Origin of the sequence: Mucilaginibacter sp. (genome assembly GCF_025362475.1) — a bacterium.
GTDB lineage: Bacteria > Bacteroidota > Bacteroidia > Sphingobacteriales > Sphingobacteriaceae > Mucilaginibacter.
The window spans coordinates 1-48,625 of record NZ_JANYGH010000054.1; the positions used below are offsets into that span (position 1 = coordinate 1).

A 48,625-nucleotide genomic window follows, 5' to 3' on the forward strand; every position below is an offset into this window, starting at 1 on the left:
TACAAGATAACCGATGGAAAAAACAGCCTTCCACCGTGATCTTCTAGCAACCTCTTATCTATTGACTGGTCCCTTTTGCCTCGGAATCACTGGTCCACTTTGCCTCGGAATCACTGGTATACTATGGAGCGGAATATCCACGTTGGTTTGTTCACGTCCTTTTTACATCCCGCAACTATCAAAAGAACTGGAATACAGATTAAGGTGATTTTTTTCATTTTTTAATTGTTGTTTGAAACCAAAAGTAAGGATAAGTTATCATATATGATAACCAAGTGAGGTCAATTTTAATTGACCTTGACCTTTATGGAAAACAAGGAGAAAAAGGAAAATAAGAGGGAGGAAGAAGAACAGATTTTTCTAAAGAAACTGGGTGAACGTATTACAGCGATACGTAAAGAAAAAGACGTTAAACAAGTCGAACTTAGTTCCCGTCTTAACATCGAAAAAGCTAATCTCAGTCGAATAGAAGCTGGTAATACCAATCCAACCATTCTTATGTTGAGAAAGATTTGTAAGCATTTAGAGATTGATTGGGATGATCTCTTAAAAGACTTGAATAACAATATTCAATAATAAGAAGCCCTTAAATCAATATAACTAAGGGGGTAGATAGTTACACTATTTAATTATTATTTACTTTTAATTTTTTAATTTTTTCTATAATATCATCAGCTATTAACTGGATGTTTCGCTTTATATCTTTTTCCCAATATCTTAAAACTAACCATCCATCTATAGTTAGTTTTTCATTGACTTTAACATCCCTTGCTATGTTTCGTTGAATTTTTGATATCCAAAAGTCCTTATTGGTGTCTATTCTTTTTTCAATACTATCGATGTCTTTTCCATGCCAAAATTCACTATCACAAAATATTGCAAGTTTAATTCCCTTCAAGGAGAAATCGGGTTTCCCATAGATTGTCTTATCATTTTTCCTATATCTAACCCCTCTACCCCAAAGTTCTTTAGCTAATAATAATTCTATTTTGGTGTTCTTGCTTTTAATCCGTGACATATTATAGCTACGGATTTCTTTACTATGGACATCGGGCATAATTTTTTATTTAATCGTTTATTAAGGAACTCGGTTTTCTTCGATTTGTCGAATTAAAATTTCCATTCCTTCCTCGCGAGACATTAGATTACCAAGTTCCTTGTAAGACAATTCATCAGTATAAATCCCATTTGGATCATTCCAAGTTAACCATTCTATGATGTCAGTGCGGCTCATAGAATTAACTATTTGAATCAAACCCTGTTTGGATAAACTACCTAAAAAATGATAGTCAAAATAATTCTTACTCCAAAAGCTCATTATAGTTATACAAAGTTCTAATCACTAATTATACTTTAGTGATTAGAAATCCGTCTTTCACTTTAGATATTGAAAGTGTTTTTACGTCCTTGCCTTTTCTGAAACGATTATAATAATATGCACCAGGCGTTGTTTTCAATTTCCACTCTGTTTCCAGGAAAAAAATTCCTTCCCCAGATTTAAGTTTAGAAATCGCATCACCGAAGATGATCTCTTTGCTACTCTTTTTGTTTAATTCCAATAACGTTTTTACGTCGTCTTTGCTTTTAATTTCCATGATTTACTAATTTTATTAGCTATTTTACGGAGGTTATTTTAAAAACGCAGCATTAGAAGAAAAATAAATCAATACAAGACATTACCTTTTCAGATAATGTCTTGTATTGTTTGCTTTATTTATCCCTTGATAAGAAAAATCGGTCTACCCAAAGGGTCTAATGATGGTGGTCCGTCTATAAGTCAGGAACTGATTATATCAGTTTGTTAGCAGCCAGAAGTTTCTTCAACTTCTCTACGTTTAACTTTCTTTGTTTTACCCCGTGCTTACTATCAGCATAAAGTTTAACACCATTGGTTTCTACCTCAATTCTCCTTCTCTTTTCAGTCCCGATAGAAGTTTTAAACAGCCCTGATTTTACTAAATGTTCGTCAAGGTTTGGTATAGCTATATTATCCTCAACAAAACCCTTTAAGTTATCTAAGTAATTGGTTTCACAATTTATATCAACAAGTGATAAAACACTATTCAATATTCTATCTCTCTTTTCAGATGGCATTAAAGTTTCTTCGGGTGTTACTGTTTTCATTTTGTTGTGTAATTCATCACTTAAATATCCACTAAATTCATTCTCATAAGTATTAATTAAATCTGCATCAGACATATTAGGTAACGGTGTGTTGTCCCAATACTTTTTAATTACCCCCGCTATTTCATTGTCTGATAATTCATATTCATAGTATTTATAAACACCATCGTTAAATATAGTCTCTGTTGCTTCCCAAGTAGGTTCACACGGATACCAACTACTATGAAATTCAACATTGTAAATATGTGCCAGGTTAGCGAAAATCCAATCATCACCACCTCCACTATCTCCATAAGTAATTGAATAAATTCCGTCACTTTCATCTATACTGGAATCATTTTCCATACCACCATCTACATACTCCATCAGTTCCCGATACCCCTCATCAGTAGTAATTAATTTGCCGTCTTGTGTAACTGGTGTAGTTCCTTGTAAAAGGATCTTTGCCCATTCACGGAAATTGTTGCCTGCATAAGTAAAGAAGGCATCTAATTTCTTTTCTAAATCTTCTATGGTAGCTTTATCAGTAGAACTAAATGAAATTGAATAATCTGTGCATTTTGACATAACATTTGAAATTAAAAGTAATAGACATGACACGCCATGCCACTAAGCGGAGGGTTTAATTTGTAGTCGCCTTACAGATTTGTTAGTGTCTTTTGAAGACACTGCCGGTAGCCTCGGCAGAATTGTTTAATGAGTGTGTCTACTCTATCAGTGAGTGGTTAAACATCACTCACTGGTCACTGGGTAGTGATTTCTTTCGTTGTTTGATAGGGATAAAATTAAAAATAGGATTTCGTAATTACTTCGTCAAACTTGTGTGTTTCGCTTCTGATGGAAATAATATCCATCTTCTTGATAAATCATTTGAACTATCAATTTTCAACATGTCCATTAAATCTTCATTAGAAATCGTTTCCTTAGAAAGGATTTGTTGCATTCTAATGTTTTTGAATGAGTTAACTTTGTCTTTTTCCTCTTTAACAATTTTACGTAACTCTTTAGGTAAGCATCTCAAATCTGGAGTTCTGTCTACCTTTGGTTTTATGTTTATGCTTATTTTAGGAAATAAATTTGAAACTATACCTTCAAGGTTTTTTAAGTTATCAGGGGATATAATGTCTTGTGATATTATATCTCTAAAGGATTGAAGATATTTCTCTCTGTCTTGTTCTTTTCGTTGCTCAACAAGCTTTCTCATTTCTTTGTTAAATGACCCCATGTGAATAGTTCCGTCTTTGCGATGTTTTAGTTTTTGTATCATGATATTTGTTTTAAATTGTTAAATAATAAACTGATGTTTCTTTAATTGATTTGATGTTTTACTGATTGACTGGGGCAAAGATAAATTGGATTAATGAAGATTATTTTAAAATCGCTGATACACTAATTGCAATACACTGTTTATTTTGATAACTGATAATCAAGTGGATACAATAATATGGTAAAAGATGTTGCTTTAGTGGGCGGAGGAAGTAACCCGGCGCCGGGCGAAATTTCATTAGCTCACAATGGTGTTTTATTTTTGGATGAATTGCCCGAGTTTAAACGGAGCGCGTTGGAGGTAATGCGTCAGCCACTGGAGGAACGCAAAGTAACCATATCAAGAGCCCGGTTTACGGTTGATTACCCCTCCAGCTTTATGTTGATAGCCAGTATGAATCCGTGCCCATGCGGATATTATAATCATCCCGAGAAGGAATGCATTTGCCCGCCGGGGATGGTGCAAAAATATTTGAGTAAGATCTCTGGTCCGCTGTTGGATAGGATTGACCTGCATGTGGAGGTTACGCCGGTTAACTTTACCGAATTATCATCAGACAGACTGGCCGAAAAAAGCGAGCACATCCGCGAACGGGTAATCAAAGCCCGAGAAATCCAGATAGAACGTTTTGGTAACAGGCCAGATCTGCATGCCAACGCCCAGATGAGCCCCCAAATGGTACGCGACCAGTGTAAGATAGATGTTGCAGGCCAAACGCTGCTCAAAAAAGCTATGGAAAAACTGGGCCTTTCTGCCCGTGCTTATGACCGCATCCTGAAGGTATCCCGCACCATTGCCGACCTCGCGGGCAGCGAAGAAATAAGGCTGGAACATTTGGCGGAGGCGATACATTTCAGGAGTTTGGATAGAGAAGGCTGGGCCGGGTAATGCTATCACTGTTATGCGGTTTGTAAACCCGAAAACCAGTCCCTATTGCCTGTAATGCCAATAAAGATTAAATTAAATACGCTTATAAAGTGCTCTTGCGTTAGCGCAAAAAAAAAATTAACTTCACCATACAAACGGTTAAAGGCTTAAATATATGAGTTCGTCTAAAGAAATTATTGAAAAGATGTTTGCCGCCGGGGGCATCAAAATGAATGGCGATAACCCCTGGGATTTACAAGTACATAACCCGAAAACATTCGATCGCTTGCTTAGCGCAGGCTCTTTGGGTTTCGGCGAAGCCTACATGGAAGGCTGGTGGGATTGTGAGGCTTTAGACGAGTTTTTTTTCCGGGTGCAGTATAACAGGGTTGATAAAATGATTCCCCGCGATTTTACCACCCTAAAATATGCACTTAAAGCAAAGTTTATGAACCGACAAACCAAAGGCCGGTCAAAAGATGTTGTGCGTAAGCATTATGATATTGGTAATGATATTTATAAGCGGATCCTGGATAAGCACATGTTGTATTCCTGCGCCTATTGGAAAACCGCGAAAACGTTAGATGAGGCCCAGGATGACAAGCTGCATTTAATATGCCGTAAACTTAAGTTAGAACCAGGCATGCGCCTGCTCGACCTGGGTTGTGGCTGGGGTGGACTATCAAAGTTTGCAGCCGAAAACTATGGCGTATCAGTAGTGGGAATAACCATTTCTGAAGAGCAGGCAGCTTTGGCCCGCGAAGTTAACAAGGGTTTACCGGTAGAGATCAGAGTGCATGATTATCGCGATTTGAATGATAAGTTTGATAGAATTGCCTGTGTAGCCATGATGGAGCATATTGGTTACCGAAACCACCGGGTATTAATGGAAACTGTTGAAAGAAACCTATCCGATGAGGGCATTTTTCTGCTGCATACCATCGGCGGCAATTATTCAACCAAAGTTACCGATCCCTGGATAGATAAATATATATTCCCCAATGGGATGCTCCCTTCGGCGGCCCAGATTACAACCGCGGCCATGGGTTTGTTCATTTTAGAAGACTGGCATAATTTCGGTGTTTATTATGATCGCACCTGTATGGAATGGTTAAAAAACCTGGCGCATTTTAAAGATGAGTTTATAGCCGAGCATGGCGTACCTTTTTACAGGATGTGGGAGTATTACCTCAACGCAAGCGCTGCCTCATTCAGGTCGCGCAAAAACCACCTTTGGCAAGTAGTTTATACAAAACCGGTAAAGCTGGGATTGTACGAGACTGTACGATAGGGCTTTTATACGGAAAAGCTGTCTAAAAATAAATAAATCGTCATTGCTTCGTACCTCCCTATGACAAGTTGTTGAATCCCAGACTTACGAAGTTTTAAAAACTTCGTAAGTCTTTCGCCGCTTGTCATTTCCGCCTTCAGGGTCCCTGGATTTCACAACTACCTATGACGTTTTGTAAAAACGGTTGTCATCCTGAACGCAGTGAAGGATCTTCTTCGCTATAAAAGTCGGCGATGAGCAGGGCGAAGAAAACCCTTCGTTCCTACCCATGACGTATTGAATTTTGAGGCGTGTCGGCCTGTCAGTCTGAGCCTGTCGAAGACTCGCGCGGAGAGGCCTTTGCCCGCTATCCTTCGACAGGCTCAGGATGACAGCCAGTTTTGTTACGTCATTTTCTCCTTCAGAGGCCACCAGATTTTACGACTCAGGATGACAAACTTTTCAAACGTCATTTTCCTTTCAGTGTTCCCCGGATAGTAAAACTCGCAATGACGCGCAAAAATTAGCCAACCTCTGATAACCTGTTAATTTACTTAACAAACTGCAGCCAATGGAAATTATATCCTCCCATATCGGCATAAACCCTTACTTTATTAATCCCGGCTTTTAGGTGGATATTTTTTAAATCGATAACCTGCCATTTTTTAAATCCACCGGTGCTGGGTACGTTAATGGATTGCGTTACCCCATTTACAATTAAGGAAAGTTTACCATCATCTGCAGCGGCGGCGATCTTCAGCTTAGCGGTGTATACCCCCGGTGTTTTAACCTGCAACGTGTATTGCAGCCACTCGCCCTTTTCAATATCATCAACGTAGTAGCTGTTATATGCAGCAGAATCTTTGCTGATATCTACCCCATCATTGCGGTAAACATGCCCGTTGTTGCCTTTGCCATATTTACCGGTTGCGACATGATAATCAGCAGTATCGGTATCAAAGTAGGCAAATCCATTTCGACCCATGTCATAGTCGACTGCATTAATGATAGTGCCATTGGCAACTTTGTTGGCCTTAAACGGTTTGGTAGCGGTAGTAAAGGGCTGGCGGAAGATAGCGTCGATCACATCATGATGAATGATGGCGTTTTCTAACTTTGCATAGGTAGCCATCTCTAACGTCCCGCTGTATACATTGCTTTCTTTGGGCTTATGGTGGCCTGTATTCAGGTAGTTGGTTACATCATCATAGTTCAGGTTTGATGGAATTTCGATAGGGTTGTTATTGCCCATCTTTTTAAGCGGCCATAACGCCCAGCCTATGTTGTTTTTTTCCAGCAAACCAATCGCTTCGGTTAACCAAACATTGGAGTTCTCGCCGGTTTCGCCAAGCCATACGGGTACATTATATTGGTCGCGGGTCTTAATGATATGTTCAATTGATTTTTGATCATTATAATTCCAGTATTTGTGAAAGCTGAGCACCATGTTTTTATCCCAGGTAGGAAGTATGCCGTTGTAATTGTTGCCCCATCCATTACCCTCAATAATAATGATATGCTTTTTATCAACCTCGCGAATGGCGGCGGTAATATCAACCATCAATTTTCTTAAAGGCGCGTTGGTTTTTTCCTTCAGACCGTTTTTGTCATTTGCAGGGTCATCGAAACCCCAGTTTGGTTCATTAATGATATCATAACCGCCAATATTGGGTTCGTTTTTATACCTGTCGGCCAGTTTACGCCAAAGCGCAATCATTTTTTGCTTGTTGGCCTCACTATCCCACAGTGATGGATGATCTGTATTCCGGTCGGATATATTGAGGTCATTACCCTGCCCGCCTGGTGTGGCATGAAGATCAAGGATGAGGTACATATGGTTGGCTTTGCACCAGGCCAGCAACGCATCGGTCATTTTAAAACCTTTATCAATCCAAGTATTTTGCCCGGCAACCGGCTCCTTTTCAATAGGAAGCGTATATAAATTATAATGCATAGGCAGTCGCACCGAATTAAAGCCCCAGCGGCGCATGGAATCCACGTCAATTTTGCGGGTGTTGTTGGCCAGCCAGGTATCATAAAACTCTTTGGTTTCGGCAGGGCCCATGAGTTCTTCCAGCCGCTCACGAATGCGGAACTGACGGCTATCCTTGTTCACGTGCAGCATATATCCCTCCTGCAGCATCCAGCCGCCCAGGCCCATGCCCCGCAGTAATACATTTTTACCTTTCTCGTTCACTATCTTTTTGCCGTCGGCCTTTAAAAGGCCCTGGGCGTTGCTTTGTAAGGATACAAGGGAAACAGCAGCAACAACCAATAGTCCCTTAACAACCAAAATATTTTTAACAGATTTGAGTAACATGATACTAAATTATAATGAACGTTTTGTTTAAAAATCACCAGATGTATGTACCTACCGACCCTTTATCTAAATGCGCGGCGAGGGTTTTCCCGGCGTACTGGATGTTAAAATCCTGCGCGGCATCGCTGGCATTGGCTACAATTAAAACCTTTTTGCCATCGGGTGTTTTAAAGGCCACATTGGGTAGTTTATCTGTATTGTTTGAGGCTATACGCACCGATCCCGGCCTAACAAATTTTGAAGCGTGTGCTATTGAGTAATAAGCAATGTTTTTCTTCACATCATTTTTATTGATGGTTACAGCACCCTGGCATGATGGGCAGCCGCCCCTGTCTGTGTAGGGTTTGTAATCCTGATCAGCAGCCAGGTTCCATTCCAGTACGTTGCGGCTCCAGTTACGGGTAGCGCCAATGATAAGTTGTTTAACCGGCCATGTAATATCAATGGTTGATTGATTTTCGGGCTCCACTACCATCTGTTCGGTAAAATAGATGTTCTTATCGGGGTGGGCATTGTGTACAGTGGTTAAGGCGCTTATATCACCTCCGTATAAATGAAACCCGGAGCCATCAATGTATTTACGGGCAGCGGCATCATTTAAAATAGAGATGGGATAATCAGGCCTGTCGGCATTATGATCATATAAGATGATTTTTGTTTTGATGCCGGCTGCCTTAAACGCTGGGCCTAAATTGTTTTTTATAAACGCGCCTTCATCGGGAGCTGCTAACAATAAGCTGGGGTTATTTCCCGGATGCAAAGGTTCGTTCTGGATGGTTATGGCATCAATTTTAATGCCTTGTGCCCGCATGCCCTGAATGTATTTCACCAGGTATTGGGCGTAGGTGCCCCAATATTCAGGTTTTAATCTGCCCCCGCGGGTATCATTGTTGGTTTTCATCCATGCAGGCGGCGACCACGGCGACCCTAATATTTTTATAGCAGGGTTGATGGCTAATATCTGTTTCATTACCGGGATAACATCCTGTTTATCGGGGCCAAGATCAAAATGTTTCAAAGTGGGGTCGGTTTGCCCGTTGGGCATGTCATCATATGAAAAAACCTTTTCGTTAAGATCAGAAGCGCCAATGCTCAACCGGATATAGCTAACCCCGATATTGTTTTCGGAAGTAGCAAAAAGGTTTTGTAGCAATTCGGCCCGGCTATCAGCACTCATCCGGATGATGTGCATGGCACTGCCCCCGGTAAGCGCAAAGCCGAAACCATCAATTGACTGGTACGTTTGTTTATCATCAACGGCAATGGTGAAATTATTACTCCCCGTTGCGTCAAATTTAAGGGGTTCTTTCTGCTTTTCGAACAGTGCAGATCTATCTGCCCGGGTAAGCCAAAGGCTGGCAGTTGCAGGTTTCTGGGCATAGGATATGGTTGTTGTACCCAAAAGCGTGGTTCCCAATAAAAACAAACTGATATATTTATTCATAGATCTGGTATTAAGCAAGCTGTGCATTATACTAAAAGGATTAAGGGTTGCTGAATAATTGGTGAGGTAAATTTATTATAGTTTTTGTATTTAAAACGGTAAATTATTAAGTAACAGATAAATTACCTGGTTGCGTATGCAAAGCTATGTAATTGCCTGGCAGATATATTTTAGAAACAATAAAGTAGTGGATTTGAAGTGCCTGTTGTGAAAATCAGATTTAGGACTTTTTTAATTAGAAGCTAAAATTATTTGTTTTTATTAAAAATTATGCATAGTTTCACTTGTACTATCGAATGAAAAATCCGACAAAAAAAATCATCATTTTTGATGATGACGAAGACATCCTTTCCATTTGCAGCTACATTTTAGAAGAACAGGGCTGGGAAGTGCATACCTTTACCGATTGTAATAATATTACTGACAAGGTATCGGGAATATTGCCGGACGTGATCCTTATGGATAACTGGATCCCGGATGCTGGTGGTATTATAGCAACACAAACCCTGAAAAAATCGGAAGCATTAAAAAATATCCCGGTGATCTATTTTTCGGCAAACAGTGATATTCAGATACTGGCTAATCATGCGGGGGCTCAAACTTATCTGGCCAAACCATTTGACCTGGAAGAACTGGAACGTGTTATTAGTCGGGTGCTGGAACCTGCTCACTAACATTAAATTAGATATAAAAGAAAAGACCGCCAGCTATCTGACGGTCTTTTTTATGAAAGCATAAATCCAATTATGCAAAATCATCTGCGCCAGGGCGCAGATGAAAATCTATAAGTTTATTCAATTACACTTTCTTCAAACTCATACTCTTCTAACGGAGGGCATGAGCAAATCAGTGTTCTATCGCCATAGGTATCATTTACCCTACCCACAGATGGCCAGAATTTAAAGTCGGCCACGTAAGGAAGCGGGAATGCTGCTTTTTGACGGGAGTAAGGATGCTCCCACTCGTTGCCGGTAATTACCGATACGGTGTGAGGCGCATTTTTTAATGGGTTGTCTGTTTTATCTAACACGCCATTTGCTACATCGGCAATTTCATGACGAATAGCGATCATGGCATCACAAAAGCGGTCAAGCTCATGTTTAGGCTCAGATTCTGTTGGTTCCACCATTACCGTTCCCGCAACCGGGAAGGATACAGTTGGCGCGTGGAAACCATAATCCATCAGGCGTTTGGCAATATCTGTAACCTCGATACCGAACGATTTAAACGAGCGGCAATCCAGGATCATTTCGTGAGCGCAACGGTCATTGGCTCCGGTATATAGTACCGGGAAGTGGTTCTGCAATCTTGCTTTAATATAATTAGCGTTTAGTATGGCATAACGGGTAGCATTGGTCAAACCTTCGCCGCCCATCATAGCTATATAAGCGTGAGAGATGATGAGGATAGAAGCCGAACCCCATGGAGCAGCAGATACAGCGTGGATAGATTTACCCCTGTCAATATCAACCACAGCATGACCTGGCAAATAAGGAACCAGGTGTTTAGCCACACCAATAGGGCCCATACCAGGGCCGCCACCGCCATGCGGAATACAGAAGGTTTTGTGTAAATTTAAGTGGCAAACATCAGCGCCAATATTGGCCGGGCTGGTTAAGCCTACCTGCGCGTTCATGTTGGCGCCATCCATGTAAACCTGGCCACCATTCTGGTGAATAATATCACAGATTTCGATGATCGACTCCTCAAATACGCCGTGGGTAGATGGATAGGTAACCATTAAGCACGATAACTCGTTTTTATACTGCTCGGCTTTGGCTTTCATATCAGCAACATCAATGTTGCCATTATCATCACATTTAACAACCACAATCTTCATGCCGGCCATAGCTGCAGATGCAGGGTTGGTGCCGTGTGCTGATGATGGTATTAAAGCGATATTACGATGATTGTCGCCCCTGTCGCGGTGGTAAGCTCGGATCACCATTAAGCCGGCATATTCACCTTGCGCGCCTGCGTTTGGTTGTAAGCTCATGGCTGCAAAGCCGGTAATTTCACTTAACCAGTTGTTAATTTCATCAAACAGCTGCATGTAGCCACCTACCTGGTCGGTTGGTGCAAACGGGTGAATTTTACTGAAATGGCTCCAGGTAACCGGTACCATTTCGGTGGTTGCATTTAGTTTCATGGTACATGAACCTAAAGCGATCATTGAGTGGCAAAGCGAAAGATCTTTAGCCTCTAATGATTTGATATAACGCAGCATTTCATGTTCTGAATGGTGCGTGTTAAATAATGCGTGTGTTAAATAAGCTGATGTACGCTGTAATTCAACAGGAATAACAGTTTCCAAACCGGCTTTCAATCCGTCAAAATCAACATCGCTAAGCGTTTTGCCCAATACTTTGGCAAAAAACCTTACTATGGTTTTGATATCCTCTGCCGATGTTGTTTCATCAACAGAAATAGTTACAACTGAGCCATTGTAACTAAAGTTCATCTCGTTATTTAATGCCTCAGAATGAATTGGACCAGCTAAGTGGGCAACATCAAACTTCAACGTATCAAAGTATGATTCGTTCAGTTGCTCATAACCTAACTCACCAAGGGCTTTAGCCAATAGTACGGTTAAGCCATGAATTCTTTCGGCAATAAGTTTAACGCCTTGAGGGCCATGGTATACTGCATACATACCAGCCATGATAGCCAATAATGCCTGCGCGGTACAAATATTTGAAGTTGCTTTATCCCTGCGGATGTGTTGCTCGCGGGTTTGCAAAGCCATACGCAAAGCGTAGTTACCTGCGCTATCAATAGTTACACCAATGATACGGCCCGGGATAGAGCGTTTATATTCATCTTTAGTGGCAAAAAATGCCGCATGCGGACCGCCAAAGCCCATGGGTACACCAAAGCGCTGGGTGGAGCCAACAACAATATCGGCACCCCACTCGCCCGGAGGCGTTAACAGCACCAGGCTCATGATATCGGCAACAACGGTTAGTTTAATACCTTTTTCGTGACCTTTAGCGGCAAAATCTGTATAGTTATAAACAGCGCCATTACCGGCCGGATATTGAACTATAGCGCCAAACATATTGTCGGTTAGTTCAACAGTGCGGTGATCACCTATTTGTAGTTCGATGCCGTAAGGCTCAGAACGGGTTTTTAAAATATCAATAGTTTGCGGGAACAGTTCTTCGGATACAAAGAACACGTTGGCAGCAGTGTTTTTGCGTAAGCTGTACTGCATAAACATAGCTTCAGCAGCGGCGGTACCCTCATCTAATAATGATGCGTTGGCAATTTCCATCCCGGTAAGGTCAATTACCATGGTTTGGAAGTTTAATAATGCCTGTAAACGGCCTTGCGCAATTTCGGCCTGGTAAGGCGTATACTGGGTGTACCATCCCGGGTTTTCGAGGATGTTACGCTGGATAACGCCCGGCACAATCACATCATAATAACCTTTACCAATAAATGATTTAAAAACCTTGTTTTTTAAAGATGTTTGCTTTAAAGTAGTAAGGTAATCAAATTCGCTTTTTGCGGGAGGTAAATTGAGTGGTTTTTTAAGCCTGATCCTGTCTGGTACAGTTTGCGCTATCAATTCATCAAGTGAATTAACACCGATGGTTTTTAACATTTTTGCCGTATCGGCCTCATTTGGAGCAATATGCCTTGACTGGAATTGTTCCTGGTAATCTGCGTTAAGCTTCATGAAGTAGTCGTCCCCTTAAATTTGCCACAAAGGTACGGTTTTACAATATGAGTAACAATCGCGTAATATGATATTGACAAAACGTTTACAGGCAATTATTGTATTTTAGTACCTTGACTACCATATGCATCGCTTAATCCTTATCCTGTTTTTAATATTTATAACAAATACCTGTATTGCCGCGGTATTTGTAGTTACCAGCAATGCTGATAGCGGGCCTGGAACTTTGCGGGAAGCTTTGACTTTAGCAGCGGCGAATGGTAGTACGGAGAAAGATTTTATCAATTTTAATATACCGGATTTGAGTGTGGGAGGAAGGACGATAAACTTGCTTACCCAGTTGCCGGATATATCCTCGAATTTAGTTTTAGACGGTAGTACACAACCGGGCAATAAATTTGGTGTTAGCGATGCTAAAGTATGCCTTGCTTATAAATTGCCTTTGGATCAGGATATATCAGGTTTAAAAATTGTTAATCAAACCGATGTGGAAGTTTACGGAATGTATGTGAACAATCTCACAGATGTAACGGGTGCCCTAACAATAAAATCATGGAACGGAATTGAACTTGCAAGCGATAAAAATATAAAAATTGGAGCGGCAGGCAAGGGAAATGTATTCTTTGGATTTTATAATCCATTGATAGTAAATAAATCCGACAGCCCGGGTATAAAATTTTTCGAAAACCTTACAATCAAAGCAAATTTCTTTGGCATCGCCCCTGACGGTCAAACATTGTCGGTAAATAAGACAGACCAGTGTGCCCTTTTTTTTGTAATTGGGCAAGTTATAATTGGCGGCACCGCAGCCGAAGGTAACGTATTTACGCAAGGGCTGTTTATTTATCAGGGAAACGTTTACGATTCTACAAGCCCGGAAGACTATTATATTTCTGCTCCGGCTACCATAATTGTAAACAATAATAAAGTTGGAGTTGATTATTTTGTTAGCCAGTCATTCGTCGAATCGACAGGTATAAATATTGAATCCATCACGCCAAATAGTAAAAACACAATATACATTGAGGATAATGTAATAACTGCTCAAAGCGTGTTTGGTATGGCAATTTATATAAGCAATATTGGTCGTGATGTAACCATTATGAGAAATTATATTGGCACTGATAGAGCCCGCCAAAAAAGTTTTAAAACAGGAGGAATATTTTTAAATGGAGATGCAGGCCAAATAATTATAGGTAGTAGCAGCCAGGCGGATGCCAACTACGTTACTAACTGTATACCTGTTTGGATATTTGATTACGTTTATGCTACAGTGAACAAAAATAGCTTTTCATGTGCTCCGTATCAACAGCCTATGCATTTCGGCAGTTCCGGCTTTTTTACCTACCCCGAGGTTAAGCTTACTAAAATATCTAATACATCGGTGGCGGGTACAGCTACGCCAAATTCGCTTGTTGAATTGTTTTATAGCGATAAATGCGGCACTTGTTTGCCCGAAACATATTTTGCATCGGTAACTGTAGATGCTAAAGGCAATTGGAGTTATAATGGTCTTATAACCGGAACTGTAATAGCATCGGCAACGTTTGGTAAAAGCACGTCAAATTTTACCATATCGTCTCTCTTTTTAAATATCGATGATGGTGAAATAGTAAGGAGGTCGGCAAACTGTAATTCTACCAATGGTTACATAAAAAACATCAAGCTTTATAATTTAGGGCCGAACACGGATACGTACACCTTTAGTTGGAAAAACAATGATAATATTGAAGTTGGTACAAAGCTGGATTTAACGGATGTACCTGCAGGCACCTACACGTTAGAAGTGAAAGGCACAGGTTGCGGCTCAGCATTTTCGAAGCCAATAACGCTTGAATCAACAGAGATCGTGTTTAATTATACAAACCTCAAAAAAATAAATGCGGGTTGCAATAAGGCAACCGGGTCAATTAAGGGTATTACTGCACCAGAAGCCACAAAGTTTGAGTGGAGGGATGCCAATAATCAAATAAAAGGAAAAAAAGCTGACTTGGAAGATGTGCCCGCGGGCTCATATTCTCTTACCGCTTCAAACGATTTTGGTTGCAGTACCACTACAGGCCCCTACCAGATCAATGAAAACTCGCCAACACATTACCCCGATTATCCCTTTGTTAAAGCAGACGCTTGTTATGGCCAAAGTAATGGATCTGTTTCTATAACTACGGATGCATTGGTTAAATCCCTGCTATGGAGAGATAGCCAGGAGCAACCCCTTTGGACAGGTAATAAGCTAACCGACCGGCCGCCAGGCACATATTCTCTTTACTTAACCGATCAGAATGATTGTGAACGTTTATATAAAAGCTTTACCATCAATGAATTTGCGCAACTACAGGTAGTTTCGAATACGGTGCAGAAAACACCGGATGAATGTGGCTTAAAAACAGGCAGTATTCAAAACGTACAAGTAAGCGGTGGCAATCCGCCTTATACTTACGCCTGGTATAAACAGGATGTACCGGTGGCCTCAACGCCATCGTTAACAAGTGTGGGCGCCGGCGATTATAAATTAATTGTAAATGATGTAACCGGATGCAGCCCGGTTACCGCCAGCTTCACCATAAACGCCCAAACTAATATTGTACAGCCTCCTGTAGCGGGCAACATACAGTTATGTACTCCGGGCGATGCGCTGATATCGGTAAATAACCCGGTTGGAGGCAATATATATCGTTTATATGCAACGGCCGACAGCCCCCAGTCCATTGCCGAGCAAACTAATGGAACATTTAAAGTAAGCGTGACAGGAAATACTACCTATTATATTACACAAGCGACTGGCAGCTGCGAAAGCCTCCGTACACCTGTCGAGGCTGTTTTAAGTCTTTCTGCCATCAATATTGCCAACACCTTTACCCCTAATGGCGATGGCCATAACGATTACTGGAAGATTGACGGTATTGAAAATTACCCGCAGGCGGTTGTTCAGATTTTTAACCGCAACGGGCAAAAACTATTTGAGTCAAAAGGGTATACGCAGCCTTTTAACGGTAGTTATAATGGCAAGCCACTACCCTATGGCTCCTACTTTTATATCATCAACCTCAATAAAAACTGTAATCTGTTATCGGGTAGTTTAACCATTATCAGGTAAAGCCAGCTGCCGCAAATACATTTGGATGGTGTTTTCCAGTCCGTAATATAAGGCGTCGCAAATAAGGGCATGGCCAATGCTGACCTCATCCAAACCAGGAACGTTTTGAGCAAAATATTTAAGGTTATGCAAGTCAAGATCATGCCCGGCATTGATGCCCAGGCCTGCATCATGAGCTATTTTAGCAGCCTGGATATACGGCGCTACAGCCAGTTCTTTGCCCTGGTGGTAATGGGTGGCATAGGCTTCGGTATATAATTCAATGCGGTCGGTACCTGTTTTGGCAGCCCCTTCAACCATTTCGGCAATGGGATCAACAAAAATAGAAACGCGGATACCGGCTTCTTTAAAAACGGCTATCATATCTTTTAAATAATGATAGTTGGTAATAGTATCCCAGCCATGATTGGATGTGATCTGACCCAAAACATCGGGCACCAAAGTGACCTGCTCAGGTTTGTTGGCCAGTACCAGGTCGATAAATTTTTGTTCCTGGCAATTGCCCTCAATGTTAAACTCGGTGGTAACAATTTGCTTCAGATCAAAAACATCCTGGTAACGAATATGGCGCTCATCGGGGCGTGGGTGCACGGTGATACCTTGCGCTCCAAAACGTTCACAATCTTTGGCAACCTGTACCAGGTTAGGATTATCACCTCCGCGCGAATTACGCAGCGTAGCTATTTTATTGATGTTGACAGATAAACGGGTCATGAGGCAAAGTTAATACATCATTTACTTATAAATAAACCTATTATTAGGAGATAAGTTTATATTTAAATCATGAAATGGAAACCTGTAATCACAGAGCTGATCATATTGTTAGGCATCTTCATCCTTACAACAGCATTGTCATTATTGTTTAGCAGTACGTTGTTTGGCAATGCAGCCCTCGATATCAACCTGCATGATACCTACTTTGTAAATAAGTTTTCATGGTGGATACTTACGTTCCCTCCCTTTTTTGTGTTGGTAGTTTTGTTTTATTTGATCCGGGCGATAGCCGGTCGCTTTAAAACAAGAGCGGTAAACATAATACTGGTTGCAGGAGTATTTGTAAATGTGCTGATCTTACTAATGGTATATCAATTTGCCCTTAGCATTGATAGAATTATTTCATCGGCATCCGGAGGCTCCACGATATATCCGCCACTGTCGGCTTTAGGGCATACCCCGAAACAAGTAAATCAAACACCGCCGTCGGAGCCGTTCAGCCATATTATATTTATTATTTTAATCATTTTCCTAATCTTGCTGGTTATAAGTGCTGTACTAACCGGCAAAAACTGGAATGCAAACAAACATGAACTACAAAAAGCTTAAATTTCTTACTTTCGTACTTTTAATTTTGGGCGGCCTGCAACAACACGTAGTTGCCCAGGCCAATTACCGTAAAATAGAAAACTACAAAGTGTTTTATGGATGGGCCCACCATTTTCCGCAAGACTGGATGATATTGCGCCAGTTTGAGAACGAAGGAAAAAGCTACCTCCTGCTTGTAAACCCGCAAACGCTGGAAACCAAAATTGACGAACCTGGCTTTTACAAGGTTAAGCCGATGGGTATGAGCGAAGCCCGCGAATATTTTAAAAATACGCCCTATCAAAAAGCACTTCGCAAAGCCGAAAAACAATCGGTAGCTATCCAGGATGCCGGTATTGAGAGCGGTGTACCCAAGGAAACCGGTATCAGCTTAACGGCCGATCTTTGCCCCTCGCACCGCCCTTTAGATAAACGCATCTTTACAGATATATTTAATGAATTTAAAAAAGTGGAGCGCCCGGTGCCTGTTGCCTTATCCGTTACCGGCATCTGGATGCGCCAGCACCCGCAAGATCTGGAATGGCTAAAGCAAATGCAGCAAAAGCACGAGATCTATATCACCTGGATAAATCATTCTTTTAACCATCGCGTGAGCATGAAAGCGCCGCTTAAGGAAAATTTCCTGTTGGAACCGGGTACCGATATCAGTTACGAAGTGTTAGAAACGGAGAAAGCCATGCTTAAAAATGGCTTGCAACCCTCTGTGTTTTTCAGGTTCCCGGGTTTGGTGTCAGACCAGCAACTGGTATATAAGATAACCGACTTTGGATTGATCCCTGTAGGCACGGATGCCTGGCTGGCCAAAGGGCAACAGCCGCAAGCCGGCAGCATTGTACTGATACATGGCAATGGTAATGAACCTACCGGTGTTAATGATTTTATAAAGCTGCTGCAATCAAAAACACGCGCCATCGCTAATAAACAATGGCTGCTGTACGATCTTCGGGAGAGTGTAGACGAGGAGTTTCAGGGGCAATAAGCCTTCGGGGAATGGAAAGTGTTGCGTTTTTGTTGCGTTTTGTATTTTATGACAATTCTTAATTGATTGATCTTTAAGTAGCTGTGTATTTGAGGTGTTTCGCCTGTTGCGAACGCAACAAAAAATCTTAATTCTTGATTCTTGTCTCTTGATTCTACTTTACCTTTGCCATTATGGAAACCATTACCTGGCATGATTTTGAGCAAGTAGAATTACGGGTGGGCACCATCCTGGAAGTCGCTGATTTTCCTGAGGCCCGCAAGCCGGCTTTCAAAGTAAGGGTTGATTTTGGCGAATTTGGTATCAAATGGTCAAGTGCGCAAATCACCAGGCATTATACTAAGGAGGAATTGCAGGGGAGGCAGATAGTTGGCGTGATCAATTTTCCTAAAAAGCAGATCGGCAAGTTCATGTCAGAGTTTTTGGTGACTGGCTTTGCTGATGAAAATGGCGATATAGTTTTGGCCGCAGTTGATAAACCCGTGCCGAATGGCAGCAAACTGATTTAAATGAGATATATAAATTTTGAGGAGGAACCTGCTGTTTCTCCCGATGAGTTTTTTATGGGCGAAGCTTTAAAAGAAGCCCGCTACGCCCTGAAAGAAGATGAGATCCCTATTGGTGCCATAGTAACTTATGGCGGCAAGATCATTGGCCGGGGGCATAACCTTACCGAGCGCCTGAGCGATGTATCGGCCCATGCCGAAATGCAGGCCCTTACCGCCGCTGCCAATTCTATGGGCGGTAAATACCTGCCGGGTTGTACATTATATGTAACTATGGAGCCCTGTGTAATGTGCGCCGGTGCATCCTATTGGTTCCAGGTGAGCCGGATAGTTTTTGGAGCCTATGACGCTAAGCTGGGTTTCGGCAGACTGAATCAAAAGATCACCCACCCCAAAACAGTTATTACCGGTGGCATCCGCGAAAACGAATGTTCTGAGCTGGTGAAGAACTTTTTTAGGAATAAGCGGAAGTAGTGGGAAGTCCATGGACGATAGACCATCGTCCATGGTAATTATGTTTTGATTCTGGCTATGGGCAATGGTCTATCGTCTATGGACTTAAAACTTGACATTAAATTAGAACAAAAAGCAAATTCTACTCTTATATTTGTTACATCACAATCATTAAACTTTAAAATTGTAATTATGGCATTTACACTACCGGCGTTATCCTACGCTACTGATGCATTGGAACCGCACATTGATAAACTGACCATGGAAATTCACCATGGTAAACATCACCAGGCTTATGTTACTAACTTAAATAAAGCCCTTGAGGGTAAGCCTGAAGCTGACAGCAGCATCGAGGATATCATCAAAAATATCTCTAAATTTGCGCCTGCGGTACGTAACAACGGCGGTGGTCACTTTAACCACACCATGTTCTGGACTTTGCTTTCTCCAAACGGTGGCGGCGAACCTACTGGCGCATTGGCCGATGCTATAAAAAGCACTTTCGGTTCAATTGCCGATCTTAAAACAAAAGTTAACGAAGCTGGTGCAACCCGTTTCGGTTCTGGCTGGGCATGGTTAATTGTTACTGCAGATAAAAAACTGGCTATTTGTTCAACCCCTAACCAGGACAATCCATTAATGGATATTGCCGAAGTAAAAGGTACGCCTATTTTAGGTATTGATGTTTGGGAGCACGCTTATTACCTGAAATATCAAAATCGCCGTCCGGATTACCTGGCGGGCATCTGGAGCGTGATCAACTGGGCTCACGTTGCTGAACTTTATACAAAAGCAATCGCTTAATTCAATTAAGCTCATAAATTTGAAGCGGCAGGATTTAAATCATTCTGCCGCTTTTTTATAGCACATGACCGAGGATATACTTAAGTTAAGGATTGAACAAATAAAATGGGAAACGCCGGATACGGCTACATTTTACCTGGATAATATATCGGGAGAGCCTGTTAAATACAAGGCGGGGCAATTTGTTACCCTGATATTTAATCACCGGAACGAGGAGATCCGCAGGTCATATTCGCTCAGTTCATCGCCCGATGAGCCAAGATTATCCGTCACCATTAAACGGATCACAAACGGCGAGATCTCACGCTTTATGCTCACTAAAATGAAGGTGGGCGATACTCTGAATGCTTTAGCACCGGCCGGCAGATTTACCATTAACCGTTATGAACAGGATAAAGACATTTTACTATTTGCTGGAGGCAGCGGCATCACCCCTATACTTTCGCAGATTAAATATGTTTTGAACCGCCCGGGCAACAGCAGGCTTACACTCATCTACAGCAACCAGGATGCAAACTCTATTTTATTTAAGACTGAGCTTGAACTCCTGGTAACACAACATCCCGAAAGGTTTAAAATCACCCACCTGCTAAGCAGCGAGGCTAACCGACTCAATGCTGATAGGGTCGAGGAACTCACCCGCCAGATTGTCCCCGTTGGATTAGATAAGGCTGAGTTTTATTTGTGCGGACCATTTCCTTATATGCGCATGATCAGATTCGCGTTGGTGTATATGGGGATTGAACCAGGGCGGATTAGAAAGGAGAATTTTGTATTGGAAACCGTAGCTGTAACCCGTACTGCTATTAACTTTTCGCCGCGTAATATCAGGATCAAATTCAGGAATGAACTGCATGACCTGGCAGTGGGCGAAAACCAATCCATTTTACAGGCCGCCCTGCAAAACAATGTGCCGTTGCCCTATAGTTGCCGCAACGGCGTGTGCTCCACCTGCACTGCCAAATGTTTCAGCGGTAAAGTAGAAATGATCAAAAACGATGTGCTTACGGATGCCGATATTGCCGATGGCTGGATCCTCACCTGTACCGGGCATCCCGTGAGTGATGATGTGGTGATTGTATTTGGTGAGTAAGTGATCATAATTGGCTGTGTCCTCTTTTTGACGGTAGGGAACAAAAAGAAGTTGCAAATTAATGCAACTCCTTAATTATTGATGCGGGGGTAAATGGGAATCTATCAGATCACTTAGATGGAATTTTAGACGCAAAAAGATAGAAGTGGCGGTCAGTGATCCCGAAATATTCAAGTTCGCTTTCACACAATTTTATATTCTAATTATTTAAAATCTGGTTCCGATTCCAAAATAGAAACTTCGTCCTATGGCAGGGATGATCCCCGGTCCCGGATATTCATTGGTACGGACGGTAAAGTATCTTTTATCGGCCAGGTTATTAACTCCAAATTTAAAATTGTATTTTCCAATATGCAGCGCTGAAGACCAATCCATCACCTGGTAAGCCGGGATCAGCCCAACCGCCGGATCATCGCTGCTTACTGTATTTGTCGCATCGCCATAAGATTTTCCAGTATTACTGATCAGGAAGGTAGTTGAAAATACTTTATAGGTATAAGTTGCCCCAAATCTATTGATGGTTTTCGGCGCATATTCCACTGATTTGCCTTTGAAATCACCTGAAACGTACTTTGCATCAACATAAGAAAAGGAATTGAAAAAACTAAATTCGCCTATGGTACTGCCCGGAAATAAGGCTTTGATGATATTAAATTCTATATAAGTTTCAGCACCTTTGTGCACACTATTGGCAATATTAGCACGGAAAAGATAGGAAGTACCGCTGGCATCAAATTTTTCAGTTACCCCAATACGGTTATTATAACGCAGGTAAAAGCCGCTGACATCAAAATTAAAAAAGTTTTTAACAGATCCCCGCCATCCCAGGTCGGCATTATAGCCATTAGCGTCTTTTAAATTCGGGTCAATTTTAGTAGCTGACCCGAAGGGGGTAAGCTGATCATAAGTAACCGGGCGGTAGGCCTGGGAAATATTGGCATAAACATTGGTTGTCGAGGTAGTGATAAATTGGGCGCCAACACCAAATAAAGCAAAGTTGCGGTTTCTTGTAGCGTGAGTTGTTTGCTCCACATCATTTTCTATATAACCATCTGTGGTAGACTTCAGGTATTCATAACGAAAACCGGGCGTAACCGATAAGCGGCTACCCAAACGAAAAATATTCTCTACAAAAGGGGATATATTTGTGGTTGTAAAATTCAGGTTATATCCATAACGAGGATCTAAAAGAGTAAGGTCAAAGTCCGACCCTGTTGTGCCCAGCCCTCCGCCTTCTCTTTTCATTTTACCATAAAATAGCCTGATACCAGCGGCCAATGTGTTTTTTATAGTTCCTATAGTATAACCAGATGTAAAACGCGCTTCTGTGGTATTCGCATGGAATATTTCCCGCTGTACTTCCCGGTTAACCGGTTGCAGAGTTACCGTGCTGATGCTGTCAGGTGTACCTGGCCCACCATCCTCATTTTTCCATACCAGGTTTCTTGAGCTGAACTGGTAGGCTGATTTTACGGAAAGTTTAGTAGACGGTGAAAATTGGTAATCTACCTTTCCGGTCAGAATGTTCCATGGGCTATTGAGCCAGTTCCTGGCCCGGTATGAAGCCCTGCTGTTTAAATTAAACTGTTCATCATCAAATCCTCCGGCCATATGAATACGGTTCCGTAGCACGGAGTATTCCAGGCCTAATTTCAACTTGTCATTGGCCTGGTAATTCAATCCTGCAAAACCCGATACCTGCTGAATATCCGAGTTTGGCCTCCAGCCCTGTATAGCTTTATATTGAATAAAGCTATAATAATTCCATTTACCCAATGTTCCGCCAGCGGATATAAATGAATTGAAAAGGTTGAAACTGCCCCCGGTTTGCTGAATATTAATTTCAAGAGGTTTATCAGCTGGGCCTTTTTTGGTGATATAATTAATGACACCTCCAAATTGGGGGCCAAATTGTAAGGACGCCGCACCTCGGGTCACTTCTATTCTTTCTATGGCCTCCAAAGGTGGCAGGTAATAGGTTTCCGGATATCCAAAAATATCAGCAGCCACGTTATAGCCGTTCTGACGAATATTGGTTTCAACAGACTGGGTTGGGTTTAGTCCTCTGAACCCGATTCCATTAGAGGGGAAGCCACTGCCTTCTGTTTCAGAGTAATTAGCACCTGGTATACGACCTAATACCTGTCTTGGATTATTTTGAGCAGTATTGGCATTCAGGCTATCCAATAATATTACTTCCGTTTTTTTACCGGAATAAATTACTCCATCATGAACATCATTAAGGTATCCCATACCTTTAATGGCTTTATAGCCTTTGATTACAACTTCATTTAATTGATTCGTTGAAACCTTAAGTCTAAAATTGACAGTTCCGTTTTTCCCATTTTGGATACTGACAATATTTTCCTGCGCCTGAAAGCCTTGCATAGTTATTTTAACAAAGTAGGTTCCCGTCGGGATCTGGTTGAAAGTAAAATATCCGTTATTATCAGTGACTGTTTTTTGTGCATGGTAATTTATTTGAATGGAGGCTCCTGCAATGCTATTCCCATTCTCATTTGTTATTCGGCCTTCTATTTTTGATGTGATGACTTGTGAAAAGCCAGGCAATGCAGAAAAGAAAATCAGACAATTGACAAATAGGATTTTGGAAAGTAGTTTTTTGTAGAAAAGTAAATTCGAGAGCATTTTATTTAGACTAATTACAAATTGATGCAATGATAGTATCTATTTAGAATTAATCCAAATGCAATTGTATTATTTACTTGTGATATAGTTATTTAGTAAAAGGTTGGGGGCATAAATAGCTAACTTCTCAAATTTTCGGACTGGTCCCCAAAAAGGCTAAAACGCAAAAAAAACTACTTTTCAATAGGCTTTGTTTTGCAGCAAAATGGACGGGTCTGTACATTCTGCTGAAATGATTTCAATTAAAGATTTTTTACAATCAAATATATTAATTGGTATCCTTGATAAATCCTTCTGTATGGAGAATTTATAAGGATATGTCTGTTAAAAAAAACAAATTTGTCCCAAAAAAGTCATCACCTTTTAATCCCAAATTCCATTGGCTTCGGTCAGGATAATCGGCAAACCATCTGTTACAACAATGGTATGCTCATGTTGTACTGCAAACCCGCCTTTGTCGCCCACAAGCGTAAATCCGTCACCTAACTCTACAGTCCAGGTTGAGGCTGTGTTGATGAAAGTTTCAATCGCCACAACACTGTTTTTTCTGAACCGTCTTTGATCAAGCTTGTCTTTGTAATTCAAAATACTGTCCGGTTGTTCATGGAGCCCCCTTCCAATACCATGTCCACCTAAGTTTTTTATCACTTTGTAACCGGCATTCCTGACTTCTTTTTCAATCAGTCCGCCAATTTCATTGATTTTCACACCGCCCTTAATGCTATTGATTGCCTTTTTAAGGATCTCCCGCGAAGTATCTACCAGGTGCTTTTTTTCATGGATGTCCTGTCCCACGATAAAAGAACCGCCATTATCTGACCAATAGCCGTCAAGTTCGGCAGAAACATCAATGTTTATAACATCACCATCCTGTATGATCCTATCATTTGAGGGTATTCCGTGACATACCTCATTATTTAAGCTAATGCAGGTAAATCCAGGGAAATTGTACGTAAGATGCGGAGCGGACCGCGCACCAAAAGTACTCAATACCTGCCCTCCATAATTATCTAATTGTTTTGTACTCATTCCAGGTTGGGTATATGCCCGCATTTTCTTTAAAGTCGCGGCGACTGCTTCGCTAACGGCCAGCATTCCCTGAAGATCTTTTTCGTTATTTATCGTCATATCTATTTTGCTTCAAAAGTATCAACCTTGAGCTATCGCTGACAGTATAAATTAGACATCTGTTCTCTAATCAACAAATTGGTATATTCGCATTATGCCTATCAATTTTTTTAGACATATCTACACTCCTAATAACGCGCTTATTACCAGGATAAGCCCACCGGAAAGCTTAAGAGATTTTGTTGAAGGGTTTTATGTATTTAAAACTCAGGATTTGAACGGAAGACAACTCTTTTTCAATGATGGTTATCCTGTAATTACGTTGATGCAACACCGTGCAGGTAAGATGTTAATCAATTTAAACGGCGATATTATAAATATTGGCAATGCATGGGTTTGTGGCGGTCTTCTAAAAAACATCTATTGCGAATCCTCCATCAGTACCGAAGAACTTTTTGTTATTCGCTTTAATCCCATTACTTTTTTTAAGCTGTTCAATATTCGTGGGAATGTTTTTAAGCATAAGCCAGTTTTTGATCTCGCGGAAATTGTAACCGATGATTTCGGCGTTTTCAACAACAACTTTTACAGCAATGCCTCTATTGAGCATAAAGTTGAAGCAGCAACTAACTTTTTATCCCAAAGGATATGCGCAACTGCGTTTCCAAATGTATTAGGAGATGTAATTAATCATATTGAACAGGGACGGAGCCTCACCGTAAGGGAGCTCGCAAAATCATGTGGTGTGCGCATAAACTACAAATGGTTGGAAAGAAACTTCAAAAAGCACATCGGTGTATCCCCGAAAGACTATTTATTGCTCAGGCGCTTTTTGAATACTTATCGCAGTTTAGATTCATTATCTCCCAAAGTGCTGCTGCAAACAGCTTTAGAACATGGTTATTATGATGATAACCACCTGATCAAAGACTTTAGGAGTTTTTCAGGGCAGTCTCCCAAAGCTTTCTTTCAAAACAACAATCGTGCTTAATATGCTGTTAGAATTTGCGTGTAACGGGTATTAATTATAGTATATTGATTATCGAAATAAATGAAAAAAATTTCGAAACATATTCGATGAAATTATTTAGCTTTCCCAGGCAATTGTACGTTAAAGTTATAATAGGTACGGAAAAACCAGTATTTATGACGGACTTCGGATTATGTTTTGCAAAAAAATCTTTTAATAAATTGGAGATCTCCCGTATAGTGGAATCACCGACCCTTTATAATTAGTAAACCATTTGTTTAAGGATATTGAACTGAGAAATTGATAGCCGGGCGAATGGTTAAGACCTGAACAAAGAATTCAATTTATATATAATAAGAAGAGCACAACACTTATCACCTATGAAAAAAACGCACTATCTTTTTATGTTTTCCTGCTTCCTTATATTGGGTTGTACCGGTGTAAAAAAGCTGGCTGGCACCAACGATGCCGACAAAGGCTGGAAGAAGCTGTTTAATGGCAAAGACATTAACGATTGGTTTGTTAAGATCAATCATCACCTCGTTGGCGAAAATTATGGAAATACGTTTCGGGTAGAAGATGGCATGATCAGGATCAGCTATGACCAGTACGGCGATTTCAACGATCAGTTTGGCCACTTATATTACAAAACGCCATTTTCTCATTATCACTTGCGTTTTGAATATCGCTTTGTTGGTAAACAGCAAAAAGGCGCACCAGACTACACGCTCCTTAACAGCGGTATGATGTTTCATTCGCAGGATCCAAGGACAATGCTAAAGGACCAGGATTGGCCAATATCAATAGAAATGCAGTTATTAGGCGGCCTCGGTGACGGGAAACCAAGACCAACGGGTAATATGTGCTCACCCGGCACCGATGTTGTTTACAAAGGCAGCGTCTCGCCCGATCATTGTATCAACTCTACTTCAAAGACCTATGATGGCGAACAGTGGGTAAAGGGGGAGCTGATTGTTCAGGGCAACAAATTAATTACGCATATCATCAACGGCGATACCGTACTGCAATATTCCAGACCTACCATAGGCGGCGGGGTAGCACATGGTTACGATCCGAAGTACAAACAGGACGGAAAATTACTAAGCAGTGGTTTTATCGCCTTACAAAGTGAGGGACAGCCTGTCGATTTCAGGAACATAGAGATCAAACAGCTGCCGGATGTTGACAATTAAATAGTAAACAAAAATACTGTAAGCCCGAAGCATTGGAGATTTGTTCATCGTCTTGTTTTCATCAACTCGCAGAACTGTTGAAAATAATGATATAAGAATAATCTTATAATGTTTTCTGGGTTTTAAAGATGGCTCAGGCAGATTTCATTTTCAACGTTTTTGCCGGTCCCCTTATTTAGATTTTTTTTCCATCGGTACATTCGTTAACATTGATTTTGCTGTTTATAATTTCCAGGTCCTCAATAGTTAGCTTACCAATACGCATATCGCCAAACGAGGCCTTTTTAACAGATAAACGACCAAGATAAAACACACCAATCGCGATTGATCCGATCGCAATGCACCCCAACGCAAAGGCTCCTGTTGCACCCGCGCCTATTGCCCTGGCGCCCAAAGCGTAAGCGCCTACTGCTTTAGCGCTCTCCATTTTTTTACTGATGTTTTTTATTCTCATGATTTTGTCCGTTTTGGGTTAGCATTACTATGTTGACTTTATTTCCTTTTCAAATAACAAATCTTTTGATAAAGAGTTGATAGCCAAAGCATTTTTCATTAAAACTTCCAAGTTATATACAATTTACATGATCCATTAAAACTATGGGTAAAGGCGCAGACTTGACGCCACCAGACCGGAAGTAAAAAGCAAATTCATTACGTCATTATCAGCATTCAGGATATTAGAAAGATCAGGATTTAGGGTATTCGCTTTGTTGGGAATGGTCAGAGGATATTGCTGTTCCTTTAATCAGGTCGGGATGAAATAATAAAGCCCATCCTTTTGCTTTAAAGGTTTTTACATTCGGATGAACGCCCATCACTTGGCCGGGCGCAATAAATACCAGCGTGCCTTCCTGGTAATCATAATGACTTCGCCCATAACGCAACTCGCCGCAATTGAGTTCCTTCATATACATCGCATATAAACCAAAGTTAAATGTTTGGGCAGGCATAGGTTGTGCTTTCGACAAGTCGACTACCGTGATTAACGGGTGCAGTGTTTCTACACCGCGCATTTTATTGTATTGAGCAACACTCTCAATTTTCACAATTTCTTCCATTGCATTTTGCTTTTCTGATTCAAATTTAACCGTTTAATCAGGCGATCATCTGCGTCCCCCCGGTTACCTGTAATCTTGGTAGGTAATCCAGTAATCTGTATACAATCATGATCGTTTTATCTGCAGACCTTTGTGTTATAAAAAATAAAAAGTGAAAAATCCAAGCCGATTTATGAAACCTATTTTAATTACCCTTTTTCTATTTTGCTGCCTAAAAAGTTTCGGACAAACCCGAGATGAGCGACAGTTGCTCGCGTTATCTAAACAAATTTTCAGCTGGGAGGTTGATCTGAAAACCGATTCGCTGGATAATATATTTCACGAAAAATTTACCGTAATGAGTTCCAGCGGCCGGCGTCTGACGAGAGCTCAATATATGGCGCGGCTTACAGGCGGAACATTTTCACATAATAAGATTGACATACAGGAAAACGCCGCAACGGTAACCAATAATACAGGACTCGTAATGGGTAAAGGGAAATTTACGGTAACAAACAATGGGCATCTGTCGGTTCTTTTGTTGGCATTTACTGAAGTTTTTACACGGAGCAACGGCGAGCAACCATGGAAACTCCTGGCGATACATGCTAATCCATTACCTTAAACGGGATTATAAAAACATATATATATGAAAACGAATCCAATAAAAGTTATTGTCGTGATCGGTGCTGGATCGATCGGCCAGGCCATCGCCCGGAGAGTAAGCGCAGGAAAACACGTATTACTCGCTGACCTTCACCAGGGAAACGCGGATGCCGCTGCCAAAGTGCTCAGTGAAGCAGGCTTCGAAGTGAGCACAACTACAGTTGATATATCTTCCCGCGTATCTATCCAGGCACTCGTTGAAAAAGCTACGGGTATTGGTAGCGTCAACGGATTGATACAAGCAGCTGGTGTTTCGCCGTCACAGGCATCACCTTCTGTCATCCTCCATGTCGACCTGTATGGTAACGCAGTGATTCTGGAGGAATTTGGCAAGGTGATTGAAAATGGCGGATCAGGCGTGGTGATCGCTTCCCAATCAGGACATCGCCTGCCTGCACTGACGCCCGAACAAAATAAGGCACTGGCTACCCTACCTGCTGATGAATTGCTGTCACTGGATTTTCTGCAGCTGGATCAGGTTAAAGATTCCCTGCACGCTTACCAATTATCTAAAAGAGGCAATTCATTACGCGTGATGGCGGAGGCTGTCAAATGGGGAAAACGTGGTGCCCGCATCAATACCATCAGCCCCGGCATTATTGTTACACCGCTGGCTAAAGATGAACTGACCGGCCCACGTGGCGAAGGTTATCGCCATATGATCGAAATCTCCGCAGTAGGAAGAGCCGGAACTCCTGATGAAGTAGGCAATGTTGGGGCTTTACTCATGGGTCAGGACGGCGCATTTATTACGGGCAGCGACTTTTTGATGGATGGTGGTGTAACCGCCGCCTACTGGTACGGCGAACTCGCCCCCAGGTAAAAGCAAGTTGATCTGAAAAAATAGACTTAAATGAAAAGAGTACTTATTATAGGCGCTACCGGAAGCCTTGCCCGATACGTGATTGAAACCCTGCAGCAACTACAGAACGTCAAGCTGACGCTGTTCCTGCGGAACAAGGCCGGGCTTTCCAGGCATCTTGTTCCTGGCAGTACCCTTATCGAGGGAGATGCGATGAAATATATGGACGTACTTACGGCAGTAGCCGGCCAGGACATCGTCTACGTTAATCTCGCAGGTAACCTCGAAGCCATGGCGAAGAACATCGTCAAGGCGATGCTGGACAGCGGAGTAAAAAGGATCGTAGCCATCAGTTCTATCGGGATTTACCAGCAGCCGATAAGGCAGATATTAGTACCCTACCGCAAACTGGCAGATGTGATCGAAGGATCTGGCCTGGATTATACCATACTGCGACCAGACTGGTTTACTAGTGCAGATGAGGTGGATTATGCCATTACCCGTAAAGGCGAGCCTGAAGGAGGTACGGCGATTTCGAGGAAAAGTATCGCCGCATTTGTTGCTTCTGTTGTTCAAAATCCAGACTTGTATAAAAATGAGAACCTCGGCATCAGCAAGCCCAACTAATGTCATTAAAACGCAAATAGTTAAAAATGGAAAATCAGGAATTAGAAGAACAAGGATTTAAACCGGCCCCGGCGGATTATTTCAGCAGGAAAGCTTTTGTAAAAACATTCGTGGCTGCCGATCCTGCCACTAACTGTAATGTTAGCGACGTGTATTTTGAGGCAGGCTGCCGCAATAACTGGCATACCCACGCTTCCAACCAGATACTGATCGTCAAAGAGGGTGTTTGTTATTACCAGGAACAGGGACAACCGGTGCAGCACGTTCCGGCAGGCGGCGTGATAAATGTCCTTCCTGGTGTTAAGCATTGGCACGGGGCCTCACCTGATGCACCGATGATACATATCGCCATCAATATAAATACAGAAAAAGGAATGGTTACCTGGCTGGAGCCTGCGACAGACCAGGAGTATTCACATTAAGTTTAATTATGGAAAAATCGGCAAAAATTACAGAAACAGCGATCGGAAACCACCAAGCCTTATGGCCGGATTATGTCTCCAAAGCCGGGCCAACAGACCCTGACCTGATCGAAGTGTTCGACAACTTCGCCTTTGATGAGGTGATCGGTCATGATGCGATGGACATGAAAACAAGGGTATTGCTCATCATGGCTTCCACCATCGGTAGCCAGGCGCTGACGGAATACAAAATGTTTGCCAATGCAGCGTTGAACATTGGCATTACACCGGTTGAAATAAAAGAAGTAGTATACCAGGCGGTGCCTTATGTCGGCATCGCCAAAGTGGTCGATTTTCTTTACGCCACCAATGAGCTGTTTAAGGAGCGTAACATCAGCCTCCCCCTTGAAAGCCAGTCAACCACAACGCCTGGGACACGTTTCGATAAGGGTCTGGAATTGCAAAAGCAAATTTTTGGCGATCGGATCGACGAAATGTATAAGGCGTCACCGGAAGACCTGCTGCATATCCAGCGGTATTTATCGGCAAACTGTTTTGGGGATTATGTAACCCGTAAAGGGCTGGACATCCAAATACGGGAAATGGTCACGCTGGCTTTTTTGATTGCACTGGGGGGTACCGAAGGACAGATCAAAGGCCATATCCAGGGCAATGCCAATATTGGCAATGACCGGCAGACGCTCATCAACCTGATGACACAGCTACTGCCTTTTGTTGGCTATCCGCGTACGCTGAATGCCATCAATTGTTTAAATGAAATTCTACCCATAAATAAAAAATAATCATGCAAAGCAAACCAGCAAAAGCATACGGCATAACATCCGTTGAACAGCCGTTAAAAGAAATGACCATTAACCGCAGGGCCATCGGGGCCCATGATGTGGAGTTGGAAATATTATTCTGCGGCATCTGCCACTCGGACCTGCACCAGATTAAAAATGATTTTGGGGGAACGATGTTCCCTATTGTGCCGGGCCATGAGATCGTTGGCCGCGTTACCGCTGTTGGCGATCATGTTAAAGCGTTTAAACCGGGCGACCTTGCCGCCGTGGGCTGTATCGTAGATAGCTGTGGGCACTGCGAATATTGTAATGATGGTATAGAGCAGTTCTGCGACGAGGGGGTCACCTTCTCGTTCAACAGTCCAGACAAAGTATCAGGTGGCCATACTTTCGGTGGCTTTTCAAAAACCTATGTATGTAACGAAAAGTATGTGCTGCACATGCCCGAATTCAAGGACCTGGCTGCTGCTGCGCCACTGCTGTGTGCCGGGATCACCGTGTACTCACCGCTCAAACATTGGGGAGCCGGGCCGGGTAAAAAAGTAGGCATACTGGGTATCGGCGGATTAGGACACGTGGCGATCAAGATAGCCAAAGCTATGGGTGCCCATGTTACGGTTTTCACCACTTCGCCATCGAAAGTGGAGGATGCCAAACGCCTGGGCGCCGACGAAGCCGTGTTATCATCCGATGCGGATCAGATGGCGCAATACAGCCGTAAGCTGCATTTCATCATTGATACGGTATCTGCCAAACATGATGTGAACACCTATCTCAACCTACTGCGCCATGACGGGGCCGTGGTATTGGTAGGCCTGCCGCCGGAACCGCTGGAAATAAGTGCATTCGGGGTGATCGTCGGTAACCGCAGCTTTGCCGGTTCCAATATCGGCGGCATCGCCGAGACCCAGGAAATGCTCGATTTCTGCTTCAGGCACAACATCACGGCCCAGTCAGAGATCATCGACATTCAATACGTGAACGAAGCATTTAAACGCCTGGAGAAAGGCGATGTTAAATACCGCTTCGTGATCGATATGGCCTCGCTTGGTAATTAACAGAGAACAGGCACGGTTACAATACAAGCAGGATTCATCGTAACTAAATAGTATTATGACAGCTAAAAAAGTATGGTTCGTTCCTGGCACTTCTAAGGGGTGGCGATTAAAGCTTGTGAGGCAACTTTTAGAAGAGGGGTATTGTGTAGCGGTAACGCTAACCCTTCAAGGCAATGCAGAAGATTGGCTCAACGATTATCCGTCAGAGCAATTACTTCAAATTCTGATCAGGAACAAGGCGGTAAATAAAGGTGATGCTTTAGCAAGAGCAATAAGTCATTTTGGAAAGATTGATGAGATCGTTAACAACCCGCGCTTATGGTTACAATGGAGGTAACCTCGTGTTCATTAATATGACACAGGTTAATTACATGGAAAAATCAGAATTAATTCTTTTTCTTTTGGCAGGGCTGATCCCTAAAATCTATACTTAGAAAACTATTCCCCAAGAATCCCACTTGATCCCCTTTTGCAGAATCCGCTCAAAAAGGCTTAAACGCAAAGAGCCTCACTTTTCAGTAAGGCTTTTTGTTTTCAGCGGAATGGACGGGATTCGAACCCGCGACCCCATGCGTGACAGGCATGTATTCTAACCAGCTGAACTACCACTCCGTTTGGGTGTGCAAATATACACACCATTTTATATTACACAAGTCCTTTTTTCAAAAAAAGTGATTTTGGCTGTTTTTGTATGCTGCTTATCGCAGCAAAACGGCGCCTGTTCATTCTTTATCACTGATGTAATATCCTCTATATCAAAACAAACAAGACTCAATTTGTAACCGTTACAGTTTCTGAATTATTTGAAAAAAATATTTTTTTATTTTACTTCAAAGCTAAAATATTGGCTTGCCGCCTCCCCATTATCATTTATTCCCTGTATCGACCCTACATATTTGCCTTTTTGATCGGAGGTATAAAACGATACAACGCCTTTTCCGCCCTGGTTTGTGTAAACATCCGGCGACCAAAACAAAAGACTCCTAAAATCAGGCACCCGGCTTTTCTCAGTCTTTTCGGTATTATAAACCGGCGAATAAAATTCACGCTTTAACTGCATTCCTTCGTAATCAAGCACTACAGCATGCGGATCCATTTCAACACCGCCAAGGTCGCCTTTGTAAGTGGTGTAGCTCAATACACCTTCAGATACTGATGGTCCATAAAAATATCTTTCTCTTATAACTTCCAGTTTACGCACTTTTAAGGGGTCGATAGCTATTACCTTATCAATGTTAAATACCGGTACGTCATCAAGCATTACCAATGGATCGCCTTCTAAAAAGCCTTTTTCATTCAATACCTTGATATGGTAACGGCGTTGAGAACGTACTACGTTAACCTCTCTTATATACTCGCGCAGCACTTCTTCCATAGTGGTAAAGCGGGTATAATTATCTAAGAGATAGGTTTTATAGGGGCGCGCATAAAAGCCCGCGCTATCAACACCCGGATCATAAAATCGCTTAATTTCATTATTTGCATATACATTTTGTACTTGCATAGCAAGGCTATGCTCTTCTAAAGCTTTTTGCGCGTTTGGCAGTAAACTATACTTTGGCCAGTTAAATTTGGCATACTGTTCAGAGAAAGGGCTTAACACATCTATCCGAAAAGTAGAATCCCTTTCTGAGTTTGTTTGGGCTACAACTTCGCCAGGGCCATATAATTGTTTTGTATTGAATACCAGTCTACCTAACGAATCGCTTTTTGAAACGTATAATTGTACCCTTTTACCCGGCACACTTAAATAAGCTACCACCTCCTTTGCGGGGGTGCCTGTTATGGTGCTTACTATTTTTGCGGTTACAAGGTGGTCATCATACTCGGGTAAAAAAGAGAATGCAGGGGGAGTATTCGCTAATACACTGCTCCAAACAAACCTTCGCCAGCCTTGCGAAAGCATCAGGTTATCCATAGCTGCATCGGCTTCTGTATTGGTATTTTTAAAGTAATAAGCGGCGGATTCAATGGCCCCCCGAAGGTCTGATTGTAACCATAGGTAGCTAAATATATCATCGGCATCTATATGCTGTAGTGAATCGACACGATAGACAGACAGTGACATGTTTGTTTGCATTGCCGCCCCTGATAATCTTTTTGCCGCTACATTAATAGTTACTTTTTTACGGGTGGAGTATTGAGGCTGATCGGCAGCGGCATCTATAAGTAGCTGTTGTTTGGGGCGTTTAAAATAAAGCCTTTCACAAACTGGTTGTTGGGCACTGTTGAAAATGGTAATATGAGATACGCCATCGCCCAGTTTACTTTTGTCAATTGTAAAGCTGGCCACTCCGGAGTTAAATGAAGTACTTGCTGCAGCTTTAACCAATTGCCTGGTATGCGCAAAAAGGAATACCTCGCCACCTGTAGCATTGCTATTTACGGTAACCTCCAGGCTTGGTCCGTTATCTTTTAATTGCATCACATAGCCCCGGCTGTTAATTTCAGGTAGTTCCTTAACAACGGAAATGCCTGAGCCGGTTTTAATGATTGCTTTATAGGTATTATTGGCAACGGGCGTAAACGTAAAATTACCCATACCAAATTTTAACGGCTGGAAACGGACTACGGTATCATTATGCTGGTCAATTAGGGCTCCGCGGTACATGGCAAGACCCTCTCCATTAGGTGTGGTAACTTTGAAGGCTACTTTGCTGGTTAAGCCGGTCACAAGGTTGCCACCTTCCGGAAAAAATTGAACGTCATAAGCAGGGGCAATTTCCTTTGCCAGTGCATCGGGCGATTTTAAGGGGTTTACGATAGTGATGCTTTTTTCGAAATAATAATCTGGACTGAAGTTTTTCATCCAATTGGTATAGGCCCTCAATTTGTAATTGCCGTTGCTTACAGATACCGGAATATATAATGATCCACTGCCTGCGCCATTTTTCATGGCAATTTTAGCCTGTACAACAGTGCTGTGGCCGTTATCTATCACATCAACATAAACTACCTTGCTTAGGCTAAATGGCTTGTGTAGGGCAGCGTCAACGGCATAAATCTTAAACCATATAATTTCGCCGGGCAGGTAGGTGCTTTTATCCGTATGTACAAAAACTTTTTCCTGTACTGTTGCCTGCTGGTATTGGTTAAAGCTGTTCCTGATCTGATTTATCGCCTGCGCAAAGCAAGTTGTTTGCCAAAGCAGCAGTATCCCAATTGATAAGGCTGTAATTTTAGCAGTTTCCTTAAAATTTTTCATAGCCAAAAACTGGTTTGTTTAAAGTTTTCATGTAAGTGATATTTCATAGTACTCACTGTAAATTTTTTAAATAGCATAACTTTGTTTATGGTTTCCAGAATGCTGGTGGCTGTGATAGTCCCCGTATCCTGCAATCTGTACATTCCAGTGTCGAAAAAATATATCCTATCACAAAACCCTGGTCCATTATTGGTGCAATAGGAATTCCACCTCCATCAATAATGCTGCCTTGTACCTCATGCAGCATGCTTTTAGGATTGTAAATAAGTGCCGAATCAATCTCGCAGTTATATGGGTATACAGGAAACCAGTTTATCGGTAATTGACTGTTATCAACAAAGATTCGTTTTTGCTGCACGTTAGTAATGCTGATGTAGCCAATTACCGGCTCTGCAGCATTAGTTACGCTATGAATATTACCCTGCAGCTGCGAAGGCTGGGCATCAAATATACTTCCAAGTTGTTCGGTGTTTTTTTTGATGTTTTCCCAAAACGCATATGCCTCCTTGGTTAAAGCGTATTGCTTTACCAAAACAGAATACCTAACCGATATTTTCTCTGATGTGGATGGAATAGTTGTTAAGGGAGCCTGAAATATGACGTCGGACACCAGTTTGGCCGATGAACTTATCAGGATGTTACTTGATAAATCATTTGTATAGCAATAGTATGATGCTTCACTTTCTTTGCGGGCTCTTATTGATTTGGTAACCGGATCAACCAGAAAGCCGGATTCATACCGGGAATGAAACTTCCATGTTTCTTCAAAATCCCAACGGTAGTAGCGGGTACTATTAGTGGCATCATGAGTGCTAACGTATAAATTAAGGTTGCTCCCCTTGGGTACAAAACCAACGCTATCAATAGGTGGTGTTTTTCTTACCTCGATATAATCGGATGCGTATTCTTTTTCATTGTGAGCTATATGTAGCCTGTATTTTTTTGATTGATTAAGATTCAACCCGCTCCCGGAAGTATATTTGCCATTGCCTTGTGAAATTAACGCTATTGAATTACCTGCCTCATCCTGTATGGCAACCGCATAATCATTCAACGCAGAAGTTTGTACGCCATTGCTTAAATTAACTGTCTGGCTCAGGCTGATAACTGTAGGGTCGCTGCCCGCGTTTATTACACCCTCAACAACAAGGTAATTATTGTTACTGGCGATAACCGTTGGGTTATAAGGTTTTTTGCACGTGGTGATCATGACGCCCAGCACCAGCAAATACAACATATATTTAGGCTTCATCATTTTAATAAATTATTTCCAAAAAACGGGGGCCTCTATTCTCCCTCTCACTCTGCAATCAGTACATTCAACACTTGATGCCGTATATCCAATAATGTGAAATCCATCCGGGCTTATGGTTGAAATTGGTATTAGCGTACCTTCAATAATTCGGTTCTCCACATCATTTGATCCTGTGTGTAGGTTTGTAAAAAAAGCCGAATCAATTTGGCAGGAACCATTATACTCGGGTCGCCATTCATAAGGGAAAACACTATTTGATATAAATATCCTCTTGGTTTGTACATTAGTTACACTTACATAACCAATAACCGGTTCGGCAGGGTTGGTAACATTATGAATATTCCCGTTAATTTCTGATGGTTGCGGATCAAATATACTTCCCAGCTGTTCTGTATTTTTCCTCATATTTTCCCAAAAAGCATATTCTTCTTTTGTGAGCGCATATTGTTTTAGGAGGATGCTGTATCGTATTTCCAGTTTTTCTGAAGTTGGAGGGATTAAAATTATGGGGTTATCTGATATTACATCTTGCCTCAATTTTGCCGATGACGCCAAAACAATATTGCTTGATCTGTCGCCGGCATAACAATAATAGATCATCTCATCATTATTTCTGTATACTATCTTTCCGTCCCTAACTATCAGCCCCGAATTGAATTGGGAATGAAAGCGCCACGTTTCTTCATAAGCCCAGCGGTAATAGCGGGTATTGTTACTGGGATCATGGGTGTTTGAATTAATTTGCAAACCCTTGCTGGTAATTTTATAACCAATGCTATCAATAGGTGGCGTTGGTTTTACAGCTACATAATCAGACACATATTCATTCCCTATCGCTTTAATGTGGAGGCGATATTTTTTTGAGTTATCCAGATTTAAGGAAACCGCTACATAACGCCCTGTATTAAACTCCGCTAAGGGATAACTTGCTCCTCCTTCGGCCTCAACATGTACCTGTGCACCTGACACCAAAGCCGAGGACGGATTTTGTGAAAGGTTTACCGTTTTGCTTAAAGTAATAATGGTTGAGTCTGCGCCACTATTTATAACTCCCTCAACCACAAGGTAGCTGCCCGGTGCAACTATGGCTGGTGGAGTATACGGTTTTCGGCAACCGGTAATAACGCAGCCCAGTAATATAAAAAACCATATATATTTATTCTCTATCATAATTCCCAAAAATCTGGTGCATCAATGTGGCCTCTTAGTCTGCAATCAACGCATTCAATTGGCGCTGCCTTATAACCTATGGTTACACCCCGCGGACTAATTATTGGCGATACCGGGATATAGCCCAGTCTAAATATGAAAAAGTCAACGTCATTTGCCCCCGTAAGGGCATTTATAAAGAAAGCGCTGATTACTTCACATTCATCGGCATAAACGGGGTAGTAATTATCCGGAAAACGGTTGTTTGTAATAAATATCCTTTTAGTTTGTGTGTTGGTTACGCCTATATAGCCAATAACCGGCTCTGCAGGGTTGGTAATGCCATGTATGTTCCCTTTTAATTGCGATGGCTGCGCATCGAAGATGCTGCCAAGTTGCTCGGTATTTTTTTTAATGTTTTCCCAAAATTGATATTCCTCTTTTGTTACGGCGTACTGTTTAAGGAGGATGCTATATTTTATTTGTAATTTTTCTGACCGGGGCGAAATAATTGTAATCGGGATTTGTGAAATAATATCCTGCTGTAATTTTTCTGTTGAACCTAAAACTATATTGCTTGATTTATCGCCTGCAAAGCAATAATAGATCTGTTCTTCGGGTTTTCTTGGTACAATATCTGTTCCTTTAACTATTGATTCCGAGTTGCGTTGTGCGTGAAATTGCCAGGCCTCTTCATACGCCCAGCGGTAATATCGTGTACTATTGGCCGGGTTATGGGTATTAACATTAACCTGCAAACCTTTGTCTGTTATTCTATAGGTAATGCTGTCAATAGGTGGCGTTGGCTTTACAGCGACATAATCAGATGCATATTCATTAGAACCAGCCGTTTTGATATGCAGGCGGTATTTTTTTGTTTTGTCGAGATTTAGGGCGATGGCGAGATAGTGCCCGGCTTTGAACTCCTGTAACGGATAGCTTGTGCCGCCTTCATTTTCAACGGTTACCTGTGCATTTGTTTCAAAAGCCGACGAGTCTTTGGTTGCAATGTTTATCGTTTTGCTTAAAGTTATAATTGTTGAATCGGCACCACTGTTAATAACTCCCTCAACCACCAGGTAACTGCCGGGAGCCAGTATTGCTTTAGGAGTATAAGGTTTACGGCAGGCCACTATTGCGGTGAGCAATGCTAAAAAAACCATATAATTACCCCTTTTGTTCATACCCGTTAAAACCTGATATTGTAATTGATGAACGGAATTGGCTTTGCAAATATCGAAAGCTTATAGCCACTTATTACGCCGCTTTGCTCGGTAAAATAGGTTGAGTAGGCATTTTGCCTCCCGGTAAGGTTATAAACGCCTATGGTGAACGAGTTATGCGTTAATTGGTGCACCTTATGATTGCCTTCGATATTCATTGAAAAATCCGACCGGAAGTAATCCGGGATTCGATATTGATTACGGTCTGAATAGTATACGCGCTCCGATCCGCCATACTCATACTTGGCAACCGGCAATGTTATTGGCCTGCCTGTACTATAGGTAACATTTAATGATATGCTAAACCTGTGCGAAAACCGGTAGTTGCCTATGAAATTAAAATCATGTGGTTTATCAAAATTGGCAGGATAATAAAGTCCGCTATTAATTAGTTCACCCTCATTAGGATCAGTTTGCCTTAAAAATGTACGGGAGTAGGTATAGCTTATCCAGCCATTTGCTTTACCTGTGGTTTTTTTAATCAAAAACTCAATACCATACGCTTTGCCCTGGGTAGCCAGTACATCGTTTTCTATATGATGATTAAGTACCAGGTTGGCGCCGCTGCGGTAATCAAGGTAATCTCTTAACCGTTTATAATAAACCTCTACCGAGGTTTCGATCGTGTTTGATTTTAGGTTACGGTATATCCCCAGCGATACCTGGTCGCCATATTGTGGTTTGATATTAGGATCGCTCAGTTGCCATACATCGGTTGGCGCAATAGCGGTGGTATTGGATAGTAAATGAATGTATTGCCTTAGTGTGTTGTACCCTCCTTTTAACGATGTATTATCTCCTAACTGGTACCGGCCCGAAAGCCTGATCTCGGGCCCTGAATATGTTTTAATGAACTTGCCGCTGCTATAGTTGGTGCTATCCAGCAAGTTTGAACTTGTTTTAGGTAAATTTGGCGCATAATTGTATACCGTTTGTGGCCCAAGGAAACTATATAAAGAATAGCGTACGCCGCCACTTACGGAAAAATCTTCGGTAAAGTCATATTTATCGCCAACATACAATGCACTCTCCAGGGCGCGCTGCGTTGGGATCACATCCGGCGCCACCAGTGATTTGGGATTATTGGGCTGGTAATTACCCGGATGCAGTTTATAAAAGATAGAGCTCAATCCAAAATTAACCGTGTTTTTACGATTTAGATAATAGGTAAAATCGGCCTTGAAATTAGTTTGATTGATATCAAAGTTGAGTTTATATGCATTTACAGGGTTATCAAAGCTGGCTATGTTATATTGGTACCTATCAATACCTGCACCTATAACACTAAATAGCTTATCGTTAAAATTGTGCTTCCATTTAATGTTGGCGTTCCTGTTGCTGTAACCATAGGAAGTATCGCTGTTTAATTTAAATTTATCCTTGCTTAGGTAAGTGGATACATAGATATTGTTTTTATCATCTATCTGGTGACTTATATCAAGGTTTAAATCATAAAATGAGGCCTGGCTGTGCTTATATGCTTCTGGTAATAGCTTCAGTAACCAATCGGAATAGGTGGTGCGGCCACCAAATGAAAACGAGGTCCTATCCTTAAAAATAGGCCCTTCAACATTAAGCCTGCTAGTAATTAAACCAATACCTGCCGATCCTGTAAACTTCTTTTTATTACCCTCGCGGTTGGTAACATCGAGTACCGATGATAAGCGCCCGCCAAATTTTTCGGGGATGCTGCTTTTATATAACTCTATATCTTTTACTATATCGGGGTTAAATGAGGAGAAGAAACCAAAGAAATGTGATGGATTATAAATGGTAGCATCATTCATTAAAATAAGGTTCTGATCTGCCGAACCGCCACGGACATTAAAGCCTGTGGTAGCTTCGCCCACTGATTGTACGCCGGGGAGAGTTAGCACCACCCGTAATACATCTGCTTCACCAAAAACGGTGGGCACTTGTTTAATGCTTTTGATATCGAGCCGGTTAACGCCTAATTGCACATTACGAACGTTGGCTACCTTCTCGGCCGATATTTTTACCTCTTTTAAGCTGGTCACCTGTTCCTTCATTTCGATGATCATTTTACCATCCGAATAAAGTACAATCTGGCGGCGTGTGTCGCGCATGCCTAACCCCCTTACACTTAAAATTTGCCTTCCTTTTGGCAACGAAAGGGTAAAATATCCAAACTGATCTGAGGCTACGCCAGTTTTGGTATTGGTAACATAAATGCTTGCGCCTACTACGGCTTCGCCCGATTTTCCGTCACGAACATAGCCCGATAAGGTGGCATTTCCGGCACCAATTGTGTTTGTTTTGGTGCCAATTTCATACAGCTTGTTTTCTGTAGTTGCTTCAGGAACAACCTTGTCTTTTGTATCAGCAAACTCTTTAACCTGCGTAACAACATTGTTTTTTTGGGTTTCTGCCCCAGTTTTAATCCCAAAAAAGCCGGCGGCGAGCGATAGTTGTATTTCGCGTCCTTTTGTAAGAAAAACCTCGTGATTAGTGCTGATAGCGTAATGAAAAGCAGTGTTTTTAAAAGCCGCGTCAAGCACGGTTTCCATAGATTTGTTATCTAACTGTACAGTTATCTTTAAACTATCAAATTTTGCTGGCTCATAATAAAAGTGATATCCGGTTTTTGCCTCAAGCTCGGTAACAAACTGCTCAATAGTGGCCTGTTGAAAGTTTACACTTATAGTTTGTACCGTTGTTTGTTGAGAATATCCCACTTTTAGCAGGATCAAAAAGCAAAAACTTAAAAAGTAAATTTTTTTCATCAGTATATTTTAATGTTCACACTATACTACTATACCCCTTAAGGTTTATGCATGGAATATCAAACCATAAAAAAGACTTTAGATCTTGATTATACTTTATTTATAACACCGCGTAACTTTATCTAACCAGCTGATCGTATTCTGCAGCTATCATACGCATGGCCAATTCAGGATTATCTCTAAACTTAATTTTATTAGCCTTGATGTATTGCTGCAGTTCTTTTTTCTTATCCTTTAATATTTTCAGGAAAGAGCTTTGCCCGCTTATGCTGTAATAGTTATTGCCTTTTTTAAGAAAATAATTTTTGGAGGCGGCAGTAAAAAAAGTTTCGAGCGTTGTTTGTGTAGAGATGGATTGAATACTTTTTGACCACCTGGTTAAAACCTGGAGGTTGCCCCTGTATACCTCATCGTAAAATCCTGTATCTATTGATGCCGCTTTGTTTAGCGAATCCGGAGCCACATATACAAAATGATGTGCAAGAAGATCAAAGCTTTGTACTCTTGAATTCAACAAGCTATATTTAGAAAATCCGTTATATAGCAATACAACAACTTTGTCTTTGTTCAAATCATACATCATGGCTATGTTTGGGTAAAATATGCCATCGTAATTAACCGAGCCGGGCCTGAATGCATTTATATCCAAAAAAAAGGCATTGCTTTTTATATATGGATCGTAAAACTCATATTCAGGTCCGTTGTACAGGCGAGACATTTGCCCTATGGAGGAATTGTAAGTGCTAACTAAGTGGCCTACCGCAATTTTTTGCATAGTACTATCGTCGGTCACCGTTTGGCTTAGGGCACGGTCACTTAAAAAAAGGCAGACGATAAAAAAGCACAGGAGTGGTTTATTTATCATTTAGGTTTTATAAAGATGAAATGTACATTACTTTTATTAATAATCAAATATTGAATGGAAAACCCATCTAATATTTAATGTATTAATTATGTTACACGAAATGAGCGCTTAATAATATTACGCAAGCCTAAAACCCTTTGTAACACTGCATGTTAAATATTTATATTTTATAGAAATGGACGATGCATACGAAGGTATTCCTGAACAGCGCGATGGCGGAATAACCGATTTTATCCACTTTGCTGATTTGAAAACCCGGCAACAGGCCCATGCCCTTTTTTTACTGGCTAAAAGCCGTTTAAAGGATATATCCAACTGGCATCAGCTCTGCGGACCAGGTTCATCAAAATTTTCGCTTACAGATGCACAGGGGAATGAATTATACCGGATGGCAGAGAAAGGAGATCATTTTTATGTTGATTTACCTGCGCCGGGCTCTATAGCGGGGGGCGGCCTCGATTGGGTTATGATTGAAGATATACAGGAGGTTGAAAATGCAGAAGCCGAAAGCGAGTTTATAACCATTACCGTAAGGCCTGTGGTGAACCCCAGGAAACCAGGACAGGCAGTCGCCAATTTTTATGATCATGGTGCAACTAACACTTTTATTGTTGAGCGGTACTTGAACCACGTTAGCGCTGCTGTGCATGGGCGTAACGAAGTAATTAATAATAAGGATACTAATATTTATGATACTGTCAGAAATACCGTCATCGCCCTTACCGCGCGGGAAGGGCTGTCAGGCCCGCAGTGGAAAGCCCTGGTAGAAGGGTTGCTGCAAGAGTAGGCGTGCAGATTGTTTAGCATTGTAATTACGCAATGGGCCGGTAGAAACGGCCGTTGCCTTGTGCCGAGCTCTACTGTATGTACACAAGGTTGTTAACATGGCTATTATTTGGCTAAAGCCACCGAGGCTCTTTATTTATCCGTCCCATAAATGGGACGGCAATGAATTAAACGACTGTTTGCCTTCAATTCTTCATTGCCGTTGGTTTCACCCAACGGATAGAAAGGATATACAAGGATGGCTTTAGCCTAAATAATCCGCATTTTAGGACAGATGTGATTGTCTTTGCCCCGTAGGCGCCTCCTTTTTAAAAGCGACTTCCCTGGTGCCGGGGCTTGGGAAATTACGCCGCTATGCCTGAATGGCTACCCAATGGTACAAAAAAAGGCCGATCTGTTGAAGACCGGCCTTTGTATTTATGAGTAAGTATTGTATTACAACTTACGTTTAACTTCTACATTTTCATAAGCTTCAACAATGTCACCTACTTCAATATTATTAAAGTTGTGGATATTTAAACCGCACTCGTAACCGGTTAATACTTCTTTCACGTCATCTTTAAAGCGTTTCAGTGAAGCAAGTTCGCCAGTGTAAATTACTACACCATCACGTACTATACGTATTTTGCTGTTACGGTTAATTTTACCATCCAACACCATACAACCTGCAATTGTACCAACCTTGCTAATCTTGAAGGTTTCACGTATCTCAACGTTAGCCACAATTTTCTCTTCAAATGTTGGTGCAAGCATACCTTCCATCGCCGCTTTTATCTCATTGATAGCATCGTAGATGATAGAGTAAAGCCTGATATCAATCTGCTCTGCCTCGGCAAGTTTACGGGCACTTCCTGACGGACGAACCTGGAAACCTATAATGATGGCATCAGATGCAGAAGCCAGCAATACGTCTGATTCGGAGATCTGACCTACAGCTTTTGATATGATGTTAACCTGTATCTGCTCGGTAGAAAGTTTCAGTAATGAATCTGATAACGCTTCTATTGATCCATCCACATCACCCTTAACAATAATATTAAGTTCCTTAAAGTTACCAACTGCCAAACGACGGCCGATTTCATCAAGTGTAATATGTTTCTGTGTACGTAAACCTTGTTCGCGTTGTAATTGTAAACGTTTGTTGGCAATTTCACGTGCCTCAACTTCATTTTCCAATACGTTAAACTTATCACCCGCCGTTGGTGCACCTTGCATACCCAACACCTGTACTGGTGTTGATGGCCCTGCAGATTCAACTCTTTGGCCGCGCTCATTAGTTAATGCCTTAACACGCCCGCTGTAGCAACCCGCTAAAATTGGATCGCCCACTTTTAAACGTCCGGCCTGTACCAGGATAGTGGTAACAATACCACGACCTTTATCTAAAGCTGCTTCAATAACCGTACCTACAGCACGTTTATTAGGGTTGGCTTTAAGTTCTAATATCTCTGCTTCAAGTAATACTTTCTCTAATAACAAGTCAACATTTAAACCGGTTTTAGCCGATATTTCCTGCGATTGGTATTTACCACCCCACTCTTCAACCAAAATGTTCATAGCCGATAGTTGCTCACGGATCTTATCCGCATTGGCACCTGGCCTGTCAATTTTATTGAAAGCGAAGATGATTGGAGCTCCTGCAGCCTGCGCGTGGTTTATGGCCTCGCGGGTTTGCGGCATCACGCTATCATCAGCGGCAATTACTATAATTACAATATCTGTAACCTGTGCACCCCTTGCACGCATGGCGGTAAACGCCTCGTGACCCGGTGTATCCAGGAATGTTATTTTTCCTTTATTATCAGGCAATGTTACTTCATAGGCACCAATGTGCTGGGTAATACCCCCGGCTTCGCCACCTATAACGTTTGTTTTGCGGATAAAATCAAGCAATGATGTTTTACCGTGATCGACGTGACCCATGATGGTAACGATTGGCGCACGTGCAACCAGGTCTGCCGGATCATCAGGCTGATCAAGGTTGGCCTCTTCATCCTGTGGTTTAACAAACTCAACCTGGTAACCAAATTCATCAGCCACAATGGTTAATGTTTCTGCATCAAGCCTTTGGTTGATAGATACGAACATGCCCAGGCTCATACAAGTGGAGATGATCTGTGTTACAGATACATCCATCATGCTGGCCAGCTCATTCGCTGTAACAAACTCGGTAACCTTCAGTACTTTGGATTGCAGTTCCTGCTCCATTGCCAATTCTTCGGCAGTAGCGGCAACACCATCACGTTTTTGACGACGGAACTTAGCCCGTTGTGCAAATTTTCCTGATTTTCCTGCACCACTTAAGCGGGCAAGTGTTGCTTTAATCTGGTCCTGTATATCTTTTTCAGATGGTTCTTCTTTAGGGCCTGTGCTTTGAGGTGCATTACGGTTATTCCTGAAATCAGGACGATTGCCGCCACCTTGGCTTGGGCCGCCATTTCCAGGTGCACCATTAGTCCTGTTCCTGAAATCAGGACGATTTGGATTAATAGTTCCACCACCTGACGGTGTGTGCGGAGGATGGTTACCGCCGCCGCCACCTTGCTGGTTATGCGGAGGATGATTACCACCGCCACCTTGCTGTGGATTTCCCTGGTTATCTTTACGTTTTCTTTTGCGTTTATGATCAGCGCTGTTGGCGTTTGATGATGATGCTATAGGATTACGCTTCGGCGCACTAACAGGTAACTGTATTTTACCAATAATGTTAGGGCCGGTAAGTCTTTCGGCTTTTGCCCTAATAACTTCATCCTCAGTATCAACAACAGGAGCTTCGGCTGGTTTTTCTGCAACCGGGGCTGGTACAACCACTGCCGGAGTAACAGGAGCCTGTACAACCGGAGCTTTAGGCTCTTCAACCTTTGGGGTCTCTGCCTTTGGCGTTTCAACTACCGGAGTCTCTACCTTTGGAGCTTCAACCTTAGGGGTTTCGGCAACAACCGGTTTCGGAGCTTCTACAACAGGAGCTTCCGCTACTATTTCTTTTGGGGCCTCAACTTTTGGCTCAGGTTTCGGTTCCGGAGCTACTACTTCTGGCTTCGGAGCCTCTACTTTGGGCTCAACAATCGCTGGTTTTTCAGCAACAGGTTGTGGCTTCGCATTTAAGTTATTAAGGTCAATTTTCCCAACTACCTTAACACCTGGCAATACATCGCTACGATCCTCGGTTTTTTCGTGTGCAACAGGCTCAACCGGTTTTGGTTTTTCTGTTTGCGGTGAAGTGTACTGACCGGTGTTTTTGATCAATATTTCTTCGTTCTCAAAATCCCTTGAACGGCGGTTTTCGACTGGCTTTTCCGGGAACGGCGCAGGATCTTCTTTCCGTATCTTTCCGATACTGATCTGCTTAGCTTCCTCTTTAATGCTTTTGTCCACAGCAAACTCCTTCAACAATGCGTTGTACATGTCGCCATTCAGCTGGGCCATAGGTTGCTTGTCAACCTTGTAACCTTTTGTAGCCAAAAAATCGACAATGGTACCCATACCAATGTTGAGTTCTTTTACTGCCTTAATTAATTTTATTGATTTGTCTTCTGACATTTATTATATTTTCTCTGCTAATTATCGCAAAAATACGATTTTAATTTTGGTTATTATGCTTATTCAAACTCAGCATTCAATATTGATAGCACTTCTTTTACCGTTTCTTCTTCCAGATCGGTACGTTTTACCAATTCGCCAACAGTTAAAGCCAATACCGATTTTGCTGTATCTAAACCAATTCGTTTAAATTCATCAATTATCCAGCTATCAATTTCATCTGTAAATTCTTCAATATCCACATCCTCATCATGTTCGTCAGCCTCACGGTAAACATCAATTTCATAACCGGTTAATTTACCAGCTAATTTAATATTATGTCCGCCACGACCAATGGCTAAAGATACCTGATCAGGTTTTAAGTATACAGCTGCTGTTTTTTTCTCATCATCTAATTTAATAGAGGTGATTTTGGCAGGTGATAATGCACGCTGAATATATAACTGGATATTGTTGGTAAAGTTAATTACGTCAATATTCTCATTCTTCAATTCACGAACGATACCGTGTATACGTGAACCCTTCATACCCACACAGGCACCAACCGGATCAATACGATCATCATATGATTCAACGGCTACCTTAGCTCTTTCGCCCGGCTCACGCACAATTTTTTTAATGGTGATCAATCCGTCGAAAATTTCTGGTACTTCAAGTTCAAACAAACGTTGTAAAAACTCTGGTGCTGTACGCGAAATAATGATTTTAGGGTTGCTGTTCAACATATCTACCTTATAAACAACCGCTTTTACGCTATCGCCTTTTTTAAAGTAGTCGGCCGGGATTTGTTCTGTTTTTGGAAGCAACAATTCATTGCCTTCATCATCCAGTACCAGGGTTTCTTTTTTCCAAACCTGGTAAACCTCGCCTGTAACAATTTCACCAACGCGATCTTTATATTTTTTGAAGATCTCGTCTTTTTCCAGTTCTAAAATTTTTGAAACCAGTGTTTGGCGGGCGGCTAATATAGCACGACGGCCAAAGCTTTCCAGCGTGATCTGCTCAATTTGCTCATCACCAACTTCCAGGTCTGCATCAAATAATTTTGCCTCTGTTAATTCAACTTCCAGGTCATCATCTTCACTAAAGCCATCTTCCATAACCTTACGGGTACGCCAGATCTCTAAGTCACCATTATCAGTGTTAACAATTACGTCGCAATTTTCATCTGTGCCGTATTTTTTCCTGATCATGCTTCTGAAAACGTCTTCCAAAACGCTCATCATGGTTGGGCGGTCAATGTTCTTGAAATCTTTAAATTCCTGAAAAGAATCAATTAAATTAATATTGCTCATTTTCTACTTGAATGATATTAAAACTTTTGTTTCTGTTATGTGATTAATAGGGATAACGCT

40 protein-coding genes, 1 tRNA gene and 1 pseudogene are annotated in these 48,625 nt (G+C 41.7%); 21 read left to right on the top strand and 21 right to left on the bottom strand.

Translation table 11 applies throughout. The annotated features are described in order from the left end of the window. The first annotated feature begins 306 nt into the window (after positions 1-306). Positions 307-576, top strand: coding sequence for a helix-turn-helix transcriptional regulator (locus Q0R88_RS17250; RefSeq protein ID WP_295718436.1), 270 nt, complete (start codon positions 307-309; stop codon positions 574-576). A gap of 49 nt (positions 577-625) precedes the next feature. Here Q0R88_RS17250 and Q0R88_RS17255 read toward each other — a convergent pair whose 3' ends face one another. The 4 genes from Q0R88_RS17255 to Q0R88_RS17270 form a co-directional block, all read right to left on the bottom strand. Beyond that, on the bottom strand, positions 626-1,057 hold the full coding sequence (locus Q0R88_RS17255) for a very short patch repair endonuclease (RefSeq protein ID WP_295718438.1): 432 nt from the start codon (positions 1,055-1,057) through the stop codon (positions 626-628). Positions 1,058-1,346: 289 nt separating this feature from the next. Further along, the gene (locus Q0R88_RS17260; RefSeq protein ID WP_295718439.1) at positions 1,347-1,595 is read right to left on the bottom strand and encodes a hypothetical protein; all 249 of its coding nucleotides are present in this window, start codon (positions 1,593-1,595) and stop codon (positions 1,347-1,349) included. A gap of 193 nt (positions 1,596-1,788) precedes the next feature. Further along, positions 1,789-2,691 carry a hypothetical protein gene (locus Q0R88_RS17265; protein ID WP_295718440.1) on the bottom strand — a complete coding sequence of 301 codons (903 nt, stop codon included), beginning with the start codon at positions 2,689-2,691 and terminating at the stop codon, positions 1,789-1,791. Positions 2,692-2,929: 238 nt separating this feature from the next. Beyond that, positions 2,930-3,391 (bottom strand): hypothetical protein, encoded by a 462-nt coding sequence (locus Q0R88_RS17270; RefSeq protein ID WP_295718442.1) that lies wholly within the window; start codon positions 3,389-3,391, stop codon positions 2,930-2,932. 171 nt (positions 3,392-3,562) lie between these two features. Between Q0R88_RS17270 and Q0R88_RS17275 the strand changes: the two are divergent. Next, positions 3,563-4,279 (top strand): annotated as a pseudogene (locus tag Q0R88_RS17275) (ATP-binding protein); the annotation flags it as partial. A 154-nt stretch (positions 4,280-4,433) separates the two neighbouring features. Further along, positions 4,434-5,549, top strand: coding sequence for a cyclopropane fatty acyl phospholipid synthase (cfa, locus tag Q0R88_RS17280; RefSeq protein ID WP_295718444.1), 1,116 nt, complete (start codon positions 4,434-4,436; stop codon positions 5,547-5,549). Between the two features lie 529 nt (positions 5,550-6,078). Here the strand turns inward: cfa and Q0R88_RS17285 are convergent. Together Q0R88_RS17285 and Q0R88_RS17290 are read right to left on the bottom strand one after the other, a co-directional pair. Then, a complete protein-coding gene (locus Q0R88_RS17285; RefSeq protein WP_295718446.1) occupies positions 6,079-7,848 on the bottom strand; it encodes a cellulase family glycosylhydrolase in 1,770 nt (589 codons plus the stop codon). A 34-nt stretch (positions 7,849-7,882) separates the two neighbouring features. Next, the gene (locus Q0R88_RS17290) at positions 7,883-9,292 is read right to left on the bottom strand and encodes a glycoside hydrolase family 30 beta sandwich domain-containing protein (RefSeq protein WP_295718448.1); all 1,410 of its coding nucleotides are present in this window, start codon (positions 9,290-9,292) and stop codon (positions 7,883-7,885) included. A 296-nt stretch (positions 9,293-9,588) separates the two neighbouring features. Between Q0R88_RS17290 and Q0R88_RS17295 the strand changes: the two genes are divergently transcribed. Continuing rightward, positions 9,589-9,966 (top strand): response regulator, encoded by a 378-nt coding sequence (locus Q0R88_RS17295; protein WP_295718451.1) that lies wholly within the window; start codon positions 9,589-9,591, stop codon positions 9,964-9,966. A gap of 116 nt (positions 9,967-10,082) precedes the next feature. On the opposite strand, the gene gcvP is transcribed toward Q0R88_RS17295, so the two are convergent. Further along, positions 10,083-12,974, bottom strand: coding sequence for an aminomethyl-transferring glycine dehydrogenase (gcvP, locus tag Q0R88_RS17300; RefSeq protein ID WP_295718453.1), 2,892 nt, complete (start codon positions 12,972-12,974; stop codon positions 10,083-10,085). Positions 12,975-13,098: 124 nt separating this feature from the next. Between gcvP and Q0R88_RS17305 the strand changes: the two genes are divergently transcribed. Then, positions 13,099-16,071: a gliding motility-associated C-terminal domain-containing protein gene (locus Q0R88_RS17305; RefSeq protein WP_295718455.1), complete on the top strand. Its 2,973-nt coding sequence runs from the start codon at positions 13,099-13,101 to the stop codon at positions 16,069-16,071. On the opposite strand, the gene Q0R88_RS17310 is transcribed toward Q0R88_RS17305, so the two are convergent. Then, entirely contained in the window at positions 16,054-16,785 is a 732-nt protein-coding gene (locus tag Q0R88_RS17310) for a pyridoxine 5'-phosphate synthase (RefSeq protein WP_295718457.1), read from the bottom strand. The genes Q0R88_RS17305 and Q0R88_RS17310 overlap by 18 nt on opposite strands. Before the next feature lie 69 nt (positions 16,786-16,854). Here Q0R88_RS17310 and Q0R88_RS17315 point away from each other — a divergent pair, with 69 nt between their 5' ends. The 6 genes from Q0R88_RS17315 (at position 16,855) to Q0R88_RS17340 (ending at position 21,229) form a co-directional block, all read left to right on the top strand. Further along, positions 16,855-17,394 carry a hypothetical protein gene (locus Q0R88_RS17315; protein ID WP_295718460.1) on the top strand — a complete coding sequence of 180 codons (540 nt, stop codon included), beginning with the start codon at positions 16,855-16,857 and terminating at the stop codon, positions 17,392-17,394. Then, positions 17,375-18,373 (top strand): polysaccharide deacetylase, encoded by a 999-nt coding sequence (locus tag Q0R88_RS17320; RefSeq protein WP_295718463.1) that lies wholly within the window; start codon positions 17,375-17,377, stop codon positions 18,371-18,373. The genes Q0R88_RS17315 and Q0R88_RS17320 overlap by 20 nt, the downstream gene beginning before the upstream one ends. A gap of 173 nt (positions 18,374-18,546) precedes the next feature. Further along, a complete protein-coding gene (locus Q0R88_RS17325) occupies positions 18,547-18,882 on the top strand; it encodes a tRNA-binding protein (RefSeq protein WP_295718464.1) in 336 nt (111 codons plus the stop codon). Continuing rightward, complete coding sequence (locus tag Q0R88_RS17330) at positions 18,883-19,353, top strand: nucleoside deaminase (RefSeq protein ID WP_295718468.1); 471 nt, start codon at positions 18,883-18,885, stop codon at positions 19,351-19,353. A gap of 171 nt (positions 19,354-19,524) precedes the next feature. Next, the gene (locus Q0R88_RS17335; RefSeq protein ID WP_295718471.1) at positions 19,525-20,136 is read left to right on the top strand and encodes a superoxide dismutase; all 612 of its coding nucleotides are present in this window, start codon (positions 19,525-19,527) and stop codon (positions 20,134-20,136) included. Positions 20,137-20,200: 64 nt separating this feature from the next. Beyond that, the gene (locus Q0R88_RS17340) at positions 20,201-21,229 is read left to right on the top strand and encodes a ferredoxin--NADP reductase (protein WP_295718473.1); all 1,029 of its coding nucleotides are present in this window, start codon (positions 20,201-20,203) and stop codon (positions 21,227-21,229) included. 207 nt (positions 21,230-21,436) lie between these two features. Here Q0R88_RS17340 and Q0R88_RS17345 read toward each other — a convergent pair whose 3' ends face one another. Both Q0R88_RS17345 and map read right to left on the bottom strand, forming a co-directional pair. After that, positions 21,437-23,878, bottom strand: coding sequence for a TonB-dependent receptor (locus tag Q0R88_RS17345; RefSeq protein ID WP_295718475.1), 2,442 nt, complete (start codon positions 23,876-23,878; stop codon positions 21,437-21,439). Positions 23,879-24,241: 363 nt separating this feature from the next. Then, positions 24,242-25,006: a type I methionyl aminopeptidase gene (map, locus tag Q0R88_RS17350; protein WP_295718478.1), complete on the bottom strand. Its 765-nt coding sequence runs from the start codon at positions 25,004-25,006 to the stop codon at positions 24,242-24,244. A 94-nt stretch (positions 25,007-25,100) separates the two neighbouring features. Here map and Q0R88_RS17355 point away from each other — a divergent pair, with 94 nt between their 5' ends. Continuing rightward, positions 25,101-25,937, top strand: a complete 837-nt coding sequence (locus Q0R88_RS17355; RefSeq protein WP_295718479.1) for a helix-turn-helix domain-containing protein — start codon at positions 25,101-25,103, stop codon at positions 25,935-25,937. A gap of 359 nt (positions 25,938-26,296) precedes the next feature. Beyond that, a complete protein-coding gene (locus tag Q0R88_RS17360) occupies positions 26,297-27,109 on the top strand; it encodes a DUF1080 domain-containing protein (protein WP_295718482.1) in 813 nt (270 codons plus the stop codon). Positions 27,110-27,284: 175 nt separating this feature from the next. Here Q0R88_RS17360 and Q0R88_RS17365 read toward each other — a convergent pair whose 3' ends face one another. Further along, positions 27,285-27,563 carry a hypothetical protein gene (locus Q0R88_RS17365; protein WP_295718484.1) on the bottom strand — a complete coding sequence of 93 codons (279 nt, stop codon included), beginning with the start codon at positions 27,561-27,563 and terminating at the stop codon, positions 27,285-27,287. Positions 27,564-27,795: 232 nt separating this feature from the next. After that, positions 27,796-28,167 (bottom strand): hypothetical protein, encoded by a 372-nt coding sequence (locus tag Q0R88_RS17370; RefSeq protein ID WP_295718487.1) that lies wholly within the window; start codon positions 28,165-28,167, stop codon positions 27,796-27,798. A 172-nt stretch (positions 28,168-28,339) separates the two neighbouring features. On the opposite strand from Q0R88_RS17370, the gene Q0R88_RS17375 reads away from it, so the two are divergent. Genes Q0R88_RS17375 through Q0R88_RS17405 form a run of 7 tightly spaced genes read left to right on the top strand, consistent with a single transcriptional unit; the run spans position 28,340 to position 32,840 of the window. Next, positions 28,340-28,771 carry a nuclear transport factor 2 family protein gene (locus Q0R88_RS17375; RefSeq protein ID WP_295718489.1) on the top strand — a complete coding sequence of 144 codons (432 nt, stop codon included), beginning with the start codon at positions 28,340-28,342 and terminating at the stop codon, positions 28,769-28,771. 24 nt (positions 28,772-28,795) lie between these two features. Continuing rightward, positions 28,796-29,635: an SDR family oxidoreductase gene (locus Q0R88_RS17380; protein ID WP_295718491.1), complete on the top strand. Its 840-nt coding sequence runs from the start codon at positions 28,796-28,798 to the stop codon at positions 29,633-29,635. 30 nt (positions 29,636-29,665) lie between these two features. Then, entirely contained in the window at positions 29,666-30,241 is a 576-nt protein-coding gene (locus tag Q0R88_RS17385; protein ID WP_295718493.1) for an NAD(P)H-binding protein, read from the top strand. Between the two features lie 26 nt (positions 30,242-30,267). Further along, entirely contained in the window at positions 30,268-30,663 is a 396-nt protein-coding gene (locus Q0R88_RS17390; RefSeq protein ID WP_295718496.1) for a cupin domain-containing protein, read from the top strand. A gap of 8 nt (positions 30,664-30,671) precedes the next feature. Then, positions 30,672-31,445 (top strand): carboxymuconolactone decarboxylase family protein, encoded by a 774-nt coding sequence (locus tag Q0R88_RS17395; RefSeq protein ID WP_295718499.1) that lies wholly within the window; start codon positions 30,672-30,674, stop codon positions 31,443-31,445. A gap of 2 nt (positions 31,446-31,447) precedes the next feature. After that, positions 31,448-32,503 carry an NAD(P)-dependent alcohol dehydrogenase gene (locus tag Q0R88_RS17400; protein ID WP_295718503.1) on the top strand — a complete coding sequence of 352 codons (1,056 nt, stop codon included), beginning with the start codon at positions 31,448-31,450 and terminating at the stop codon, positions 32,501-32,503. A gap of 55 nt (positions 32,504-32,558) precedes the next feature. Beyond that, positions 32,559-32,840, top strand: coding sequence for a hypothetical protein (locus tag Q0R88_RS17405; protein WP_295718506.1), 282 nt, complete (start codon positions 32,559-32,561; stop codon positions 32,838-32,840). 201 nt (positions 32,841-33,041) lie between these two features. Here Q0R88_RS17405 and Q0R88_RS17410 read toward each other — a convergent pair. The 7 genes from Q0R88_RS17410 to Q0R88_RS17440 all read right to left on the bottom strand — a co-directional run bounded on the left by Q0R88_RS17410 (position 33,042) and on the right by Q0R88_RS17440 (position 42,944). After that, positions 33,042-33,115 (bottom strand) — tRNA-Asp (locus Q0R88_RS17410). A gap of 208 nt (positions 33,116-33,323) precedes the next feature. Further along, positions 33,324-35,708 (bottom strand): hypothetical protein, encoded by a 2,385-nt coding sequence (locus tag Q0R88_RS17415; protein WP_295718509.1) that lies wholly within the window; start codon positions 35,706-35,708, stop codon positions 33,324-33,326. A gap of 85 nt (positions 35,709-35,793) precedes the next feature. Further along, on the bottom strand, positions 35,794-36,963 hold the full coding sequence (locus tag Q0R88_RS17420; RefSeq protein WP_295718512.1) for a DUF4249 domain-containing protein: 1,170 nt from the start codon (positions 36,961-36,963) through the stop codon (positions 35,794-35,796). Positions 36,964-36,972: 9 nt separating this feature from the next. After that, positions 36,973-38,133, bottom strand: coding sequence for a DUF4249 domain-containing protein (locus Q0R88_RS17425; RefSeq protein WP_295718515.1), 1,161 nt, complete (start codon positions 38,131-38,133; stop codon positions 36,973-36,975). Next, positions 38,130-39,296, bottom strand: coding sequence for a DUF4249 domain-containing protein (locus Q0R88_RS17430; protein ID WP_295718518.1), 1,167 nt, complete (start codon positions 39,294-39,296; stop codon positions 38,130-38,132). Before Q0R88_RS17430 ends, Q0R88_RS17425 begins: the two co-directional genes overlap by 4 nt. A gap of 5 nt (positions 39,297-39,301) precedes the next feature. Next, a complete protein-coding gene (locus Q0R88_RS17435) occupies positions 39,302-42,079 on the bottom strand; it encodes a carboxypeptidase-like regulatory domain-containing protein (RefSeq protein ID WP_295718521.1) in 2,778 nt (925 codons plus the stop codon). Positions 42,080-42,197: 118 nt separating this feature from the next. Beyond that, complete coding sequence (locus Q0R88_RS17440) at positions 42,198-42,944, bottom strand: hypothetical protein (protein ID WP_295718524.1); 747 nt, start codon at positions 42,942-42,944, stop codon at positions 42,198-42,200. A gap of 175 nt (positions 42,945-43,119) precedes the next feature. Between Q0R88_RS17440 and Q0R88_RS17445 the strand changes: the two genes are divergently transcribed. Next, a complete protein-coding gene (locus Q0R88_RS17445) occupies positions 43,120-43,731 on the top strand; it encodes a hypothetical protein (RefSeq protein ID WP_295718526.1) in 612 nt (203 codons plus the stop codon). Between the two features lie 434 nt (positions 43,732-44,165). Here the strand turns inward: Q0R88_RS17445 and infB are convergent, their stop codons facing one another. Continuing rightward, entirely contained in the window at positions 44,166-47,270 is a 3,105-nt protein-coding gene (gene infB / locus Q0R88_RS17450; RefSeq protein WP_295718529.1) for a translation initiation factor IF-2, read from the bottom strand. A 59-nt stretch (positions 47,271-47,329) separates the two neighbouring features. After that, positions 47,330-48,565 (bottom strand): transcription termination factor NusA, encoded by a 1,236-nt coding sequence (gene nusA, locus Q0R88_RS17455; RefSeq protein WP_295718532.1) that lies wholly within the window; start codon positions 48,563-48,565, stop codon positions 47,330-47,332. Positions 48,566-48,625: the final 60 nt, after the last annotated feature.

Excerpts from the sequence above, each read along its gene's own strand:
- Q0R88_RS17250 (WP_295718436.1), top strand. The coding sequence starts at position 307 with ATGGAAAACAAGGAGAAAAAGGAAAATAAGAGGGAGGAAGAAGAACAG.
- Q0R88_RS17255 (WP_295718438.1), bottom strand. The coding sequence starts at position 1,057 with ATGCCCGATGTCCATAGTAAAGAAATCCGTAGCTATAATATGTCACGG.
- Q0R88_RS17260 (WP_295718439.1), bottom strand. The coding sequence starts at position 1,595 with ATGGAAATTAAAAGCAAAGACGACGTAAAAACGTTATTGGAATTAAAC.
- Q0R88_RS17265 (WP_295718440.1), bottom strand. The coding sequence starts at position 2,691 with ATGTCAAAATGCACAGATTATTCAATTTCATTTAGTTCTACTGATAAA.
- Q0R88_RS17270 (WP_295718442.1), bottom strand. The coding sequence starts at position 3,391 with ATGATACAAAAACTAAAACATCGCAAAGACGGAACTATTCACATGGGG.
- cfa (WP_295718444.1), top strand. The coding sequence starts at position 4,434 with ATGAGTTCGTCTAAAGAAATTATTGAAAAGATGTTTGCCGCCGGGGGC.
- Q0R88_RS17285 (WP_295718446.1), bottom strand. The coding sequence starts at position 7,848 with ATGTTACTCAAATCTGTTAAAAATATTTTGGTTGTTAAGGGACTATTG.
- Q0R88_RS17290 (WP_295718448.1), bottom strand. The coding sequence starts at position 9,292 with ATGAATAAATATATCAGTTTGTTTTTATTGGGAACCACGCTTTTGGGT.
- Q0R88_RS17295 (WP_295718451.1), top strand. The coding sequence starts at position 9,589 with ATGAAAAATCCGACAAAAAAAATCATCATTTTTGATGATGACGAAGAC.
- gcvP (WP_295718453.1), bottom strand. The coding sequence starts at position 12,974 with ATGAAGCTTAACGCAGATTACCAGGAACAATTCCAGTCAAGGCATATT.
- Q0R88_RS17305 (WP_295718455.1), top strand. The coding sequence starts at position 13,099 with ATGCATCGCTTAATCCTTATCCTGTTTTTAATATTTATAACAAATACC.
- Q0R88_RS17310 (WP_295718457.1), bottom strand. The coding sequence starts at position 16,785 with ATGACCCGTTTATCTGTCAACATCAATAAAATAGCTACGCTGCGTAAT.
- Q0R88_RS17315 (WP_295718460.1), top strand. The coding sequence starts at position 16,855 with ATGAAATGGAAACCTGTAATCACAGAGCTGATCATATTGTTAGGCATC.
- Q0R88_RS17320 (WP_295718463.1), top strand. The coding sequence starts at position 17,375 with ATGAACTACAAAAAGCTTAAATTTCTTACTTTCGTACTTTTAATTTTG.
- Q0R88_RS17325 (WP_295718464.1), top strand. The coding sequence starts at position 18,547 with ATGGAAACCATTACCTGGCATGATTTTGAGCAAGTAGAATTACGGGTG.
- Q0R88_RS17330 (WP_295718468.1), top strand. The coding sequence starts at position 18,883 with ATGAGATATATAAATTTTGAGGAGGAACCTGCTGTTTCTCCCGATGAG.
- Q0R88_RS17335 (WP_295718471.1), top strand. The coding sequence starts at position 19,525 with ATGGCATTTACACTACCGGCGTTATCCTACGCTACTGATGCATTGGAA.
- Q0R88_RS17340 (WP_295718473.1), top strand. The coding sequence starts at position 20,201 with ATGACCGAGGATATACTTAAGTTAAGGATTGAACAAATAAAATGGGAA.
- Q0R88_RS17345 (WP_295718475.1), bottom strand. The coding sequence starts at position 23,878 with ATGCTCTCGAATTTACTTTTCTACAAAAAACTACTTTCCAAAATCCTA.
- map (WP_295718478.1), bottom strand. The coding sequence starts at position 25,006 with ATGACGATAAATAACGAAAAAGATCTTCAGGGAATGCTGGCCGTTAGC.
- Q0R88_RS17355 (WP_295718479.1), top strand. The coding sequence starts at position 25,101 with ATGCCTATCAATTTTTTTAGACATATCTACACTCCTAATAACGCGCTT.
- Q0R88_RS17360 (WP_295718482.1), top strand. The coding sequence starts at position 26,297 with ATGAAAAAAACGCACTATCTTTTTATGTTTTCCTGCTTCCTTATATTG.
- Q0R88_RS17365 (WP_295718484.1), bottom strand. The coding sequence starts at position 27,563 with ATGAGAATAAAAAACATCAGTAAAAAAATGGAGAGCGCTAAAGCAGTA.
- Q0R88_RS17370 (WP_295718487.1), bottom strand. The coding sequence starts at position 28,167 with ATGGAAGAAATTGTGAAAATTGAGAGTGTTGCTCAATACAATAAAATG.
- Q0R88_RS17375 (WP_295718489.1), top strand. The coding sequence starts at position 28,340 with ATGAAACCTATTTTAATTACCCTTTTTCTATTTTGCTGCCTAAAAAGT.
- Q0R88_RS17380 (WP_295718491.1), top strand. The coding sequence starts at position 28,796 with ATGAAAACGAATCCAATAAAAGTTATTGTCGTGATCGGTGCTGGATCG.
- Q0R88_RS17385 (WP_295718493.1), top strand. The coding sequence starts at position 29,666 with ATGAAAAGAGTACTTATTATAGGCGCTACCGGAAGCCTTGCCCGATAC.
- Q0R88_RS17390 (WP_295718496.1), top strand. The coding sequence starts at position 30,268 with ATGGAAAATCAGGAATTAGAAGAACAAGGATTTAAACCGGCCCCGGCG.
- Q0R88_RS17395 (WP_295718499.1), top strand. The coding sequence starts at position 30,672 with ATGGAAAAATCGGCAAAAATTACAGAAACAGCGATCGGAAACCACCAA.
- Q0R88_RS17400 (WP_295718503.1), top strand. The coding sequence starts at position 31,448 with ATGCAAAGCAAACCAGCAAAAGCATACGGCATAACATCCGTTGAACAG.
- Q0R88_RS17405 (WP_295718506.1), top strand. The coding sequence starts at position 32,559 with ATGACAGCTAAAAAAGTATGGTTCGTTCCTGGCACTTCTAAGGGGTGG.
- Q0R88_RS17415 (WP_295718509.1), bottom strand. The coding sequence starts at position 35,708 with ATGAAAAATTTTAAGGAAACTGCTAAAATTACAGCCTTATCAATTGGG.
- Q0R88_RS17420 (WP_295718512.1), bottom strand. The coding sequence starts at position 36,963 with ATGATGAAGCCTAAATATATGTTGTATTTGCTGGTGCTGGGCGTCATG.
- Q0R88_RS17425 (WP_295718515.1), bottom strand. The coding sequence starts at position 38,133 with ATGATAGAGAATAAATATATATGGTTTTTTATATTACTGGGCTGCGTT.
- Q0R88_RS17430 (WP_295718518.1), bottom strand. The coding sequence starts at position 39,296 with ATGAACAAAAGGGGTAATTATATGGTTTTTTTAGCATTGCTCACCGCA.
- Q0R88_RS17435 (WP_295718521.1), bottom strand. The coding sequence starts at position 42,079 with ATGAAAAAAATTTACTTTTTAAGTTTTTGCTTTTTGATCCTGCTAAAA.
- Q0R88_RS17440 (WP_295718524.1), bottom strand. The coding sequence starts at position 42,944 with ATGATAAATAAACCACTCCTGTGCTTTTTTATCGTCTGCCTTTTTTTA.
- Q0R88_RS17445 (WP_295718526.1), top strand. The coding sequence starts at position 43,120 with ATGGACGATGCATACGAAGGTATTCCTGAACAGCGCGATGGCGGAATA.
- infB (WP_295718529.1), bottom strand. The coding sequence starts at position 47,270 with ATGTCAGAAGACAAATCAATAAAATTAATTAAGGCAGTAAAAGAACTC.
- nusA (WP_295718532.1), bottom strand. The coding sequence starts at position 48,565 with ATGAGCAATATTAATTTAATTGATTCTTTTCAGGAATTTAAAGATTTC.